41 protein-coding genes, 1 rRNA gene, 1 other RNA gene and 1 riboswitch are annotated in these 49603 nt (G+C 37.4%); of the genes, 21 read left to right on the top strand and 22 right to left on the bottom strand.

The window, feature by feature from the left end:
• Positions 1-157 precede the first annotated feature (157 nt).
• The 4 genes from LB467_RS14815 to LB467_RS14800 all read left to right on the top strand — a co-directional run bounded on the left by LB467_RS14815 (position 158) and on the right by LB467_RS14800 (position 4264).
• Positions 158-829: a hypothetical protein gene (locus tag LB467_RS14815; protein WP_224474829.1), complete on the top strand. Its 672-nt coding sequence runs from the start codon at positions 158-160 to the stop codon at positions 827-829.
• A 102-nt stretch (positions 830-931) separates the two neighbouring features.
• Positions 932-1663 (top strand): class I SAM-dependent methyltransferase, encoded by a 732-nt coding sequence (locus LB467_RS14810; RefSeq protein ID WP_224474828.1) that lies wholly within the window; start codon positions 932-934, stop codon positions 1661-1663.
• A gap of 36 nt (positions 1664-1699) precedes the next feature.
• Positions 1700-2971: a chloride channel protein gene (locus LB467_RS14805; RefSeq protein WP_224474827.1), complete on the top strand. Its 1272-nt coding sequence runs from the start codon at positions 1700-1702 to the stop codon at positions 2969-2971.
• Positions 2972-3070: 99 nt separating this feature from the next.
• Positions 3071-4264, top strand: a complete 1194-nt coding sequence (locus LB467_RS14800) for a hypothetical protein (RefSeq protein ID WP_224474826.1) — start codon at positions 3071-3073, stop codon at positions 4262-4264.
• Positions 4265-4438: 174 nt separating this feature from the next.
• On the opposite strand, the gene LB467_RS14795 is transcribed toward LB467_RS14800, so the two are convergent.
• The 3 genes from LB467_RS14795 to LB467_RS14785 form a co-directional block, all read right to left on the bottom strand.
• Entirely contained in the window at positions 4439-5377 is a 939-nt protein-coding gene (locus LB467_RS14795; RefSeq protein ID WP_224474825.1) for a ring-cleaving dioxygenase, read from the bottom strand.
• A gap of 185 nt (positions 5378-5562) precedes the next feature.
• The gene (locus LB467_RS14790; protein ID WP_224474824.1) at positions 5563-5886 is read right to left on the bottom strand and encodes a phosphoribosylpyrophosphate synthetase; all 324 of its coding nucleotides are present in this window, start codon (positions 5884-5886) and stop codon (positions 5563-5565) included.
• 84 nt (positions 5887-5970) lie between these two features.
• On the bottom strand, positions 5971-6363 hold the full coding sequence (locus LB467_RS14785; RefSeq protein WP_224474823.1) for a DUF302 domain-containing protein: 393 nt from the start codon (positions 6361-6363) through the stop codon (positions 5971-5973).
• A 256-nt stretch (positions 6364-6619) separates the two neighbouring features.
• On the opposite strand from LB467_RS14785, the gene pyrR reads away from it, so the two are divergent.
• The 5 genes from pyrR to LB467_RS14760 all read left to right on the top strand — a co-directional run bounded on the left by pyrR (position 6620) and on the right by LB467_RS14760 (position 10169).
• A complete protein-coding gene (gene pyrR, locus LB467_RS14780) occupies positions 6620-7159 on the top strand; it encodes a bifunctional pyr operon transcriptional regulator/uracil phosphoribosyltransferase PyrR (protein ID WP_224474822.1) in 540 nt (179 codons plus the stop codon).
• Positions 7160-7167: 8 nt separating this feature from the next.
• Entirely contained in the window at positions 7168-8097 is a 930-nt protein-coding gene (locus LB467_RS14775; protein ID WP_224474821.1) for an aspartate carbamoyltransferase catalytic subunit, read from the top strand.
• A gap of 42 nt (positions 8098-8139) precedes the next feature.
• A complete protein-coding gene (locus LB467_RS14770; RefSeq protein ID WP_224474820.1) occupies positions 8140-8472 on the top strand; it encodes a ribonuclease Z in 333 nt (110 codons plus the stop codon).
• Between the two features lie 102 nt (positions 8473-8574).
• Positions 8575-9483: a ribonuclease Z gene (locus LB467_RS14765; RefSeq protein WP_224474819.1), complete on the top strand. Its 909-nt coding sequence runs from the start codon at positions 8575-8577 to the stop codon at positions 9481-9483.
• Between the two features lie 179 nt (positions 9484-9662).
• Positions 9663-10169, top strand: coding sequence for a CAP domain-containing protein (locus tag LB467_RS14760; RefSeq protein ID WP_224474818.1), 507 nt, complete (start codon positions 9663-9665; stop codon positions 10167-10169).
• A 78-nt stretch (positions 10170-10247) separates the two neighbouring features.
• Here the strand turns inward: LB467_RS14760 and LB467_RS14755 are convergent, their stop codons facing one another.
• The 4 genes from LB467_RS14755 to LB467_RS14740 form a co-directional block, all read right to left on the bottom strand.
• The gene (locus LB467_RS14755) at positions 10248-12110 is read right to left on the bottom strand and encodes an OmpA family protein (RefSeq protein WP_224474817.1); all 1863 of its coding nucleotides are present in this window, start codon (positions 12108-12110) and stop codon (positions 10248-10250) included.
• A 17-nt stretch (positions 12111-12127) separates the two neighbouring features.
• The gene (locus LB467_RS14750; RefSeq protein ID WP_224474816.1) at positions 12128-13039 is read right to left on the bottom strand and encodes a PorP/SprF family type IX secretion system membrane protein; all 912 of its coding nucleotides are present in this window, start codon (positions 13037-13039) and stop codon (positions 12128-12130) included.
• 12 nt (positions 13040-13051) lie between these two features.
• Positions 13052-20293, bottom strand: coding sequence for an HYR domain-containing protein (locus tag LB467_RS14745; protein ID WP_224474815.1), 7242 nt, complete (start codon positions 20291-20293; stop codon positions 13052-13054).
• Between the two features lie 464 nt (positions 20294-20757).
• Entirely contained in the window at positions 20758-21240 is a 483-nt protein-coding gene (locus LB467_RS14740; protein ID WP_224474814.1) for a hypothetical protein, read from the bottom strand.
• 312 nt (positions 21241-21552) lie between these two features.
• On the opposite strand from LB467_RS14740, the gene pdxH reads away from it, so the two are divergent.
• From pdxH to LB467_RS14720, 4 genes are all read left to right on the top strand, one after another.
• A complete protein-coding gene (pdxH, locus tag LB467_RS14735; RefSeq protein WP_224474813.1) occupies positions 21553-22200 on the top strand; it encodes a pyridoxamine 5'-phosphate oxidase in 648 nt (215 codons plus the stop codon).
• Between the two features lie 10 nt (positions 22201-22210).
• A complete protein-coding gene (locus LB467_RS14730; protein WP_224474812.1) occupies positions 22211-22696 on the top strand; it encodes a SixA phosphatase family protein in 486 nt (161 codons plus the stop codon).
• Between the two features lie 3 nt (positions 22697-22699).
• Positions 22700-24829: a polyphosphate kinase 1 gene (gene ppk1 / locus LB467_RS14725; RefSeq protein ID WP_224474811.1), complete on the top strand. Its 2130-nt coding sequence runs from the start codon at positions 22700-22702 to the stop codon at positions 24827-24829.
• A 64-nt stretch (positions 24830-24893) separates the two neighbouring features.
• Positions 24894-25787 (top strand): Ppx/GppA phosphatase family protein, encoded by an 894-nt coding sequence (locus LB467_RS14720; RefSeq protein ID WP_224474810.1) that lies wholly within the window; start codon positions 24894-24896, stop codon positions 25785-25787.
• A gap of 67 nt (positions 25788-25854) precedes the next feature.
• Here the strand turns inward: LB467_RS14720 and miaE are convergent, their stop codons facing one another.
• Both miaE and LB467_RS14710 read right to left on the bottom strand, forming a co-directional pair.
• Positions 25855-26436 (bottom strand): tRNA-(ms[2]io[6]A)-hydroxylase, encoded by a 582-nt coding sequence (gene miaE / locus LB467_RS14715; RefSeq protein WP_224474809.1) that lies wholly within the window; start codon positions 26434-26436, stop codon positions 25855-25857.
• Between the two features lie 2 nt (positions 26437-26438).
• Positions 26439-28274: a DNA polymerase III subunit gamma/tau gene (locus LB467_RS14710; protein WP_224474808.1), complete on the bottom strand. Its 1836-nt coding sequence runs from the start codon at positions 28272-28274 to the stop codon at positions 26439-26441.
• 134 nt (positions 28275-28408) lie between these two features.
• Between LB467_RS14710 and rnpB the strand changes: the two genes are divergently transcribed.
• Positions 28409-28735: RNase P RNA component class A (rnpB, locus tag LB467_RS14705), an RNA gene on the top strand.
• Here rnpB and LB467_RS14700 read toward each other — a convergent pair.
• The 4 genes from LB467_RS14700 to LB467_RS14685 form a co-directional block, all read right to left on the bottom strand.
• Positions 28733-29104 carry a hypothetical protein gene (locus LB467_RS14700; RefSeq protein WP_224474807.1) on the bottom strand — a complete coding sequence of 124 codons (372 nt, stop codon included), beginning with the start codon at positions 29102-29104 and terminating at the stop codon, positions 28733-28735. The two genes, rnpB and LB467_RS14700, sit on opposite strands and share 3 nt — an antisense overlap.
• Before the next feature lie 53 nt (positions 29105-29157).
• Positions 29158-29700, bottom strand: coding sequence for an RsmD family RNA methyltransferase (locus tag LB467_RS14695; RefSeq protein ID WP_224474806.1), 543 nt, complete (start codon positions 29698-29700; stop codon positions 29158-29160).
• Between the two features lie 93 nt (positions 29701-29793).
• Positions 29794-30630 (bottom strand): DUF3822 family protein, encoded by an 837-nt coding sequence (locus LB467_RS14690; protein ID WP_224474805.1) that lies wholly within the window; start codon positions 30628-30630, stop codon positions 29794-29796.
• Complete coding sequence (locus tag LB467_RS14685; RefSeq protein WP_224474804.1) at positions 30617-31267, bottom strand: hypothetical protein; 651 nt, start codon at positions 31265-31267, stop codon at positions 30617-30619. The genes LB467_RS14690 and LB467_RS14685 overlap by 14 nt, the downstream gene beginning before the upstream one ends.
• Before the next feature lie 120 nt (positions 31268-31387).
• Here LB467_RS14685 and LB467_RS14680 point away from each other — a divergent pair, with 120 nt between their 5' ends.
• Positions 31388-32824: an ATP-dependent DNA helicase gene (locus LB467_RS14680; protein ID WP_224474830.1), complete on the top strand. Its 1437-nt coding sequence runs from the start codon at positions 31388-31390 to the stop codon at positions 32822-32824.
• Positions 32825-32888: 64 nt separating this feature from the next.
• Positions 32889-33632, top strand: coding sequence for a 3-deoxy-manno-octulosonate cytidylyltransferase (kdsB, locus tag LB467_RS14675; RefSeq protein WP_224474803.1), 744 nt, complete (start codon positions 32889-32891; stop codon positions 33630-33632).
• Here kdsB and LB467_RS14670 read toward each other — a convergent pair.
• From LB467_RS14670 to LB467_RS14660, 3 genes are read right to left on the bottom strand one after another with little or no spacing between them, the layout of a single operon-like run.
• Entirely contained in the window at positions 33629-34933 is a 1305-nt protein-coding gene (locus LB467_RS14670; RefSeq protein ID WP_224474802.1) for a cryptochrome/photolyase family protein, read from the bottom strand. The two genes, kdsB and LB467_RS14670, sit on opposite strands and share 4 nt — an antisense overlap.
• Positions 34934-35629 carry an SDR family NAD(P)-dependent oxidoreductase gene (locus LB467_RS14665; protein WP_224474801.1) on the bottom strand — a complete coding sequence of 232 codons (696 nt, stop codon included), beginning with the start codon at positions 35627-35629 and terminating at the stop codon, positions 34934-34936.
• Between the two features lie 16 nt (positions 35630-35645).
• Positions 35646-36155, bottom strand: coding sequence for an SRPBCC family protein (locus tag LB467_RS14660; protein ID WP_224474800.1), 510 nt, complete (start codon positions 36153-36155; stop codon positions 35646-35648).
• Between the two features lie 144 nt (positions 36156-36299).
• Here LB467_RS14660 and LB467_RS14655 point away from each other — a divergent pair, with 144 nt between their 5' ends.
• The gene (locus tag LB467_RS14655) at positions 36300-37145 is read left to right on the top strand and encodes a DUF2911 domain-containing protein (protein WP_224474799.1); all 846 of its coding nucleotides are present in this window, start codon (positions 36300-36302) and stop codon (positions 37143-37145) included.
• A 161-nt stretch (positions 37146-37306) separates the two neighbouring features.
• On the opposite strand, the gene LB467_RS14650 is transcribed toward LB467_RS14655, so the two are convergent.
• Together LB467_RS14650 and LB467_RS14645 are read right to left on the bottom strand one after the other, a co-directional pair.
• Positions 37307-38983 (bottom strand): ribonucleoside-diphosphate reductase subunit alpha, encoded by a 1677-nt coding sequence (locus LB467_RS14650; protein WP_224474798.1) that lies wholly within the window; start codon positions 38981-38983, stop codon positions 37307-37309.
• Between the two features lie 42 nt (positions 38984-39025).
• Positions 39026-40000, bottom strand: a complete 975-nt coding sequence (locus LB467_RS14645) for a ribonucleotide-diphosphate reductase subunit beta (RefSeq protein WP_224474797.1) — start codon at positions 39998-40000, stop codon at positions 39026-39028.
• Positions 40001-40118: 118 nt separating this feature from the next.
• A riboswitch (cobalamin riboswitch) is annotated at positions 40119-40252 on the bottom strand.
• A 181-nt stretch (positions 40253-40433) separates the two neighbouring features.
• Between LB467_RS14645 and LB467_RS14640 the strand changes: the two genes are divergently transcribed.
• Entirely contained in the window at positions 40434-40658 is a 225-nt protein-coding gene (locus tag LB467_RS14640) for a hypothetical protein (protein WP_224474796.1), read from the top strand.
• 259 nt (positions 40659-40917) lie between these two features.
• A complete protein-coding gene (gene acs / locus LB467_RS14635) occupies positions 40918-42825 on the top strand; it encodes an acetate--CoA ligase (RefSeq protein ID WP_224474795.1) in 1908 nt (635 codons plus the stop codon).
• Positions 42826-43049: 224 nt separating this feature from the next.
• On the opposite strand, the gene LB467_RS14630 is transcribed toward acs, so the two are convergent.
• The 4 genes from LB467_RS14630 to LB467_RS14615 all read right to left on the bottom strand — a co-directional run bounded on the left by LB467_RS14630 (position 43050) and on the right by LB467_RS14615 (position 47990).
• The gene (locus LB467_RS14630) at positions 43050-43712 is read right to left on the bottom strand and encodes a 3'-5' exonuclease (RefSeq protein WP_224474794.1); all 663 of its coding nucleotides are present in this window, start codon (positions 43710-43712) and stop codon (positions 43050-43052) included.
• Complete coding sequence (locus LB467_RS14625; protein ID WP_224474793.1) at positions 43712-45640, bottom strand: DUF294 nucleotidyltransferase-like domain-containing protein; 1929 nt, start codon at positions 45638-45640, stop codon at positions 43712-43714. Before LB467_RS14625 ends, LB467_RS14630 begins: the two co-directional genes overlap by 1 nt.
• A gap of 44 nt (positions 45641-45684) precedes the next feature.
• A complete protein-coding gene (locus LB467_RS14620) occupies positions 45685-46761 on the bottom strand; it encodes a DNA topoisomerase IB (protein WP_224474792.1) in 1077 nt (358 codons plus the stop codon).
• Positions 46762-46901: 140 nt separating this feature from the next.
• Entirely contained in the window at positions 46902-47990 is a 1089-nt protein-coding gene (locus tag LB467_RS14615; RefSeq protein WP_224474791.1) for a M42 family metallopeptidase, read from the bottom strand.
• Positions 47991-48094: 104 nt separating this feature from the next.
• Here LB467_RS14615 and LB467_RS14610 point away from each other — a divergent pair, with 104 nt between their 5' ends.
• Positions 48095-48778, top strand: a complete 684-nt coding sequence (locus LB467_RS14610) for a DUF4294 domain-containing protein (RefSeq protein WP_224474790.1) — start codon at positions 48095-48097, stop codon at positions 48776-48778.
• Positions 48779-49506: 728 nt separating this feature from the next.
• Positions 49507-49603 (top strand): 16S ribosomal RNA (locus LB467_RS14605); the annotation flags it as partial.

The raw sequence follows: 49603 nt of genomic DNA, 5'->3' as shown, positions 1-49603 counted from the left end.
ATATCAGAATTCTCTATTCCCAGAGATAAAGGGGGCTTACTTTTAAAAAACAGAAATATGACATCTCAATATCAACAACTTAAGTTGATGAATAATTTAAATCCCGGTTTTACCGGACAACAATGAATTTTATTTAAAACAACCAAAATTGGAAAAGATGAAACTGAGAAAGAATACTAATTCTAAAATTAAAACTTCCTATTTTATTAATACAACCGGACTGATGCTTTTGGCTTCAGGTCTATTGTTTTCCTGTAATGACAGCAATAAAAAAGCTGACGATGCAGAGATAGAATTCGACCAGACCATGGAGGCGGAAGAAGATACAATTTCTAATTATGCCTATGAAAGTAATGCTGTAGCAGATTATCTCACTTATATTGATGGAGATGATGAATACGAGGAAATGCAGGAAGAAATTGATCCTGAAACTGCTTTGCAGAAATTCGCAGCAGCGGTTTCAGAAAGAAGTCGGGATTTTGGAATGCAAGCCGATGAAAAGCTTGAAGTTATAGGCGATAGCCTTAGCAATCCTGTAGAAGATATGAATACGCAGTTGCAGACCGCTGTTGCTGCTTTAGAGAAACTTCAGGAAAACGCTTACGAAGAACTTTCGGGTGAAGTAGATGAGCTTAAAGCTGAACTTCAGAAAATAGATATGCAGGCAAGCGATGCAAAAGAAAAGCTAAGGTCGTTCTTTAACAGGGCAGCAGATGTAATGGAAGAGATGGACGCACCAAATACTGACGGGACAATGAGTAGTAATCCGGGAGCAGTAGATAATTCAGATTACAGCCAGGAGCCCGATACTCTTGAGGGAGATCAATAAGGAAATAAGAAACTTTAATATTTTAAGAACCGCCTTTTCGGGCGGTTCTTTTTTTTGTCTTTTATTTCATTAATTTTAATAATAATATATCATATCGTCCCAATGAAAGATAATTTCTCTTCACAATCTCCCGCTTACGCTAAATTCAGGCCTATTTATCCGCAGGAGTTATATGATTTTTTGAAAGGAAAATTAGCAGAAACAGAAAGAGCCTGGGATTGTGGAACCGGAAATGGGCAGGTCGCAGGAGAACTTGCTAAATTCTTTGAAGAAGTTCAGGCTACCGATATTAGTAAACAACAATTAGAAAATGCGGTAAAACAGCCAAATATTAATTATTCGCTTCAACCGGCAGAAAAGACCAACTTTCCGGATAACTATTTCGATCTTATCACTGTGGCACAGGCTATTCATTGGTTTAATTTTAAAGATTTCTATAAAGAAGTAAACCGGGTTTTGAAACCTAACGGAATTATAGCTGTAATAGGTTACTCCCTGTTTAAAAGTAATCCTGAAACGGATGAGGTAATCCTTAAATTTCACAAGGATATTATTGGTTCTTACTGGGATGAAGAACGACGTTATTTAGATGAAAAATACAAAACAATCCCTTTTCCTTTTCAGGAAGTTGAAACCCCACACTTTAAACAGGAATTTCAATGGACATTCAATCACCTTGTAGGTTATTTAAAAACCTGGAGTGCTGTTAAACACTATGAAAAGGCTAATAACCAAAATCCTGTAGATCTTATTGAAAACGACCTCAAAGCAGCTTTTGGCTCAGGAAACAAAGTGGTTTTTCCTGTTCTTTTTAGATTGGGGATACTTAGTTAAACTTATTATATTGCGCCTTTTTTAAATCTCTATCTTTTGAACCTAAAGCTACGCAGAAAACTAATTTTCTACACCAATATTCTGGATGCCCCTGTAAGGTTTAATCCGTTTACTTTTAGTCGTTTGTTTTTACTTTGGGCTTTATTGGGATTATTAGGAGGAATTATCGCCGGTGTTTACTGGATTGTTTTAGAATTGGTTACTCATCAACTTGGTGTTTTTACCGGTTGGTTGGTAATTCCAGTAATGGCTTTAGCCGGTTTTGCGGCAGGCCTTATTATTCATTTTTTTGGCGATCCAGGCGAGATAGATCTTATAGTGAATAATATTAGGTTTAATAAAGGAAAGCTTGATCCTAAAAACAATCCTTCAATGGTGCTTTCCTCTCTTTTATGTGTAGGCTCAGGTGGAAGTTTAGGTCCTGAAGCGCCCTTGGTACAGGTTACCGGGTCTACCGGATCCTTTTTGGGTAAAATACTAAGGTTAAAAGGAGATCAGCTAAGATCCTTAAGTATTGCCGGTATGGCTTCTGGATTTACTGCACTTTTTGGGGCACCACTGGGAGGGAGTTTGTTTTCTTTAGAAATACTTCATCATAAACACGCTGTAGAATATTATAAAGCAATTATTCCGGCCTTTGTTTCAAGCTGCTTTAGTTATATAATTTTTGCAATCATTGTTCATTTAGGTCTGGGGCCTTTATGGGATATGCCTTCTTATGAAATGCAGGATAGATTTGATTTTCTGTATGCTGTAGGTTTTTCGATATTGGCTGCTACAATGGGCTGGGTATTTATCTATTGCACAAAATTTTTAAAAAATGCTTTTAAGAAATTACATTCACCAATCTATTTAAAAACTTTGTTGGGAGGAATTCTGCTTGGGGTTATAGCTTATTATTTTCCATTAACCAGGTATTTTGGGCATCACGAAATTAATGAGCTTATTCTAGGAGATTTCTCTATTGGATTTTTAATTATGCTTTTATTCGCTAAGATACTTGCCATCTCTATTACCGTTACTTCAGGATGGCGTGGCGGATTTATAATTCCGCTCTTTTTTGTGGGAGCCAGTTTGGGATTAATTCTTCATAGTTTATTTCCGCATATTAATATGGCTTTATGTGTAGTGAGTTGTATGGCAGCAATAAATGCCTGTGTGACCAGAACGCCTATGAGTACTACCATTTTGTTGGCAACATTAACAGGTTTTAATTATTTTATACCTATTTTTTTTGCAAGCCTCACCGGATATTTCCTTGCTCCTAAAATTCCGTTTATCTCCTCTCAACTTAAGAGAAATTATTAGCGTAAAATCTATATGAAAACCTAAACACTTAACTGGCATAAAATATGATTGCCTTCAGATCGTTATAAATGAATAAATAGCTGATTAAAATAATTGATAATGAATAAATTAGGTTTTATTTTCCTGTTTGTTTCAGGGATGTTTTTTCACAATACTTCGGCACAAAGCTTTGCTGATGACCAGTCGGTTACTCAGCAAGTGCTTCAGGAACTCAACAGGGAACGCAATTTGTTAAGTCAGAATCTGGAATTCAGAATTAAAGAAATAGATTCGAAAATCAGCAATCTGGATGAGAGTATTCAAAACACTAATTCTTCCGCAGAAAAGGTTGAGAAACTACTGGAGCGGGTAAAATTCCTGGAGGAACGTCAGGAAGAAATAGATAAAAATACTATAAGCGTTTACAAATATAATTACAGTTCTGCCGTGCTGAATTTAGCCTCAATGGAGCGCGAAATAAAACCACTAAATCTCTTTAATGCTTCCCGTGAATTTTATGCTACACTAGATCAGGTTAGCAACCCAATGCATTACGAGGGTTATCAGGAGTGGTTTGGACAATTCAGAAAATTTGTAGAAGAAGAAAAAAAGAATGATGCACGGCTTTCGGCCTTAAGTCATATCTTAAATGTTACCGGCGATCTAGCCCAGGGCACGCCTTTTACGGGAATGTTTGCCGGAACCGTTTTTGACGGAATTGGCAGTTTTATAAATTCCCTGGGTTGGGGAGATAAAAAGCTTAAACAGCAAAGTACGGAAATGCTGAAACTAACCACAACTGTTGCACAATTTACCCACGATAAAGACCTTATAGAGACCGAATGGGAATCTATAAATAAAAATCTGGATGAATTGAAAGAGCTTCAGGAAAAGGCGATGCAGGAAAATTTAGTGCAGATCTTAAAGATAGACCCTAAGGAGTTTGATAGAAACTTTACCAACGAGACTGATGCTAAAAAGCGAACACAGTATATTCTTGATATTTCTAAAATTGCAGAAAATAAAATTGCTGAAGAAAAAGCCAAAAACCCAGAAAACTGGAAACAGGATTATCACGACCAGATGATCGCGGTACAGAATTTAAAAATTCGTTTTGGAACTATTACTTTCAGGATCCTGGAAAATTTAAAGAAATATGATTCGCTTATCAAGAAATATGAAAACGATGAATACCTAAAAACTAAAATCGCAGATCTAAAGGCTAAACTGAATTTGGTACGTAATAGTTTTGAATCTACTTTTAATCCGCAGGAATATATTAAAGCTTCTAATGAAATGTATGTGGTAGAGTAGGTGTTGGTTTTGATTAAGTAAAAAAGCTGTTTCAAAAAAAACTATAATTGTCATTACGAACGAAGTGAAGTAATCTTTTAATAGGTTACCTATAAATTAGAGATTGCTTTGTCCCTCGCAATGACTAATACATAATAATTTTAAAACAGCTTCTATTTTTGATTATCAAATATTTTAATGTTTCAATTCAGGAAGAAGGCGTTCAATACGATCCCTTGCCTGTTCATATTGATCGGGTAATTTTAGACTGCTTCCAAGTTCTTCTAAACTTTCATCCCTGGTAAATCCTGGATTATCGGTGGCGATCTCAAATAAGACTCCGCCGGGTTCTCTAAAGTATAGGGAAAAGAAATAATCTCGATCTATTTTTTCGGTGATTTGTAAACCTTTTTGCACAATTTTTTCCCGAAAACGCATCTGAGTTTCTTCATCTTTAACACGGAAGGCAATATGATGATTTGTGCCACCGGCATTAATACCACGCTCGGCTGTAGGATCTTCGTGAATATCTATAATTGCCGCATTTTCTACGGCATTTGTTTTATATCGATAAAATTCACCTACTTTTTCTTCTAGTTCGTATTTAAAAATATCAGATAAAATACTGGCAGTTGGGCCAACATTGTAAAGTGTAAGTGTAACGCTGTGAAAGCCTTTTAAAGCAACTTCACTTTTAACTTCATCGGTTTCCCAGGCTTCACGTTTATCCTCGTCTTTGGGAACTATCAGTTTTAAGTTTAGTCCGTCAGGATCGCGAAAAGGCAAATATTGTTCTCTGAATTGCTCCCTGATGTTACCAAACTCCACTCCGTGTTTTTCAAATCGTTTTTGCCAGAAATCCAGGCTGCCCCTGGGAACTGAATAACCGATTTCTGTCGCCATTCCTACTCCGTTTTTTCCTTTTTTTACCTGTTGCCACGGGAAAAAAGTAAGAATGCTTCCCGGGGTACCTTCTTTATCGCCAAAATAAAAATGATAGGTTTGCGGATCATCAAAATTCACAGTTTTCTTTACCATTCTCAATCCCAGTACTTTGGTGTAAAAATCGTAGTTGCGTTGGGCATCTCCGGCAATTGCGGTGATATGGTGTAAACCAAGTATTTTATCTTCCATAGTTTTTTTGTTTCAATTAAGTAAAAAGCAGCCGCATTTCGGTTAAATTAATGGTAAAACTGATTTTTTTGCTGAATTTGTATAATTCAGCCCAAACAGGAATTATGGGCTGAAATTCGGGGGCTATAATAAATTATATATTTTATTAAAATTTTCAGATTTGAAGAAATTACAAAGAGGAAGAACTAAAGATGCTTATTCAAGCGTTTCACAATATTATAAGTATTTGCATCTGAATATGTGCCAAAAGCGTTTACCAAAACACCTTTGGTTTTATGATCGAGGGAGGAAATAGCGTAGACAATCATTTCATCACCGGGATCTGTCATTCCTTCAAAGCGGTAGATTTCATCAATTTCAAATTCTTCGGGAGAAAGTTCCAGGGATCTATCAATGTCTACAATTTTATCCTTTTCCGGCTCTAATTTAAAGTCGGTGGTATAACCGCGTAATGCCAGATCATGAATGGCCTGGCTTACGGTTTCGTAATCGTGTCTTTCTACCAGCATAATTTCTGTGATTACACCTATTAAATCACTTAATTTATTGCACTAAAACTATTGAAAGCCAGTAATGTATTCCTGATGCTATTTTCAGTTTAAAGAAGCAATAATTTTTTTCAATTTTTGTTGAACTTCTGTAGCGATCTCTTCCAGATCATCATTTTTCGCTGCTTGCATGGAAGCTATAGGGTCTACAGCCGAAACTTCAATTTCACCTTTGTCGTTTTCTTCTACAATCACATTACAGGGCAGAAAAACACCTATTTTATCTTCACTTTTAAGGGCTTTATGCGCAAATTCCGGATTGCAGGCACCAAGGATCTTGTATTTCTTAAAATCCACATCAATTTTTTTCTTTAGTGTTTCTTTTACATCGATTTCAGTCAGCACACCAAAACCTTCCTCTTTTAAAGCGGAGGTAACTGTTTCTATTGCTTTTTCAAAATTTCTTTCTTTTAAAGTAGTATTAAAATAATAGCTCATAACTCAAGTTTTTATCGGTTTGATTTTCAGCCTTAATTTACGAAGAAATGCCAGTAATAAGAATCAAACCAGTATTTAAAGTTTTCTTAATTTCTTAGAAAGGGATAAATCTTCAATTCTTTGTGTTTTTAATTCCCACGATAAAAATTTTGAAAATCATTTCAGAAAAGATTTATAATCTCGCGCTTTTTCAACTTCAGAAAAAAATAAAAAAGCTTACTTTTGTGATAGAACTTCTACTTTTTGCTACTAAACTATGGGCCAAAGAATACTTCTAAATGCTGTTGAAATAAATATTATTCTGCATCGCCTTGCCTGCCAGTTAGTTGAAAATCACACCGATTTTAAGAATACCGTGATTATTGGAATTCAACCTCGTGGAGTTTTTCTTGCTGAAAGGATTATAAAAATTCTCAGGGAAGAATATAATATTACTGATTTGGATTACGGCCATCTTGATATCACTTTTTATCGCGACGATTTTAGAAGAGGTGATAAACCATTGGAAGCGAACAAAACAAAGATTGATTTTATAGTTGAAGATAAAAAGGTAGTTTTTATTGATGATGTTCTATACACAGGCAGAAGCATTAGGGCTGCGTTAACCGCGGTGCAATCTTTTGGTCGACCTGCCGAAATTGAATTGCTGAGTTTAATAGACAGGCGATTCAGTCGTCACCTGCCTATTCAGCCGGATTATAATGGGCGGCAGGTAGATGCGATAAATGAAGAAAAAGTAATAGTAAACTGGAAGGAAAACGATGGGGAAGACGTGGTTTACCTGGTTTCTAAATAATTGAATATATGAGCGAATTAAGTGTAAATCACTTACTGGGAATTAAATATCTGAGTAAAGAAGATATTGAGCTTATTTTTAAAACCGCCGATCATTTTAAGGAAGTGATTAACCGGCCCATTAAAAAAGTCCCTTCGCTTAGAGATATCACCATTGCCAATCTTTTTTTTGAAAATTCCACCAGAACCCGACTTTCTTTTGAACTTGCTGAAAAACGTTTAAGTGCCGATATCGTTAATTTTTCGGCGGCATCTTCTTCAGTAAAAAAGGGGGAAACGCTTATAGATACCGTGAACAATATCCTTTCAATGAAAGTAGATATGGTGGTAATGCGGCATCCTAACCCTGGAGCGGGAATTTTTCTATCGAGACACGTAAATGCCAGTATCATTAATGCTGGAGATGGCGCACATGAACATCCTACCCAGGCACTTTTGGACACCTATTCAATTAGAGAGCGACTTGGAGAGGTAGCCGGAAAAAAAGTAGTAATTGTAGGAGATATTCTGCACAGCAGGGTAGCGCTTTCCAATATTTTTGCACTTAAGCTTCAGGGAGCTGAGGTTAAGGTTTGCGGACCTAAAACACTCTTACCTAAACATATTGAATCTTTGGGTGTGAGTGTGGAAACCGACCTTAAAAAGGCTCTGGAATGGTGTGATGTGGCCAATATGCTTAGAGTTCAGAATGAACGAATGGATATTAGCTATTTTCCCAGCACAAGGGAATACGCGCAACAATTTCAATTGAATAAAAAAATCCTGGAGAGTCTAAATAAAGAAATTGTGGTGATGCATCCAGGCCCCATTAACCGGGGAGTTGAAATTACTAGTGATGTTGCCGATGCAGAAAATGCGATTATTTTAGACCAGGTACAAAATGGGGTTGCGGTTAGAATGGCGGTGATCTATTTATTGGCTTCAAAGATAAACCGCTAAAAGGCTTTGATTTCTTAACTTTAAATTTTAAAGAATTACGCTATGAAAATTTCAGAAAAAGAAAATTATATTTTAATAGAACCTTTAGAAGCTCCCGTAGTAGATTTTGTTTCCTTGCTCACCCAAAGGCACGCCGAGTTTAATAATAAAAATGTGATTGTAAGTCTTTTGGCTTATCACAAGCTTAAAAAAGAAGAGGTGATGGGGTTCTTAGAGATTTCCAAAACACATCAGCTGAATAATAAATCGTTTGTTTTGGTAAGCAATGCGATTACTATAGATGAATTGCCCGAAGAGATCGTTTTGGTTCCTTCTTTAAGAGAAGCAGAAGATCTTATTCAAATGGATGAAATTCAACGAGATTTAGGCGTTTAACCCTCATTGAGGGTTTTATTCCCCGAGGTTGACCTCGAAATTTAAAGATATTTTCAATTTATATCTTGTGGGCTTGCCCCCAGATTTTTGATTCTTTTGTGCATGAAGCTTAATATTCTTGGTTGTTACGCCGCTACCCCACGTAGTTTTACCAATCCCACTTCCCAGGTGCTGGAAATGAAAAACGAATTGTTTTTAATTGATTGTGGTGAAGGAACACAGGTGCAACTAAGACGTAATAAGATTAAATTTTCTAAGATAAAACATATCTTTATTTCCCATCTTCACGGCGATCACTCCTACGGGCTTGTTGGTCTTATATCAACTTTTCGATTATTAAATCGTGAAACAGAGCTCCACGTTTACGGGCCAAAGGGAATTAAGGAAATTATCACCCTGCAACTAAAACTTTCTAATTCCTGGACCAATTATCCCTTATATTTTCACGAGTTGAGTAGTAAGGAATCTCAGATTATTTATGAAGATGAAAAGCTAAGTGTAGAAACCATCCCTTTAATTCATAGAATTTATACTAACGGTTTTCTTTTTAAAGAAAAACCCGGCGATCGTAAATTGCTTATCAATAAGGCCGTTGAGTATAATATTGATGTATCACTCTATAGAAGCTTAAAAAAGGGAAAAGATGTAACCTCTGAAACCGGAGAGCTTATTCCTAATGAACTGGTAACCGAAGCACCGGCACCACCAAAAAGTTATGCATATTGCAGTGATACTGCGTTTAACCAGAAAATGATTCCGCAGATAAGTGGAGCAACTGTTTTATACCACGAATCTACTTTCCTTGAAGATAAAGCCGAACTGGCTTTCCCAACCAAACATAGCACCGCTAAAGAAGCGGCGCAAATTGCTAAAGAGGCGGGAGTTCAAAAACTTATTTTAGGCCATTATTCCACCCGATATACCAATATCAATTTATTTAGAGAAGAAGCCGCTACCATATTTTCTGAGGTTGATATAGCCGATGATGGTAAGGTTTTTATCTTTGAATAACACTTTTCTATATTTCTTCTTACACAATAATCTTCCGTATTTCTCATTTCACTCATTTTTAGTAGGTTAAATCTTACGGAATCTGTTAAAATTCAGATAAATTCGATGAAATGCATTTCAAGGTATGTGTTTAGTCGATAAAAAGTGTACTTTTATCTTCCCAGTCTAACATGATCGTTATGAGAAAAAGTACACTTAGGTTTGTTATGCTTGTTTTGCTAGCTGTTTCAACGGTTTCTTGTGCAAAGGAAAGCATCGAAGAGGAAATGAATTCCTACAATCATACCCTAGAAGAAAAAGTTAATTTCGATTATACTGAAATTGAAAGTAATATTCTTGATTTAGTGAATCAACACCGAGAAAGTTTAGCTTTGAAACCTTTAGAACCTATTGCTGAAATTTCAGTAGAAGCTGAATCTCATAATTATTATATGCTTGAAGTTGGAAAAGTGAGCCACGATAATTTTGGAATTCGTTATGAAAACCTGGTGGAAACTGTAGGGGCAAAATCGGTAAGTGAAAATGTAGGTTATGGTTACCGAACTGCAGAAGCAGTTGTGAATGCCTGGTTAAATAGCGACGGACATAAAAAGAATATTGAAGGAAACCATTCTCATTTTGGAGTTTCGGTGGTAGATGATGAAGAAGGACGAAACTATTTTACTAATATTTTTATAAGAAAGTAAATTTTGTTTTTCATAGATTGATTAAGCAAAAAAGGTTCAGCAATTCGCTGAACCTTTTTATTTTTTAAAAGATTAACCTTAATCCATCTTTACTACGCTAAACATAGAACGACGATTAAGTTGATGTTGTTCCTTAGAGCATCTGTCACAGTCAATTGCTGGTTTACGCTCACCATATCCCTTTTCATTAATGCGATCTCCATTTATGCCTTCAGCAATTAAATAATCCCGGGTTGCTTTGGCGCGTCTTTCGGCTAAAGCTTCGTTGTAATTATCGTTTCCTCGTTTATCGGTGTGGGAACCGATTTCGATAACCAAATCGGGATATTCGTCGTGCATTAATCTCACAAGTTTATCCAGTTCTTTTGCAGCATCAGGCCTGATATTGCTTTTATCAAAATCAAAGTAAATATTTTCAATTTCGGCCAGGTATTCTACATCGGCTACTGGCTGGAGTGAAATATTGTATTCCATTTCTTCTAAATCTTCCATATTTCGGGTATTCAGAGTATCGCTGAAATTTTTATATTTAATCTGCTTTGCTTCCAGCGGTATTTCCACACTTCTATTCACCGTAGTTTGATAATTTCCATCTTTATCAGATTCTAAAAATGCAATTTGCTCATTATTTTCATCGAAAAGTCTTATTGTAGCCTGGGCGATAGGTTCTCCATTTACTGCATCGGTCACCTTTCCTTTTAAAATTAAAGGAAGCAATTGATTAAATCCATAAATATTATCTGCTCCATCCCGGTTAGAAGCTATAAACCCGGCATTATTTTCAGTTTCCCTGAAATAGCTAAAATCATCTAAGTTACTGTTAATAGTTTCTCCCAGGTTTTGAATTTCAGCATTTTGGGCTTGCAAATCTGTCATGAAAATATCGGCTAAGCCGAAGCCACCATGACCGGTAGAAGAAAAATAAAGCACATTATCTTCATCTATAAAAGGAAAGTTTTCGTCTTCAGCAGTATTGATCCTATTTCCTAAATTTTCAGGAGTTCCAAAGTTATTATTAGCATTTATGGAAACTTTATAAAGATCGGTGCCACCTTCACCACCCGGCATATTAGAGGCGAAATATAGCGTTTTTCCGTCTTGAGAAACCGAAGGATGACCTACAGAATATTCATCGCTGTTAATAGGCAATTCCTGAATATTTATCCAGCTATCACCCGATTTTTGAGCCGAATAGATTTTTAAATGGTTGGTAGCTTCTTTATCTCTTTTTCCTTCTTTATTATTGAAATAATTGTTTCGGGTAAAATACATGGTTTCTCCATCTGGACTAAAACTTATTGGGCCATCATGCAATTTAGTATTTATTTCTCCGGAAATAGGGGAGACCTCACCGCTTGAATTTATTTTATAAACATCTAAAAATGGTTCTTTATTCCAGGAATATTCTTTGTCTGAATTTTCAAAATTCCGGGCTGAAACAAGATAAGTTTCACCGTCATACTTAACAGCTCCAAAATCACTAAACTCTGAATTAAAGTCACTTTTCTTAAGGGTGTAAGTAGTCTTTATTTCAGAATGGTTTTTGTTCAGCATTTTATTGACTTCAGCTGAAGCTTCCCCGTTGGTTTCCAGGTATTTTTGCAACCATTCCCGGGATTCGTCATATCTCTTCGCTCCGCGTAAAGCCTGAGCGTATTCATAATAGTATTCCGCAGAAATATCTGTAGAATCTTTAAGAATATCCTCATAATAAAAAACGGCATTTTCCGGACTCCTTAATTTCATGTAAGTGTCGGCCAGTTTCAATCTGTTTTCTTTGAGATTATAGTCGTTTTCTATAAGTTCTTTGAAAACATCAACGGCTTCGGTATAAGCGAGATTGCTGTAAAGTTTATCTGCTCTTTTTTGTTTACCGTATTGTGCCTGCAAGTTTATGCTAAACACTAAGAATAAAAGGATTAAATAGTATTGTTTTTTCATAATCAGCAGCGTTTAAATTAGAAGAATCGGGGAGATTTATACCTGGTTTTTTGGAATCTGAATTCATAAATAAGCAGGATTTCGTGGGATCCCGAGGTGTATGGTCTTATATCTGAAATTGAATATTCGTAGGCATAACCTGCTCTAAAACCGTCAAAAAGTTCTACATCCAGAAAAGCACCCAGGGCATCGTCTATTCGCCAGTTGGCTCCCAGGTAAAATTTCTCATTAAAGATCATAGTTCCTGAAAAATCCACCGAAAGTGGGGCTCCGGCGGTCATTTTCAGTAAAGAAGTAGGCCTGAATTTCAGGTTTTCGTTGAGATCAAAAACATAACCCCCGGTTAGGTAATAATGAACCTGTTCCATGGCCAGAAATTCGTTGTACTCGTGGTTATTGTTATTAATCAGTTTTGGGGCAGATGCTCCTACATACCAATTTTGAGCTGAGAGATAAAAACCAATCCCAACATTTGGTGTCCATTTATTAAATCGGTCTTCGAAAAATGGATCATTCAAAACCTGTTGATCGTTAAATAATTCCCGATCCAGGTTGTAGTAGCTCATTCCTGCCTTTAAACCCATCGCCAGGGAGATATCGTCACTGAAATCTAATCTGTAGGAGAAATCTCCATAGGCGTAAGTATAATTCTCATACCCGGTTTTATCGTTAATAACCGAAAGTCCCAAGCCTACTCTATCGTTGGTAAGCGGGGAGTGAACAGACAGGGTTTGCGTATTTGGCGCTCCACTTACTCCCGCCCATTGATTACGGTTTAAAGCAGTTATGGAAAATCCGTCCCGGCTCCCGGCATAGGCCGGGTTTACAGATATCATATTATACATATATTGGGTGAATTGCGGCAATTGCTGAGCCAGGGCAGATGCCGAAAACATTAGAAAAAATAGGGGTAGATATATATTTTTCATGGTCTTTCTTTTTTATTTTGTTCCTAAATAGATGTAACCTTGAATTGGTTCAAATCCGCTATTTCTAATTTCTAGAACATAGTAGTAAGTTCCCGAAGGCAACTGATTTGAACTCGTTGCTGAATTTGTTGAATAACCATCCCAATCGTTTTGATAGTTAGTAGCTTCATAGATTTTGTTTCCCCATCGGTTAAAGATCTTTACATCGTAAGTGAATCCACATTCGCTCGCGAAATCTATAGTGAAATAATCATTATGGTTATCGCCATTAGGTGTTACCGCTTTAGAAATACTGGATTGAATATCTTCCAGGCTGCAAGGTAGAACCACACAATCATCGTTGATAGATACCGTAACTTCTGTAGTAGAATTACAAATACCATTTTCAATTTGGTATTCAAATGTGTAAGTGCCAACCTGCAGCATTGCCGGGTCAATAAAGCCCTGATTCAATGCGCCGGTGCCTTCTGTATCTATCCAAGTTCCGGAAGTGTCATAATCTCCTTCCAGTAATTCGAAAAGATCAAAGGTGGTATCTTCAGTACAAAGACTAATAGTACTGGTTTCAATTTCGTCTGCTACTGGTTCTTCTAAAGTTACCACGGTAGCTTCTGAAATTTGTTCGAACTCATCTCTGGCGGTTACTTCGTAAGTTCCCGGTTCAAGCTCGGTAAATTCTTCTACAGCTTCATAATTTTCTCCATCAATGCTATAGGTAAGTCCGTCTTGAGTATCAATTAAAATCACTCCGGTTGGCGTAACACAGTCAGGTTGAATAAGCTCAACTAGCGGAGCATCTGGCACAGGTGGAGTTTCTTCCGGATCTTCCTCAACGATTACGGTAAAGGAACAACTGGCAGAATTTCCTGCAGCATCGGTTACTTCATAAGTTACTCTGGTTTCACCTACAGGAAATTCTTCCCCGGAAGCAAAACCTTCGATTAGCTCAATACTGGTTTCCGAACAATTATCTGAAACCGAAATAGTATCATAATTTACAACTACTGCTTCGGTGCCAAATTCTACGTTTAATAAAATATTTTCCGGACATGCGATTACTGGAGCTTCATTATCTATCACAGTTACTGTAAAGCTGGAATTAACCGAATTTCCATTGATATCGGTGGCGGTAAAGGTTATTGTAGTTTCTCCTAACGGAAATTCAGACCCTGAAGCTAAACCTTCAGTAAGTTCTGTACTCGCTATGCCACAATTGTCGCTGGCTGAAGGAATATCAAAATCTACGATCGCGCTGCAGCTATCCACGTCAGTGTTAACCGTAATGTTTTCTATTTCAGCAATTACCGGCGCCTGATCATCAGTTACCGTTACGCTTTGTTCAACCGGCTCGGCCTCATTTCCGTTTTCATCAGTTGCTGTCCAGGTAATCATTGTAGTTCCCACCGGGTATTCAGCATCTAAAGCCAGGTTATCATCCCGGGTTCCAATTGCATTTTCTACGGAACAGTTATCGCTTACTTGCGGAGCAGTGATTTCTATCATCGCACCACAGGAATCTGCATCGGTAGTTGTATTGATTGGTTCAACTTCAGCAATTACCGGCGCCTGATCATCAGTTACCGTTACGCTTTGTTCAACCGGCTCGGCCTCATTTCCATTTTCATCAGTTGCTGTCCAGGTAATCATTGTAGTTCCCACCGGGTATTCAGCATCTAAAGTCTGGTTATCATCGCGGGTTCCAACTGCACCTTCTACGGAACAATTATCGCTTACTTGCGGAGCAGTGATTTCTATCATCGCACCACAGGAATCTGCATCGGTAGTTGTATTGATTGGTTCAACTTCTGCAATTACCGGAGCTTGATTATCAGTTACGGTTACGCTTTGAACAACCGGTTCGGCTTCGTTTCCATTTTCATCAGTTGCTGTCCAGGTAATCATTGTAGTTCCCACCGGGTATTCAGCATCTAAAGCCAGGTTATCATCCCGGGTTCCAATTGCATTTTCTACGGAACAGTTATCGCTTACTTGCGGAGCAATGATTTCTATCATCGCACTACAGGAATCTGCATCGGTAGTTGTATTGATTGGTTCAACGTCAGCAATTACCGGCGCCTGATCATCAGTTACCGTTACGCTTTGTTCAACCGGCTCGGCCTCATTTCCATTTTCGTCGGTGGCGTTCCAGGTAATCATTGTAGTTCCCACCGGGTATTCAGCATCTAAAGCCTGGTTATCATCCCGGGTTCCAACTGCACCTTCTACGGAACAATTATCGCTTACTTGCGGAGCAGTGATTTCTATCATCGCACCACAGCTATCTGCATCGGTAGTTGTATTGATTGGTTCAACTTCTGCAATTACCGGCGCCTGATCATCAGTTACGGTTACAGTTTGTACAACCGGTTCGGCCTCATTCCCATTTTCGTCGGTGGCGTTCCAGGTAATGCTTGTTGTTCCCACGGGATATTCAGCATCTAAAGCCTGGTTATCATCGCGGGTTCCAACTGCATCTCCTACGGAACAGTTATCGCTTACTTGCGGGGCAGTGATTTCTATCATCGCACCACAGGAATCTGCATCGGTAGTTGTATTGATTGGTTCAACTTCAGCAATTACCGGCGCCTGATCATCAGTTACCGTTACGGTTTGTTCAACCGGCTCGGCCTCATTTCCATTTTCGTCAGTTACCGTCCAGGTAATCATTGTAGTTCCCACCGGGTATTCAACATCTAAAGCCTGGTTATCATCACGGGTTCCAATTGCATTTTCTACGGAACAGTTATCGCTTACTTGCGGAGCAATGATTTCTATCATCGCACCACAGGAATCTGCATCGGTAGTTGTATTGATTGGTTCAACTTCAGCAATTACCGGAGCTTCGTTGTCTTCAATATCTTCAATTATAATCTGTACCTCAATTTCACAATCTCCATTACTAACATTTAGAGTGTAATCTCCGGGAGAAAGCTCTGTATATTCTCCATTTTTATGCTGAAAGGTATTATTGTCGTTATCGGTTAAAGTATAGCTTAAGTTGTTTTCAACCTGAAATACTATTTCCCCGTTATTTTCACCACAAGTGACATCGGTTGTAGAAGTAATTGTTGGTTGCTCAGGGGTTCCGGGCTGATCATTAATTGTTAATTGAGTAGCCTCGGAAACACATCCATCTTCATTTCTTGTATAAACGCTATAGGTATCGGCTTCTAACTCCTCAAAGATGTTTGAAGTCTGGAATTCTTTCCCATCGATACTGAACTCATAGCCTTGCGAGGTGATTTCGATACTTCCGGTAGCTGTATCACAGGTAGGCTGGGTAGCCTCTGCAACAGGAGCCTCCGGAGTCTGCTCGCTATCTTCAATAGTAACTGAGGCAGAAGTTACACTACAATCATTATTTTCCGCTCTAACAGTATAAGCTCCAGAAGTTACTTCAGTAAATACTCCGCTTTCATTGATGGTGTATTGAGTATCTCCATCACTGTTTACTAAGATATAAGTAAGATTGCCGTCATAGTTAGAAATTGCAATGCTTCCCTCGGCGCTATCACAATCAGCATTTGTAGCAGTGATCTCAGGGGTTACCGGAGTCTGCTCGCTAGGATTAATAGTTGCAGAAGCAGAATTTGCAGAACAATCAGCATTCTCTACTCTTACGGTATAATCTCCTGGAGTTACTTCAGGAAATACTCCACTTTCATTGATTGCGTATTGAGTATCTCCATCGCTGTTTACTAAGATATAAGTAAGGTTGCTGTCATAGTTAGAAACTGTAATGCTTCCATCAGCGCTCTCACAACTTGCATCTGTAGCAGTGATCTCAGGGGTTACCGGAGTCTCTTCGCTGGAAGTAATAGTTGCAGAAACAGAAGTTGCATTACAATCATAGTTTTCCGCTCGTACAGTATAAGAACCAGGAGCTATTTCGGTGAATACACCATCTCCATTGATTTCATAAGCTGTATCTGTTTCCTGGTCATCGACCAGCACATAATTGAGTGTGTTGTCAAAATTGGTTACTGTGATTCTTCCTTCAGCACTATTACAATTTGCATCAGTAGCAGATATCTCTGGAGTTACCGGAGTTTGTTCGCTAGGAATAATAGTTGCAGAAACAGAAGTTGCATTACAATCTTCGTTTTCCGCTCGTACGGTATAAAAACCAGGAGCTACTTCGATGAATACACCATCTCCATTGATTTCATAAGCTGTATCTGTTCCCTGGTCATCAACAAGAACATATTCCAGAGTGTTATCAAGGTTTGTTACTGTGATATTTCCATTAGCGTTCTCACAGTCAGCATTTGTAGCAGTGATCTCAGGAGTATCCGGAGTCTGCTTGCTGTCTTGAATGGTAGCCGAAGTTGAAGTCGCGCTACAATCAGCATTTTCTACCCTTACAGTATAAGAACCGGGAGCTACTTGGGTAAATACCCCACTTTCATTGATTTCATAAGCTGTATCTGTTCCCTGGTCATCAACAAGAATATATTCCAGAGTATTGTCAAGGTTTGTTACAGTGATACTTCCTTCAGCGCTCTCACAATCAGCATTTGTTGCAGTGATCTCAGGAGTATCCGGAGACTGCTCACTATCTTGAATAGTAGCAGAAGTCGAAGTTGCAGAACAATCAGCATTTTCTACCCTTACAGTATAAGAACCGGGAGCTACTTGGGTAAATACCCCATTTTCATTGATTTCATTAGCTGTATCTGTTCCCTGATCATCAACAAGTACATATTCCAGAGTGTTGTCAAGGTTCGTTACAGTAATACTTCCATCAGCGCTCTCACAATCAGCATCGGTAGCAGTGATCTCGGGAGTATCCGGAGTCTGCTCACTATCTTCGATGGTAGCAGAAACAGAAGTTGCAGAACAATCTTCGTTTTCCATTCTTACGGTATAAGAACCGGGAGCTACTTGGGTAAATACCCCACTTTCATTGATTTCATAGGCTGTATCTGTTCCCTGGTCATCAACAAGAATATATTCCAGAGTATTGTCAAGGTTTGTTACGGTGATACTTCCATTAGCGCTTTCACAATCTGCATTTGTAGCAGTGATCTCAGGGGTAACCGGAGTTTGCTCGCTATCTTGAATGGTAGCCGAAGTTGAAGTCGCAGAACAATCTTCGTTTTCTACTCTTACGGTATAAGAACCGGGAGCTACTTGGGTAAATACCCCATTTTCATTGATTTCATTAGCTGTATCTGTTCCCTGATCATCAACAAGTACATATTCCAGAGTGTTGTCAAGGTTCGTTACAGTAATACTTCCATCAGCGCTCTCACAATCAGCATCGGTAGCAGTGATCTCGGGAGTATCCGGAGTCTGCTCACTATCTTCGATGGTAGCAGAAACAGAAGTTGCAGAACAATCTTCGTTTTCTATTCTTACGGAATAAGAACCGGGAGCTACTTGGGTAAATACCCCACTTTCATTGATTTCATAGGCTGTATCTGTTCCCTGGTCATCAACAAGAATATATTCCAGAGTGTTGTCAAGGTTCGTTACAGTAATACTTCCATCAGCGCTCCCACAATCAGCATCGGTAGCAGTGATCTCAGGAGTAACCGGAGTTTGCTCGCTATCTTGAATGGTAGCCGAAGTTGAAGTCGCAGAACAATCTTCGTTTTCTACTCTTACGGTATAAGAACCGGGAGCTACTTGGGTAAATACCCCACTTTCATTGATTTCATAAGCTGTATTTGTTCTCTGGTCATCAACTAGAATATATTCCAGAGTATTGTCAAGGTTTGTTACAGTGATGCTTCCATTAGCGTTCTCACAATCAGCATTTGTAGCAGTGATCTCAGGAGTATCCGGAGTCTGCTTGCTGTCTTGAATGGTAGCCGAAGTTGAAGTTGCAGAACAATCAGCATTTTCAACCCGTACGGTATAAGAACCGGGAACTACTTCGGTGAACTCCCCGTCTGTATTAATTGAATAAGAAGTGTCAGCGCCATTTTTATCTATTAGGATATAATTAAGGTTGCTGTCAAAATTAGAAACAGTGATACTTCCGTTTTCGTTATCACAATTAGCATTTGTAGCAATGATCTCAGGAGTATCCGGAATTTCGGGGATAGAAATAGTTGTAGTTGTTGTTTTTTCACAGCCTGCAGTTGTAAAGGTGTAGATAATCTCATAATCATTTCCTCGATTTTCTTCTGTAATGCTTATTAAACCATCATTATCTATTAGCAGATCTCCAGAATCAGTAGAAAAAGTACCATTTTGAACTCCATTAATTTCTAACTTAGCAGAGTCTCCGCAAAAGTCTTCCGGAACTATAATGTCTGCTGTACCAAGGTTTAATTTAACAGCTATAGGAGTAACAAAATCAACCAGGGCAGCCGTAGGCGCATTAGAGGTTTTTGTTTTAACCAATATATTTCCTATGGTTATTTCATCACAAGGATCCCCACTAAATTTAAAAAACTCGGTTACATTAACCGCTGCCTCTACAAACTGATATGGGGAATAACTATTGGTTCCAAAAGCTCCACCTGTAAATGTAGGAGCGTTCACCGTATTTGTTTTCCCAAATCTAAAGTTACTGCTTACACTGGTTTGTTCCACATAATCAAACCCTGAACCCACAGGTTCCCAACGATAATATTTAACATCGGCAGTGTTTCCACCGTTAGAATATTCGACAGCGATGAGCAAATCTCCTATTGTTCTTCCTCCACTAGTACCGGCAGATTGGAAAGAACCACCTGTTGTTGTTATTTCGCTTTGTAAAAACTCAAAATCAATATAAGAAGTTCCGTTGGTCACCAGACGGTCACTTGCAATGATTATCCATTGATCATTATTGTCTGAGGCAGAGTTTTCTGCAATGTGTATCAAGACATTATTAATATCGCTTTTTCCATTAGCTTTGCTATTAGTCCAACTCCAGTTATTAGGATCATCATTGGACTTGCTTCCACCCTGAAATACGTTGTCCAGTCCCGAGTTATACGAATCTACACTACGAATGGTACGTGCCACTTCTACGGGAGTACCATTCATATCAAATACAAAGCCACCGGTACCGCCAGTTCCGGGAATCCAGTCTCCAACTCCTGAATCAAGGATGTTAGCTTGTAAATTTCCATCTATATGGAATCCTCCGGTTGGTGGATTCACTGGTGCAACCTGCGCTTGTAAATTAGTAGATTCCATTAAGAAAAGACTAAAAGTGGCAAATATTACTATTGGTGTAACCTGAAGAAACTTAAAGTTTTTCAGATTATAATGTAATAAGGTGACCAAAAATGCGAGAGTAGTTTTCCAAATCATATTAATAATGTTTAGAATTAATGTTATAATTCTTTGTAGAAGTTCTTTTTTTTAAAAACTCATATATAGTACGTTAAATCACATTGTGATTAAACCACTGTGCTTTGTTTTTTTGGGGAAAACAGTTAAATAATGGTAAAAATTCGATTTAATTATGGTAAAATTAGGGAGTATTACCTATAGGAAAGTTGGGGGTGACCTATTTGTTAAATCTTAAATCTGAAGTAAAATTAATTGTTAAAAACCATAAATAAAGTTTTTGCAGATTTTTTAGATATAACTGCATATATTTTCGGCAAAAGGTAGGGTAGTGGGAGAAATTAAGGGAAATCAGGGGGTGGAAAGTTTGAAAAATAGATTAAAAAAATAATATATAAAATTATCGATTAGTAAAAACCCTTAAATATTGACATAAAAAAACCACCCAAAACTGGATGGTTTTTTCAAAAAAAAAGTTGGGGTACTTATTTTTGTTCGTACATCAAGATTCTATGTTCATTTCCTTCTATCAAAGGATGTGCTTCCAGGTCTATTTCATAGATATAACCTTCTTCTATAGTGGTGAAAATATCATATTCATCCTCAACACTATAACCCAATTCCTGTCTTGCATAATCTAACCAGGTTTGGTAAGTGGGCACATCCATTTTGTTTTTATGCGAAATAACGGTTAAGAATCCGTTTTCTACTTCAATGGTATAACGATCGCTCTGGCCCTTTTTTACTGTTTCATACGCTATCCAATCTCCTTCATCCATTTTAAAAATTTTCAGTTGCTCTAAATTATGAGGATTAAAGTCTACAGCATATACTTCGTGGTTTCTATTGTAGCTATCAGGATTAGTCATTCCCATGGAGCAACTTCCTACAGATAATGAAATTACAACAATGAAGAACTTTGTGAGAATATTACTTTTATATTGTAAGAAAAACTTAGGGAAATTCATTCTTATTATATTTTTAGTTTTATTTGCCAGTAAGGCTTAATAATTAATTTTGAACAAATTTAAAAGATATCTCACTTCTAATGCATTATTATTAAATATTTTAGCTATATGACATCTTAATTAGCTGAAATGTAATTAATGAAAGTTGTAGATGTATTTTGTCGAATTTATTGGTTTGTTATGGATTAAGATTGCATTTTATTCTTATTTCGTTTTCTACTACTGTGCTTTCATCTTTAGAATGCACAATCTTATCTCGAAAATTTTCCGGCTTCTGCCTAAAACTTGTAAATTGCAGCAAAGCAAAATACAATGCAAAAGAGCCTTGAAGATTATCGAAAAAGCTACGGAAAAAGTGAACTTTTAGAAGAAAATATACCGTCCTTTCCTTTGCCGCTTTTCACCTCCTGGTTTGAGGAGGCAGAAGCACATCCTGAAATAGCAGAAGTGAATGCTATGAGCCTTGCTACCTGTGGAATTGAAGGATTTCCGAAGAACCGTATTGTATTATTAAAATCTTTTGGAGTAGACGGATTTAGTTTCTACACTAATTATAATTCTGAAAAGGCCAGGGATATAGAAGAAAATCCGAGGGTTTGTCTTTCGTTCTTCTGGCCGGCCTTAGAGCGACAAGTGATTATAAAAGGCGTTGCAATGAAGACTTCAGAAGAAGATTCAGCAGCTTATTTTGGTTCCCGACCTCGCGGAAGTCAGTTAGGAGCCTGGGCTTCTAACCAAAGTAATATTTTGGAATCCCGCAAAGAACTCGAAGAACACTTAAAAGAAATTGAGGAGAGATATCAAAATAAAGAGGTAGACCGACCACCGCATTGGGGTGGATATTTGGTGACACCCCGAAGTTTTGAATTTTGGCAGGGTAGAAATAACCGTCTGCACGACAGGATAATCTATGAATTTATAGAAATGGATACCTGGGAACGCAACCGATTGGCACCCTAAAATTTAAATTATGAAAAGACTAATTCTTGTTAGACACGGTAAATCTTCCTGGGAAAATAATTTGCCCGACGAAAAAAGACCCCTTAAAAAGCGTGCTTATAATGACGCTGCTGTGGTATTGAAAACCTTTAAAGAATTTCAAAGCGGTGATTTGACCTTATGGACCAGCCCTGCCGTTAGGGCACACACTACAGCAAAACTTTTTAAAGAAGAATTGCAAATACCCGATGATAAATTCACGGTAAAAAAGGAACTTTATACTTTTGATGACGACCATTTATTATCAGTTTTAAAAAGCTGTTCGGAAGACGTAGAAACACTAATGGTCTTTGGCCATAATCCGGCAATGACGGGTTTGGTGAATCGGCTTGGGGATAAACCTCTCGATAATTTACCTACTACAGGTCTTTGTGTAATAGATTTTGATTCAGACAACTGGAAAAACATTAAAACCGGCAAAACTTTGCTACAATTATTACCAAAAAACTTACGCTAATTTATGCCGCAAAAAAAATATTTAAACAGGGAACTCAGCTGGTTACAATTTAATGCCCGAGTATTACAGGAAGCCGAAGATGAGACCGTACCACTTATAGAACGATTAAGATTTCTAGGGATTTTTTCCAATAATTTAGATGAATTTTTTAAAGTCAGGTATGCAACCGTCAAGAGAATTGACCTCGCCGGTAGAGCAGGGAAAAGTGTTCTTGGTGGGATAAAAGCCAGCAAACTTCTTGAAGAGATTACTCAAATTGTAATAGAACAACAGGCGGAAAGTTTGCAGGTACTACATGATATTCAGCATCAGTTGAAAGATCATAATATTCATATAATTAACGAAAAACAGGTTTCTGCTTCACAGGAAAAATTTATTAAAAATTTTTTCCTTTCAAAAGTAAGCCCGGCATTGGTTACCATTATTCTTAATGATCTTCCTGAAATCCCGAGTTTAAAAGACAGTGCCGCTTATCTTGCCGTGAAAATGGTGATGAAGGAAGAAAAACCTCAAAAAGGAATTTCTAAAGTTTTAGACAAAACAGAAAAAGAGCGAAAATATGTGCTTATAGAGATTCCTCGTAGCATAGAACGTTTTGTGGTATTACCCAACGAAAATGGAAACCAGTACATCATTCTGCTCGATGATTTAATACGGTACAATCTGGGAACTATTTTCAACATTTTTGAATACGAAAGTATTTCGGCACATATGATAAAAATAACAAGAGATGCCGAGTTAGATATTGATAGTGACCTGAGTAAAAGTTTTATTGAAAAGATTTCCAGCAGTGTTAAAGACCGAATTAAAGGAGAACCGGTAAGGTTTGTCTACGATATGAATATTGCCGATGATACTTTGTCTTATTTGATGAATAAAATGGGTATAGAATCTACCGATAGTATTATTCCCGGTGGCCGTTACCATAACCGGCGCGATTATATGAACTTTCCCAGCCTTGGTCGCGAAGATTTGCTATATCAACCTATAGAACCTCTTCCAATTCCAGGACTTATTTTGCAAACCAGTTTATTTGGAAGTATAGCAAAAAAGGATTTTCTCATGTATGCGCCTTACCAAAGTTTTGCTTACACAGTTAAGTTTTTAAGGGAAGCAGCGCTAGATCCCAAAGTTAAAACCATAAAAATCACTATTTACAGACTGGCAAAAATCTCCCATATCGCCAGTTCACTAATTAATGCGGTGAAAAATGGGAAAAAGGTGATCGTTCAAATTGAATTACGAGCGCGTTTTGACGAAGTGGCCAATATTCGTTATGCTGAACAAATGCAGGCTGAAGGCGTACAACTTATTTTTGGAGTGCCGGGTCTTAAAGTTCATTGTAAAGCTTGTGTGATTGAGCGGGAGGAAGAAGGTAAAATGAAGCGTTACGGTTTTATTAGCACCGGGAATTTCAACGAATCTACCTCGCGCATTTATACCGATTACACATTGTTTACTGCAGATGTTGAAATTTTAAAAGAAGTAAACAAGGTTTTCGATTTCTTCGAAATTAATTATAAGGTCAATAAATACAAACATCTAATTGTTTCCCCGCATTACAGTAGAACGGCTTTTGTGGGCTTGATCCAAAAAGAAATTGAAAACGCCAGGGAAGGAAAACCTTCGGGCATCGCTTTAAAGCTTAACAGTCTTTCAGATTATCCTATGATAGATAAACTGTACCAGGCTAGCCAGGCAGGAGTGAAAATTAAACTTATTGTTCGTGGGGTGTGCTGCCTTATTCCCGGGGTAGAAGGTTTAAGCGATAACATAGAAGTGATAAGTATTGTAGATAAATTCCTGGAGCATCCCCGGGTTTTTATATTTAAAAATGGCGGAAATTCTAAGGTTTATATTTCTTCAGCCGATTGGATGACAAGAAACCTGGACCTTCGTGTTGAAATTTCCTGCCCAATTTATGATGAAGATATAAAACAGGAAATTATAGAAACTTTTGATATTAGCTGGAACGATAATGTAAAAGCCAGGATGATCACCTCAAAACAGGATAATGCCTACCGAAATAGCAGTTCTAAAAAACTTCGGTCCCAATTTGAATTGTATGATTATTATTTAAATAAGCTACCGGCCAAAGAGCCGGAAAAGTATTCTAAAAAAGAGAAAAAATAGTTTAGTCTCAAACCTCAAATCTTTATAAATCTCACTTAGTGAGTAAAATAGAAAATTTTAACTCGTGATTACACAAAAAAACTACGCTGCTATAGATATAGGATCAAATGCCGTTAGGCTTCTTGTTTCTACGATTACAGAACAAAAAGGCAGGGAAGATACAGATTTTAGAAAAACTTCCCTGGTAAGGGTCCCTATTAGGCTTGGGGAAGATGTTTTTGAAAAAAATGTGATTTCAGAAAAAAATATTGAGCGTATGGTAGATACCATGCAGGCGTTTAATCTTTTAATGAAAGCTCATGGGATTGAAAAATATAAAGCCTGCGCAACCTCAGCTATGCGGGAAGCCAATAATGGAGCTGAAGTAGTTGAAAAAATCAAGGCTGAAACTGGAGTTGAAATTGAAATCATTGATGGAAATCACGAGGCCGCTATTATTGCAGCTACAGATTTACACGAACTTATTAAAAACGATTGTAATTACCTTTATGTAGATGTGGGAGGTGGTAGTACTGAATACACACTATACAGCAGCGGTAAAACCGTAGCTTCAAGATCTTTTAAAGTTGGAACCGTACGTCTCTTAAATAATTTAGTTGAAGACGGTGCCTGGGAAGAGATGGAGAAATGGGTTAGGGAAACTACAAAACCTTATAAGGATATAGATCTCATAGGTTCTGGTGGGAACATCAATAATATTTTTAAAACCAGTGGTAAAAAGGAAGGAAAACCTTTAAGCCTGTCCTACATTAAGAAGTATAACGAATTGCTGAATTCTTTAAGCTACGAGGAACGTGTTATGGACCTGCAGCTTAAGAGTGACCGTGCCGATGTGATTATCCCGGCTTCAAGGATTTATTTAAACTCCATGAAATGGGCAAGGGCCGATAATATTTTTGTACCAAAAATAGGACTGGCTGATGGAATTATAAAATCGCTTTATAACGGAAAAAAGTAATAGATGTTTTAATCAAACCCAGATTTCCAAATTGGTTATCTGGGTTTTTACTTTTCATTCAAAAAATCTAACCGTGTATGGTTTTGTCTTTACTGAGATCTTTCATGATTTCAGCTTCAAAATCGAGTAAATCCTCCCATTTTTTATCTACTTCCTTACGTTCGCCATATTTTCGGGCAAAATTCAAAAACATCGTATAATGGTTGGCTTCGCTTATCATTAATTTGTGGTAAAATTCAGCGAGTTCTTCGTCTTTTAATTCTTCGGAAAGCAGTCTGAAACGTTCACAGCTTCTGGCCTCAATTAATCCCGCGATTAGGAGTCGATGAATTAACTGGTTGGTTCTGCTTCCTCCTTTGGGAAAGAAACTTAGCAATTGAATAACATATAAGTCTTTTCTATCCCGACCTAAAACGTAGCCGCGTTTTAGAAGTTGTTCGTGCACCATTTTAAAATGTCCCATTTCTTCCCTGGATAAAGCGATCATTTCATCTACTAATTCGGGATATTCGGGGAAAGAAACAATAAGCGAAATTGCTGTTGAAGCAGCTTTTTGTTCACAATAAGCATGATCAATAAGAATTTCTTCAATATTCTTTTCGGCTATATTTGCCCAACGCGGGTCTGTGGGAAGTTTTAATCCTAGCATATCTATACGTCTAAATCAAATGTACTTCTAAGTTTATCTATCAAAGGATTTTTCTCCTTCAATTTATTGTATTTTTCAATAGGAGTGAAGGCATATTTCTTTGCCGACTGCTCGTTCACATTAATCACCAATCTGATTTCTGTATTCTGAAGTTTTTGCTTCAGGTAAGACATCAATTTATTTTGTTCCCGCTCCAGATTGATTTTCATCGTTTCGTTTGGTAACTCTATAACTATGCGATTTTCTTCCTGGAGTTTAGGTAAATCGGTTTCAAGAATAGAAGCAAGAATTTTTGATCCCTGCTTTTTAATACGTTTTACATAGTCATTCCAGGTGGCCTGCAATTGAGTTTCGCTGAACTTACCGTTAAGTACAACATCCTTTGTTGGAGCAGCTTCCTGCTGGCGGGCTTCTATTTCCCGTTTCTTCTGAATACTTTTTAGAGAAAGCCCTGAGACCTTTTCTTTTTTTACTTCAGGATCGCTTACCGGTTTTGGTTCTGGAGCGGGGGGAAGGTCTGGAGCCGGTTCTTCATTAACCTCAGTGGCTTGGGGAACCATTGTTTCTTCTGAATGATAATTGTCTTCATTATCATCAGCGCAATGGCTATCGGGAGTTTTGTTTTCTCCTGAAGGCAACTGACTTTCCTTTGGAGCTTCAGCTGAAGTTTCACCATGCTCATTCTCACGCACCATACTTTTTTCTTCCGAAGAAAGTGGGGCAGGTTGTTTTTCAAAAACCGAAGCGGAAATTATTGACTGTTCAAACTTTTTTTTTTCTCCATCAAAAGTGATAGAGGCAAGCTGCATTAAAGAAAGTTCAACGAGCAAACGTTGGTTTTGACTTGTTTTATATTTGAGGTCACAATCATTTGCAAGATCTATCGCTTTAATTAAAAATTGATGATCTGTTTTGGAAGCCTGTTCAAAATAGCGAGCTTTGGTCTGTTCCCCAACTTCTAAAAGCTGAATCGTTTTCTGATCTTTACAAACCAAAAGATCTCTGAAATGCGAAGCCAGGCCGCTAATAAAATGATGGCCATCAAATCCGCTGGAAAGGATTTCATTATAACTAAGCAGTAATTGCGGGATATTATTAGTTAAAATAAGGTCGGTTACCTTAATGTAAGTATCATAATCAAGTACATTTAAGTTTTCGGTAACTGCCTGCCGGGTAAGGTCTTTGCCGCTAAAACTCACTACCCTGTCGTAGATAGATAGGGCATCACGCATTGCACCATCGGCTTTTTGCGCAATGATGTTTAAAGCGTCTTCCTCAGCATTAACACCTTCCTGCTGTGCTATATACCCCAGATAATTCTTAGCATCGCTTACTGTAATTCTTTTAAAATCGAAGATCTGGCAACGAGAAAGTATGGTTGGGATTATCTTATGCTTTTCTGTAGTAGCTAAGATAAAAATAGCGTGTTGCGGTGGCTCTTCCAGAGTCTTTAAAAACGCATTAAATGCCGACTGGGAGAGCATATGCACCTCATCTATAATATACACTTTATATTTCCCAACTTGCGGCGGGATCCTAACCTGGTCTATTAAATTCCTGATATCGTCTACCGAGTTATTAGAAGCGGCATCGAGTTCAAAAATATTAAAGGCAAAATCCTCATCGGGGCTTTGGGTGCCGTCGTGGTTAATCATTTTTGCCAGAATACGCGCGCAGGTTGTTTTTCCTACTCCGCGAGGTCCCGTAAACAGAAGCGCCTGTGCCAGGTGATTGTGTTCAATGGCGTTTTTCAAAGTATTGGTAATGGCTTGTTGCCCTACCACATCTTTAAAAGTTTGTGGGCGGTACTTACGAGCTGATACTATAAAATGTTCCATTGAATTTTATTGAATTACAAATATAAAAATAGCCTCCATAAGTTCTAAGGCAATCGCTTATATTTTTAAACAATTAAACTTAAGAAATCAACAATTTTTTAATCGCGATGCTTTCTAAAAAACTACCTTTGCAGCAAGCAGGCCGCCTTATCGCCAACGAGTTAATTCGGTGGAGGAAATTCCGGACACCAAAGGGCGGCATAGTGGGTAACGCCCACCGGTCCCGATAGCTATCGGGATCAGGACTAGTGCAACAGAAAGAATGTACAGGTAATGCTGTAGTGAAATCAGGTAAACTCTATGCGGTGCAATGCCATGTAAACCGGTGTTTGCAAGCGGCCCGCTTGCTACCGGAGGGTAGGCAGCTAAAAGTTTTTGGCAACAAAAACCTGAGATAAATGATAAGGGGAATCCCGGTTTACCGGGAGGAACAGAATCCGGATTACAGGCCTGCTTTTTTATAATAATGTCTTTGCCCAGGCCCGGGCTTCTTCCATATGGGAGAAAATATCAAAAGGAACCGGGGAGAATTGTTTTTCAAAATCAGCTACTTTTAAAGCTTCATAACGTTGGCTTACAATAGCTATTCCCAATAAAGATTTTACGTCTTTCAATTCAAAATAAATTGTAGGATTTACATTATAATTATTTTTTCGGTCAGAGATATAAACAAAATCTGCACCTTCATAAACCTCATTGCATACTTTTAGGATTTGCTCCACGTGTTCAATTTCAAACACTACATCATCTTTTACTTCAGAAATTACCATTCCGTCATAAAATTCTAAGTTAACATCAATAAGTTCAATCGTCTTGATCCGCTCCGTCATAACATCAAATTTGTAAGCCTGTTTTAACCTTTATTCTTTTTCTACAGAAGAATTTATTTTACATTTTCAAAAAAACTGAAAACCGAACCTCCATAGCGCCGACCTTCTATAAAGTTAGGGAAATCTGAGAGATCGGTGTGTTTGGAATGTTCAATAATTAATTGCCCATTTGGATTAAGTAGGTTTTTCTCGAAGACGAGTTGGGGGATTTGGAGAAATTTTTCCTTCTCGAAATCATAAGGCGGATCGGCGAAAATAATGTCGGCCTTTACATAAGCTTTTTCAAGAAATTTAAAGACATCACTTTTAATGGTGGTAATGTTTAAATCTAATTCCTGAGCCGTTTTTTTTATAAATTTCACACAATCGTAGTTAGCATCTACTGCAGTTACTTCCTGGCTTCCGCGCGAAGCAAATTCATAGGCGATATTGCCGGTTCCCGAAAAAAGATCCAGAACGCTTAATTGTGAAAACTGAAAATTGTTGTTCAAAATATTAAAAAGGGCTTCCTTGGACATATCGGTAGTAGGGCGTACCGGTAGCTTTTTGGGAGCAATTAATCTTTTTCCTTTATGCGTTCCTGAAATTATTCTCATTTAAATGATTTTAATCCCTCATTGAGGATTTAGTTTTTGCGAGGCCTGCCCATATCATTCAGGCAGTTTCGTATAGAAATTATAATGTAGTTTTCAATTACCTCGTTGGTTTACCCCGAGGTTCTTGATTAATACATATTCTTCCAGTTCGTTTAAACCGGAAAGCTCTTTTTCCTTTTTAAAGCTGAAATCGGTTTCTAAAAGCTCAATATGTTTAATATACTCAAAGGCAATTTTAAAGAGAGGAGAAGCCTTGCTAATAGCTCCCAGTAAAATCAACCTGAAACTCTCAGGGTTTAAATTGAGTTGTTCAGCAGTAAATAGAATATAATATAAAAAATCCTCTTTTTCGGTAAAGCTGAAAGAATTACAAAGCAGGAGTTCACCATTTTCAATTACTACAAGGTCAAACTGCTTATTTTTAAGGTGCGCAAATATTTGTGGCCTGTCTGCTTTTGGTAAAGCCAGTAGATTTTCAACTAACACGGTATTAAGGTGGTGATATTCAAATTCCCCAAATTTCTCAAAGAAGAAATTTATAATATTTGTATACGGAATATAAACATTGATAATCCCGGTGTTGCCAATTTCTTCATGAGCAATAAAATCGGTTTTAAGGATTTTAGTGTTGAATTTTAAATAATCTGAAGCATTTTCTTCCTTAAATAAATTTGCAGGAACTAAGCTATAAAGCGCATTGTCAAAAATTAATTTAACCTGGCTGGCTTCTGCAATACTAGTTTCTTCAGCATAAACCTTTTGAATTTCCGCAAGCAATTTCACAGGGTCCAGCTGTTGGGGAAAGCGTATTTTTTTGAAATGTACCACTTCATTTTCAGCAGAATTTAGGGTACAAAAAGAAAGTCCATCCAGGCTAACCTGAATGGACAGTTCTAAAATTATTTGTTTTCTACTGTTACTCGTCGCCATATTGGGTTGGCCAGTTTCCTTTGGTATTAACTTCTTCTAAAGAGCCAACGTTGATGTATCGACCGTTTATATCGTCTACAGATTGTACTAAATTTTGTTGTAAAATAAGTTCCCTGTCTAAACCTTGTAATACAACACTTTTAGCAACTCTTGCTCTAAAAACTGCAATTTTGGTCTGTCCTTTTGTAATAGTACCTGCATCAAGTTCAAACTTAGCATCCACACCTTCAATTGGGACATTTATCATATTCGTATAACGTTCCTTATCTCCTTTAAATAATGAATCTTTTACCGGTACAAAGCCAAGTGTATCGATAATTACTCTTTCAATATACTCATCTACACCGTATTGTTTTTTATACTCTTCATCTAAAACAGTAGTATCACGACGTTGGGTAATCGCAAATTCTGCAGTATCTAAAAATCTCACTAGCTTATCAAAATCATCTTCAAAAGTACCTATAACCTCCTTGTGGGCTAGTTCTGCTTTACGAATATCCTTTAAGTTTTCAACTACTTTAGCATAACGCTTTTCTTTGATTTTATTAAATTGAATTGGTTCGTAAACAGCGTTAAAAGTTAGGTAGGCTAATCCTATGATAACTACCCAAAGAAGTAATTGAATTGCAAGTCTCATGCTTTCTAAATTTTGTTTTAAAATTACTAGTGTTTCAGGACAAATCTACAATTTTTTTTTATTCGTAAAAGTTTCTTCCGTAAAAATCCATTCCTATCTTTGATTTTTGATAAATCTTCTATGGAAAATCTTGATGCTTCCAAATTCTATAAACTTCTTTTAAGCGATCTGGGTTTTACAGCTAAAGTAGGGCAGGATCTTGCTTTACAGCAACTTTCCCGCTTTGTTTTGAACAATAATAAAGATGAACTTTTTGTCTTAAAAGGTTTTGCTGGTACCGGTAAAACTACCATAATCAGCACTTTAGTAAAAAATCTTTGGCAAATTAAAAAATCTGGTGTTTTGTTGGCACCCACGGGAAGGGCGGCTAAAGTGATTTCCAATTATTCTAAAAAAGAAGCTTTTACTATTCATAAAAAAATCTATTTCCCTAAGAAAAGCGGTGGGAGCGGAGTGCAATTTGTGCTTCAGCCGAATAAACACAAAAACAGTATTTTTATTGTAGATGAAGCTTCAATGATCTCTGATACGCCAACAAATTCCAAATTAATGGAAAATGGAAGCTTATTAGACGATCTTATTCAATTTGTATATTCCGGGCAAAATTGTCAGCTTATTTTAATTGGGGATACTGCGCAGCTTCCTCCTGTAAAAATGGAAATTAGCCCCGCTCTGGAGGCAGAAAAACTTCAGTTTTCTTATAATAAGGAAGTTCATCATATCGAGCTGGACGAAGTAGTAAGACAGGCTGAAGAAAGCGATATTCTGCTAAATGCCACAAAAATAAGGCAAAGTCTGCAAGACGGTTTTTATGATAGTTTTCAGTTTGAAATCACTCCTAAAGCAGATGTTATTAGGTTGCAGGATGGTTACGAAATTATGAATGCCATCGAGGAATGCTATAATGAGTTAGGAAATGAGGAAACCAGTTTTATAGTTCGGTCTAATAAAAGGGCAAATTTGTACAATCAGCAAATAAGGTCCAGAATTTTGTTCCAGGAAGAAGAGATTTCAGCCGGAGATTATCTTATGGTGGTGAAGAATAATTATTTCTGGATAAAACCCAGTTCCGAAGCCGGATTTATAGCTAACGGTGATATCGTAAAAGTCCTTGAGATTTTCGGTATAAAAGAGCTCTACGGTTTCCGGTTTGCCGAAGTGCAGGTGCAAATGGTAGATTACCCCAAAATGAGACCTTTTGAAACCGTGGTGATGTTAGATACCTTAACCAGCAACACGCCTTCGCTTTCCTATGAAGAATCTAACGAACTTTACCAGGAGGTGATGAAGGATTATGAAGATGAAACTTCTAAATACAAGAAATTTATGAAGGTAAAGAACAATAAGTTTTTCAATGCTTTACAAATTAAGTTTTCCTATGCAATGACCTGCCATAAATCCCAGGGTGGGCAGTGGAATACGGTTTTTATTGAGCAACCCTACCTGCCCGAAGGTGTGGGTAAAGAATATTTAAGATGGCTTTACACAGCTGTAACACGGGCAACCGATAAACTCTATTTAATAGGTTTTAAAGACGACTTTTTTATAAACAAATAATTTAGGATCTGCCAAGAAATCAAATTTTAAAACCTAAATTTAATTTTCAAAACAACTAATTTCGATGAATAATCCACTTAAAATAATCGCTATGATTCCCGCTCGTTACGAGGCTGCTCGTTTTCCGGGGAAACTTTTAAAAGACCTTAATGGCAAAACGGTAATTACCAGAACCTACGAAGCTGCCAAAAACACCGGTCTTTTTGATGAAGTTTACGTGGTGACCGATAGCGATAAAATTTATGCAGAAATTAATAAAAACGGCGGCAACGCGATAAAAAGTAACAAAGAACACGAATGTGGAAGCGACCGTATTGCGGAAGCAGTGCAGGATATGGATGTGGATATTGTGGTGAATGTGCAGGGAGATGAGCCATTTATAGATAAAGATAGCCTGGCGAAATTACTGGTTGTTTTTAGGGAAGATGATGCTTCTGCGATAGATCTTGCTTCCTTAAAGACGGCCCTTTCCGAAAGTGATGATATTACCAATGCAAACAATGTAAAAGTAATTACCAATAAAAATGATTTCGCGATGTATTTTTCAAGGTTTCCAATACCTTACCCGAGAAATACTGATGCTCATGTGACTTATTTTAAGCATATTGGGATTTACGCTTTCAGAAAACAGGCGCTTATCGATTTCTATAATTTACCGATGCTTTCATTAGAATCTGCTGAAAAAATAGAGGCGATTAGGTTCCTGGAATATGGAAAAAATATAAAAATGGTGGAAACCGAGATGCAGACTATAGGAATAGATACTCCTGAAGATCTTGAAAAAGCCAGGAAGATCTGGAACAATTAGCTTACCGCATCTTTATAAACTTTTAAAGCCCGTTCGCGGGCTTCTTTATGGTCTACCATTTTTTCTGGATATTTGTCGGTGCCAAATTCTTCTACCCATTCTTTGATGTATTTTTTGTCCTTATCAAATTTGTCAATTTGGGTGGTGGGATTGAATATTCTGAAATAAGGGGCTGCGTCTACACCGCTTCCGGCAACCCATTGCCAGTTACCAACATTTGACGACATTTCGTAATCAAGTAGTTTTTCAGCAAAATAGGCTTCTCCCCAGCGCCAGTCTATAAGTAGGTGTTTGCAAAGAAAGCTCCCCACTAACATTCTTACGCGATTATGCATAAATCCGGTTTCATTCAACTGGCGCATTCCTGCATCAACTAAAGGATAACCAGTTTTGCCGGCTTTCCATTTTTCAAATTCGTCTTCGTTGTTTCTCCATTCAATTCGGTCGTATTTCTTTTTAAAAGAATCGGTTACCGTATCGGGATTATGGTATAAAACCTGCATAAAAAATTCCCTCCAAATCAATTCTTCAAGAAAAGTTTTATTGCTTTCAGCATTAGCCTTTTCTACCATTTTTCTCACACTTACGGTTCCAAAGCGAAGATGAGCACCAAGACGGGAAGTTCCCTCTTTTCCGGGAATATTCCGGGTTTTTTCGTATTGCTGGATTAAAGTTGGCGTGACATCATAATCGGGCACTTTAATTTCTGAAGTTGTAAAACCAATATCCTTTAAACTTAAATTAGGTAACCTTGTATTCTTCACGAGATTATCTAAATATTGGCTGGTATAGTGAATCTTAGGATCTAGCGATTTAAACTGCTCTTTCCAAACCCTCATATAAGGCGTATAAACGACATAAGGATCGCCGTCTTTTTTAACCACTTCATCCTTTTCGAAAATAACCTGGTCTTTGAAAGTATGAAATTCAATATTATTTTCAGAAAGTAATTCAGCTATTTCTTTATCCCTTTTTGCTGCATAGGGTTCGTAATCGTGGTTAGTAAATACTTCAGTAACCTTATAATCTTTAATTATTTGCTGAAAGATCTCTTTTGGTTTTCCGTGATACATTGCGATAGAACTACCATAATCATCTTGAAGTTCCTGCCGCATTTGCTGAAGTTGCTCATGTATAAAACTTACTCTCGCATCATCTTTAGGTAATTTATCAAGGATTTCGGTATCAAAAATAAAAATTGGGAGTACTGGTTTTTCAGATTTTAAGGCTTTAAGAAATCCTACATTATCATCCAACCTAAGATCACGTCTAAACCAAAATATATTCACTGCTTCACTCATTTACGAAATATTTAAAGTTGAAAGTCCGCCGTCTACACTAATAATTTGCCCGGTAATCCAGTTGTTTTCTTCACTTAACAAAAATGTGGCTGCATTGGCGATGTCTTTTGCATTTCCAATCCTTTTTAAAGGATGCCTTTCGCTCATTTTCTCTTTTTTGGAATCATTTGACAATAATTTTTCAGCCAGGGGCGTATCGGTTAGAGAAGGTGCAATGACATTTACACGCATCTTTGGAGCATATTCGGCTGCCAGAGCTTTTGCAAAACCTTCAATGGCACCTTTGGCTGCAGCAACGCTGGTATGAAAAGGCATTCCGACTTTTACAGCCACTGTACTAAAAAATACCAAACTTGCATTTTCAGCACTTTTTAATTTCGGCATTAAAGCCTGGACTACTTTTACCGAACTTAAGAAATTCAGATTCATTTCCTCCTCAAAATCTTTATGTTTCAGCATTTTGAAAGGCTTTAGGTTAATGCTTCCGGGACAATATACCAATCCGTGAATTTCTGCCGGCAAATCGAGATCTTCAATATTGTCTTTTAAAACATCGAATTCTAAATGTTCAACATCATCACTTAATTCCCCTTTATTTCTGGAAGCGACAACTACTTTATTTTCTTTAACAAGTTGGTGGGCGATTTCAAGGCCGATTCCGGTAGAACCGCCAATAAGTAAAATATTTCTTTTCATAATTTAATATTTAGTTCTAAGCTATTATATCTTGGTTCAGCGTTGAATTTTTAGTTTTAGGTTCTTCAAATTCACCAAAAAGTTCCACGAGTTTCTTCTGTCTGTAATCGAAGATTTCCTTCAGTTTTAGAGCCACAAGGATGGGATGAACCATTTGCCCTAAAATTCCGAAGGGTAATTTATAATCTACAATATCTTCCATTTCTACCCCACCTGGGATTTCCTTTAAAAAATGTTTATGATGCCAGAGTGCGTACGGGCCAAAACGTTGTTCGTCTACAAAATACTCTTTGTCCCTAACGTGGGTGATTTCAGTTACCCATTTGGTTTTAATCCCGGCTACCGGCGTGACTATATATTGGATGATTTGTCCAGGGTACATTGGTCTATCAGCGCCTGAAATAATATTAAACCCCATATAATCTGGAGTAATAGTCTTTAAATTTCCCGGACTGGAGAGAAATTCCCAGGCTTTTTTTAGACTTATGGGAAGTCTTTGAACCGATTTTTTGGTGTAGATTTTCATCTTTTTTATTTGAAACCAAAATTAAGAGTAGTTTTGTTTAAAATAAAATTATTATAGTTAAACAAAATATAAATGAAAATGTTTTAAATTTTATTTTATAATCAATTTCTCGGTATATTTGAGGAACTAAAAACATATTAAATAATGAAAAAACTATTTCTATTTTTATGCACAGCGGGGATTATGAGTGCTACTCAGGCCCAGGTGCAGGCTCCACAACCGAGTCCCTTTACTAAAGTTGAACAAAAAGTTGGACTTACCGATGTTACTCTTGAATATTCCCGTCCAGGAATGAGAGACCGACAGGTTTTTGGCAATCTGGTACCTTACGGTGAAGTTTGGCGTACAGGCGCTAATGAGAATACCAAAATCACTTTTAGTGACGATGTTACTATTCAGGGTAATGAGCTACAAGCGGGAACCTATGCTATTTATACTATTCCGAAGGAGAACGAATGGGAAGTAATGTTTTATAAGGATGCTTCCAACTGGGGAAATCCTGCAGAATGGAATGATGATAAAGTTGCCTTAAAAGCTACTGCAGAAGTAATGGAACTTCCTTTTGAAATGGAAACTTTTACCATTATGATAGATGAGCTTAAACACGATTCTGCTGCACTTAGCTTTATCTGGGCAAATACCGCTGCAAGTTTAAGATTTGAAGTGCCAACCGAAGAAAAAGCAATGGCCAGTATTGAAAAGGTTATGAGCGGCCCGGGAGCTGCTGATTATTTCGCTGCAGCCACATATTATCATGATGTTAATAAGGATTTGGAGCAGGCCTACGAATGGGTAAATAAGTCCCTTGAAATGGGTAACCCAAATGCATTTTGGATTTTAAGAAGGAAATCCCTTATCGCTGCCGATCTTGGTAAAAAAGACGAAGCGATTGCAGCTGCCAAAAAATCTTTGGCCGAAGCTGAAAAAGCCGGAAACCAGGATTATGTAAAAATGAATAAAGACTCTCTAAAAGAATGGGGAGCGAAGTAAACTAGATTTACGGAAAAAATAAAAAGCTGTTTGAAATTCTTTTCGTCAAGCTGAACTTGTTTCAGCTTCTAACATGTTTTCAATATTCAACATGTTATACCCTGAAATAAATTCAGGGTTACGTTCTGCAGATTTTTCAAACAGCTTTTCTTATCTGTAACCTAAGCCTCACAACTCGAGCAATTTACCATATTGGCTATAAATTCTTTGGAAACACTCTGACTTCTTTGATAGTAAAGCGTTTTTACACCCAGCTGCCAGGCTTCTATCATTAATTTATTTACTTCCCTAACCGGAAGATCTGAAGGAATATTCAAGTTTAAACTTTGTGCCTGGTCAATATATTTCTGCCTCACCGAGGCTTGTTGGATAATTTCTAACTGACTGATTTCTTTAAAGGTTTTAAAAACCATACGCTCTTCATCACTTAACTCTTTCAAATGCTGAACACTCCCGTGATTTAGCATAATGCTACGCCAGGTTTCTTCGGTATCCAATCCTTTTTCCTTAAGCAATTCCTTTAAATATTTATTCTTCCGCATAAAATTACCTTTAGCCAGACCTGCTTTGTAATAATTGCTGCTAAAAGGTTCTATTCCCGGTGACGCCTGCCCTAAGATAGCAGAAGAGGAAGTTGTTGGAGCAACGGCCATTAAAGTGGTATTTCTTAAACCGTAATCTTTTAAAACTTCCGGTTCACCGTAAATATTGGCCAGTTCTTTACTGGCTTTGGTAGCTTTTTCACTAATGTCTTTAAAAATAGAATTTGTTAGGCCTTTGGCCTTTAATCCCTCAAAAGGGATCCTGTTTTTTTGCAAATAAGAATGCCATCCCATAACGCCAAGTCCTAAAGCCCTGTGCCTTTTAGCGAATTTATTGGCAGAGGAGAGGTAGTAATTATCTTCGGTTTTCGCAATAAACTCCTGTAAAACAGCATCCAGAAAATAAATGGCCAGTTTTACGGCTTCTGTGTCTTTCCATTCATCATAAAGTTCCAAATTCATTGAGGAAAGACAACAAATAAAGGATTCATCCTCGGTTGAAGGCAATGCAATTTCTGAACAAAGATTACTGGAATGTATGGTGTAATTTTTATCCTTATAAACCTGTGGCTTAAACCGGTTAATATTGTCTTTAAAGAAAAGGTATGGCAATCCTTTTTGTTGCCGGCTTTCTAAAACCTTGGCCCAAATCTCTCGTTTTTCCCTATCGCCATCTATCATTTCCTGCATCCAGTAATCGGGCACACTTACGCCGTAGAATAAATTTTGAATTGGATTTCCAATATTTTTTATTTCAAGGAATTCCTTAATATCGGGGTGATCTATATCCAGGTAAGCTGCAAAAGCCCCACGGCGTACACCGCCCTGGGAAATGGTATCCATCGCGGTATCAAAAAGTTTCATAAAACTGGTTGCGCCGCTGCTTTTCCCATTATCGGTTACGGCGCTTCCACGGCCTCTTAGCTCTCCAAAATAACCGGAAGTACCGCCACCAATTTTTGTTTGCATAATCACCTCGCCAAGTTTGTGGGTAATGCCCTCAATATTATCTGGTACATATACATTAAAGCAAGAGATGGGCAAACCCCGCTCGGTGCCCATATTTGCCCAAATTGGCGAACTTAAACTCATCCAGCCGCGTTCTATCATTTCAATAAAAGCTTCAGCCAGTTCCGGCTTGTAGAGCCTTTTTGCCGCTGCATTGGCTACGCGTTCTATAGCCGACTTTGCGGTTTCTCCTTTTAATAAATAGCCACGGTTAAGTATTTGCTGACTTTCTTCATTAAGCCACCATAGGCGTTCCTGTTGCGTTTCTTTAATTATAGTTTCGGGCATTTTGCTGGGATTTTAGGTGAAATATTTCTGAGGGAAAATTCTTTAAAAAAGGTCATCTGCGGTGATGCTCTTGTCGTGTTTGGTGTAATCTACCGGACGTTTGGCGAAAAAATCGTCTAAACTGTTGGCGAAAACTTCTTCCTCAAACCACAACATCGCTTTATAGTCGTATTCTGAAACGAAATAGAGTTTTTCCAAACCTATTTTTTCAAGGCTATCGTCTACGCGATATTTCATGAAATTCAGGAGGTCTTCTTTTTTGCATTGTTCTAATGAACCATCAGCAAAGATCCAATCGAGGATTTCAGATTCTACTTCCATAGAATGCGCTATAATCTCCCTTATTTTAGTTTTGGTTTCATCGTTAAAAAAATCAGGAAATTCATTTTTGATCTGGTTTACGATATAAATTCCGGCATTGGCGTGAATTTGTTCGTCTACCGAAGTCCACGCAATAATATTGCTCACATTTTTCATTACTCCTTTAAATCGGCTAAAGGAAAGGATTATGGCAAACTGACTAAAAAGTGAAACGTTTTCGATTAAAATTGAAAATAAAATAAGCGAAAACACATATTTCTTTTCATCTGAAGATTTTGTATTCGATAAAGCTTCAGAAAGGTAAGCCACCCTTTTTTTGATTACCGGGGTCTCAATTAATTTTTCAAATTCATTGTTGTAGCCCAGCACTTCAAGCAAACGGGAATAGGCTTCAGAATGTCTGAATTCACATTCGGCAAAAGTACTTCCGAGTCCATTAAATTCTGGTTTTGGAAGGTGCTGATAAAGGTCTCCCCAAAACGATTTTACGGCTACTTCAATTTGGGCAATTGCTAGAAGGCTCTTTTTAATCACCTGCTTTTCATTTTCACTAAGATGCGAATGAAAATCCTGTACATCGGCTGTGAAATCTACTTCAGAATGCACCCAGAACGAACGGTTTATTGCTTCAGTAAACTGTAGGATTTCGGGGTATTCGAATGGTTTGTAGTTTACTCGTTTTTGAAAAATACTCATATTACTTTTGTTTTAGTTTTAAAATCAAAAGCATAAAAGCAAATTGGTGTCTATGGAAAAGTGAAGTTGCGGTAGACCCGCAAAAAGATTGTCCTGGACATTTACTTTTTATGCGAAAGCAAAAGTCAGCCCGGTTGGGAAGGTAGTCTGGCTTGTAGATAATCTACTTTACAGTTGCGCAACAGCTCATGATTCTCACATGATTCCCCTTGTTTATTACAAAAAGTAATACCCGCCGGTATGATTTTACAAGAGTAAAGTTATAAGGAATTTGCGGTGGTTTTATAAAAACCTAATTGAGTTATAAACATAGTTTTTCACAAGTTAAATTTTCGGTAAAAAGAAGACTTCGTGGGGTATAGTTTGGCTGGGGGGCATAGTCTTTGCAAAGTGACGGTTGCAGTATTTGCTAATCAATCGAAACACCTGAAAAATGAGACTTGTTTATTTACAAAACACCGATAATGCTTATGTTGCTAAAGCCGAAATTACTTTAAAGGCTTTTGGAGTTGCTATAGGGCAGAAATCTAAAATTTACATCAGAAAAGATTCTGAAAATACCTGGCGGGAGGAAAAAACCAATAAAAAAGTTTCTCCTAAGGATGCCGCTCATTTAGATAAGTGGCTAAAGGATCATCAGAAATTTGTTGAGCATTAAATTGCTGAATATTCTTGCTGATATTCAATCTAAATCACTTCATTTTTTAAATTCTAATTTCAATTGAAAACTTTTGCTGAATATTTTTCTACTTTTCATCGAATTTATCCATTCTATTAAACTTCCCGTAAAACTTGAAAAAGCCCAATATTAACGGGATTTGGGTGTTTGGTTTCCGTAGGTTTTTATAAATTGCAGGAAAGATATTTTATTCTTTTCAAAATTAACCCATAGAACCATCAATATATTTATTTAAGTTATGAGTAATTATCATATTAAGAATTTAGAGGAATATTTTCAAGTTTATAGAAAATCGGTAAGAGATCCGGAAAACTTCTGGGAGGAAATAGCTGAAGAGCATTTTACCTGGCGAAAGAAATGGGATAATGTGTTAAGCTGGGATTTTAATGAACCTGAAGTGAAATGGTTTGAAAATGCCAAACTTAATATAACCGAAAACTGTATAGATCGCTTTCTTTTTAATAGGTCTGATAAAACTGCGATTATCTGGGAGCCTAACGATCCTGAAGAAGAAGCCCAACATATTTCCTACGGAGAATTACATAAGAAAGTAAATAAATTCGCGAATGTTTTAAAGGCTAAAGGAATTAAAAAAGGGGATCGGGTTTGTATTTATTTACCAATGATTCCTGAACTTGCCGTAGCTATGCTGGCTTGTGCACGAATTGGTGCTATACATTCGGTGGTTTTTGCAGGTTTTTCTTCTAAAGCTCTGGCTACCAGGACCAATGATGCCGATTGTAAAATGCTAATTACCTCTGATGGTTCTTACCGCGGAAACAAAACGATAGATCTTAAAGGAATTGTAGATAAGGCCCTGGAAGATTGTCCGGGTGTGGAAAGCGTTTTAGTAGCGAAGCGACTGGATTCTGATATTGAAATGCAAGATGGTCGGGATGAATGGCTACAGCCTTTATTAGATGAAGCTTCAGATGAATGTAAAGCCGAAACTATGGATGCTGAAGATCCTTTGTTTATTTTATATACCTCAGGTTCTACCGGAAAACCAAAAGGCATGTTGCATACCACCGCCGGTTATATGGTGTACACAGCATATACTTTTAAGAATGTTTTCCAATATAAAGAAGATGATGTTTATTGGTGTACTGCAGATATTGGATGGATCACAGGACACTCTTATATTTTATATGGTCCGTTAGCTAATGGAGCTACCACGGTAATGTTTGAGGGTATTCCTTCTTACCCCGATGCTGGAAGGTTTTGGGATGTGGTAGAAAAACATAAAGTAAATCAGTTTTATACTGCGCCAACGGCTATTAGGTCTTTGGCAAAAAGAAATATAGAATTTGTAGAGAGTCATGACCTTTCTTCTTTAAAAGTACTGGGAACCGTTGGCGAGCCCATAAACGAGGAAGCCTGGCACTGGTATAACGATAATGTGGGGAAAAATAAAAGTCCTATTGTAGATACCTGGTGGCAAACCGAAACCGGCGGAATTATGATTACTCCAATACCTTATGTTACCCCTGTAAAACCGACTTATGCAACCTTGCCATTTCCCGGAATTCAGCCCGCTTTAATGGATGAGAACGGAAATGAATTAAAGGGCAATCAAGTAGATGGTCGTTTATGTATTAAATATCCTTGGCCTGCTATTGCCAGAACCGTTTGGAGAGACCACGAACGTTATAAAACCACCTATTTTTCTACTTTTAAAAATATGTATTTTACCGGAGATGGTGCTCTTAGGGATGAAGTAGGTTATTACCGAATTACAGGTAGGGTAGATGATGTAATTATAGTTTCAGGCCATAATTTAGGAACGGCGCCAATTGAAGATGCGATGGATGAACATCCGGCGGTAGCTGAATCCGCCGTTGTTGGTTTCCCTCATGAAGTAAAAGGAAATGCACTTTATGCCTTTGTAACCTTAAAAGAATCCGGAGAATCCAGAAATCACGATAACCTCAGGAAGGAAATAAATCAGCAGATTGGGGACAAAGTAGGGCCAATTGCCAAACCGGAGAAAATCCAGTTTGTTAGCGGCCTACCAAAAACGCGTAGCGGAAAAATTATGCGAAGAATTTTAAGAAAAATAGCATCTAAAGAAACAGAAGATCTTGGAGATACTTCAACTTTATTAAATCCTGAAGTTGTAGAGGAGATTATGAAGGATGCTTTGTAAGGATTAATCTTAGTTTTTTGCAGTAAAATTTTATACAAAATCTCAGACCTCACAGGCTTTCAAAACCTGTGAGATCTTTTTAGTATAGAATTTATTTTAAAATTTAGCATTTTCAAGAAAATAACACCACCGGCCTCTGGCCACCCTGCCCGACATAGTTAATTAGGCGGGCTCCCCTTGAAAAAAGGTAGGAGCTTTAATAATTCTCTAAATTTTGTTCCTAATTAAACCCTAAACAATTTTTTTAAATTTAATTTTCCATCGGTATTTAGTTTACCCAGGATAGTTAGGAAAGCTATGGCTGTTATAAAAGCATCCCCGGCGGCGGTGTGCCTGTCTCTTATGTCAATATTGTAAGTTTCGGCGATTTCGTCTAGCGAATAACTTTTCTCCCGATTAATAAGATTGGAGATTATTCGGGTACCACGGTATAAATTCACGGTATCTAAAACCTTGTTTTTCAGCTTTGGCAAACCCATTCTGGTTAAAGCCTCATTGATCATCCCAAGATCAAAACCCGCGTGGTGCGCCACCAAAACAGAATTTCCGATATATTCTAAAAAAGCTTTTACTGCCTCTTCTTCAGAAAGGGTTTTTATACGTTCATTCTGAATAATCCCGTGAATCTTTACGGTTTTAGGGTTGAAAGTTTCCTGGGAAATGTACTCTTCAAATCCGTCGGCAATATCTATAGATTTGTTATTAATGGCAACTGCACCAATAGAAAGCATCCGGTCTTTTTTAAGATCAAAGCCTGTAGTTTCGGTATCCAAAACAACAAACCTGGTTTCCTCGATTTCTTTCGGAAGTTTTTCCTGAAATTTAACTTCATAATCATGCCAGAATTCAGGCAGATTATCAGGTTTCTTTTTGAATAAATTTAGCATTAGATATAAGGAGTTACTTCAAAACGGTATTTTATTAATTCCTGCACCTGTCTTATACTTTTAAAACAGCGTTTTAGTTTGATCTTTTCCTCTTTGCTCAAATTCTCCAGATCTATAAACCTGCCGCTATTCCTATTTTCCAAACCGTGTTGAGTTCTAAATTTCAGTAAAACTTTAGACGCATAGGCACAGGATAGAAATAGCTCTTTGTTATTCGGCTCTAGTTGTGCCAGTTTTTCAAAGCGCTCTGCAGTATTGCTTATGTTTTTCACCTGGTGGTATAAGATTAAGAGCCTGCCCGCATCAGTTAAAGGCGTAATTCCTCGTTTTTTAATGTCGAAAAAATCTTTATTTTCTCCATCTTCTTCTAATAAAAACTGCCTGAAGAAACCAAGCGGAGATGGGTTTCTCAATGTAGTGGCGCCCATTACCGCATAGAATTTGCGATTGTCTTTAGTTAGAAGAAAAATATGATCGGCAAGCGCATTAGATAAATTTACATTTCCGTAAGAAATATCAAAATCGAAGAAAATAGAGCAGAGTAAAATTTCGTCGTTTCCGGGATCTATAATCCATTTGGTAAATTGTTCTTTCCATTCACTTAAACTGAGGCAGTATTTTGGGTTTTTTGCCATCATTTCGGCAGGGCAATATTCGTAGCCGATTATATTGAGCCGCTTGTTCACTTTTCTCGCCAATTCTAAAAAATAGGCCCTGGTTTCTTCCAGTTTTTCCTCCGGAACATCTTCAAAAATAAGCGCATTGTCCTGGTCGGTTTGTAAAAGTTGTTCTTTACGTCCCTGGCTTCCGAGGGAAATCCACGTGAAATCACAGGGCAGGGGAGTAGGTAGCTTTTTAATACAGCGCTCTATAATTCGTTTAATAGTGGCGTCGTTCAGCTCAAAAATAATTCTGGAGATATGATTTAGCGGAATATTGGAAGCTAGAAATCCCCTGAGCAATAAGGTGATTTTATGCCGAATTTTCTTTAATTCGTTGGTGTTATTACTTCGCTGAATTGCTTTCATTAAAACCGAAGGATTATGGCCTTCAGAAACCATAATGTCGTGTTCAGAAAGTATTCCCACAACCTTAGTATTTGGCGTACCGTCTTCGGTAATACAAATGTGGTTTATATGATGTTTCATCATCGTAAGCTGTGCCTGTGCGATAGTAAGGCCCTGCGGATAACAAATTACTGGAGATGCCATAATTTTTGAAACAGGGGTTTCAATTCCATATGCGCCGGTAGCTACCATATCCCTAAAATCCTCATCGGTTACAATGCCTTTAGCGATATTGTCTTCTACCACTAAAACCGAACCTACTTTCTTTTTGCTCATTAGTTGGGCCGCAGCTTTTATAGTAGTTTCAGGTGATGTCATGACCACCTTTCTGGTTACCGGTGCCGGCTGAAGTTCAAAAAGATTATTGTTGGGTTTATATTGACTTTCTACAGGTTCTTTTTCTGAAATTAATTTTCCTTTATGAGCTTCAGAATATGGGTTTCGGGTGTTTGAGGCAAAACTCTGAATCAAAAAATTATTGACTTCTTTATTTTCTTCTGAAAGAGGTTTGAATTTTTTTATAGGAATTGCATACAGAATTGTTTCTTCTTCGGCAATGGCATTGATGAGGTAATTTTCTTTCGCAAACAACGGCCGAAGTCCAAAAATATCGCCTTCATCGCACTTGTCTATTGTTTCTCGTTTACCGTTGTTGTCGCGTTCTAAGGAAATCGCCCCTTTATTCACCACATAGAAGCGCTTATGGCCAATATCACCTTCAGAAAATAGTCTCTTTCCTTTTTCAAGATATTTTACCTTAACCTGTTTTGAGATAATTAATAAATCTTCCTTTTTTAAAAGATTAAAAGGAGGATAATTTTTAAGGAAATCGGCTATACGGGAAGCAATCGTGTTCTTCATACTGCTAATTTAATCAAAAATGAACAGAGCTTTTTCCTTTGAATTTAAATCTTCACCTCGTAATCTTTAATCATATTAAGAATCACTTTTTCTGTTTCAGAAAGGGAAATATAGTTTTGTTTTTCTTCAGGTTTAACTTTATTAAAATAAGGTACGATTTCACCGGTTTCATAGGAGTTTGCAACTTTAGGGTGCACATAATAACTTTTGCACACGGCCCGGGTGTTTCCCAAACCTTCGGCTGAGGCATCAAAAGCCTGGATTAAATTCTTTTTATTTTGTTTTTCGTCTTCGGTATAACCAAGTTCTAGCAGGGTTTCAAAAAAAATCTTTGTTGCGCTCCAGGTTCTAAAATCTTTAGCTGAAAACTGGTCGCCGCTAATTTCGTGAATATAATCATTGATCATTCCACTGTCTATCGCTTGTTTGTCTCCTTTTTCATCATAAAATTTGAAAAGCTCCCAACCCGGAATTTCCTCACATTGATTAACAAGTTTAATCAACTGTTTATTTTTTACAGAGACCGAATGTTCTTTTCCTTTTTTTCCAATAAACTCGAATTTGATCTGATTTTTAGAAGTTTTTAGGTGTCTGGATCTAAATGTGGAAAGACCGTAGGTTTTATTGTTCTTTGCGTAGTATTGATTTCCGATCCTAATATGGGTTTCTTCCATAAGCCGAAGGACTAATGCGAGTACTTTTCTTCGACTCATTTCCGGCAAGTCCAGGTCTTGATTTACCTGTTTTCTAATTTTTGACAGGTTTTCGCCAAAAGCGGTCATTTTAAAGAATTTGGTTTCATTCCTTAATTTGCTCCAGGTAGAATGGTAAATGTATTGTTTTCGGTTTTTTTCATCACGTCCCACAACTTGTAGATGCCCCGTTTTTAAATGAGTAATACGCACTTCCTGCCAGGCCGGCGGAATTACCAAACTTTTGATCCTATTTATAGTTTTATCATCTTTTATGCGTTCTCCTTTATATAGGTAGGAGAACCCTCTACCTACTTTCTTTCTTTTAATTGAAAGTTTTTCTTCCGAAACATAAGTGAGGTTTGCGAAATTTACAGCTTCATAGGGATTCGAAATAAGAATATTTACCTCTTCAGGAGAAATAGTCATTTTTGTTTTTTATTAAATATAGACTGAAAAGCGACAGGCAGATGGTAAATAATTGTGAAAGTATATCTAATGAAATGACAAAAGCCCTTTCCGGAGAATTCCGAAAAGGGCTTGTTACAATAAATAAGGTAATGATCTGTTTAGTCGAAATAACTAAAACTCTCTCCTTCTTTTATATGAAGTAAACTTTCATAAATTAATTTTATTACGTTTTCCACATCGCTTTTATGAACCATTTCTACCGTGGTATGCATATATCTTAGAGGAAGTGAAATTAATGCTGAAGGAACACCACCGTTACTGTAAGCAAAAGCATCGGTGTCTGTTCCTGTAAATCTTGAATTTGCCATTCGCTGAAAAGGAATTTCTTTTTCCTGGGCTGTTTCAATAAGCAATTCCCTCAATTTATTTTGAACCGCAGGTGCGTGGGCAATTACAGGGCCGTGACCAATTTTTGTGTCGCCAGTTTTCTTTTTATTGATCATTGGCGTATTGGTATCGTGGGTTACATCGGTAACAATGGCTACATTGGGTTTAATTCGGTGAGTGATCATTTCAGCACCCCGAAGTCCTATTTCTTCCTGTACGGAATTAGTTATATATAGGCCAAAAGGTAATTTTTTCCCGTTCTCTTTTAATAATTTAGCAACCTGCGCGATCATAAATCCGCCCATACGGTTATCTAAAGCCCGGCATACAAACTTGTTTTCATTCAGAATAAAGAATTCATCGGGGTAGGTTATTACGCAACCTACGTGAACACCTAATTCTTCGACTTCGTCTTTGCTGGTACAACCCACATCTATACAAATGTTATCGATTTTTGGAGATTGCTCTTCATCTTTATCACGGGTGTGAATTGCAGGCCAACCAAAAACGCCTTTTACAATGCCTTTTTTAGTGTGAATATTAACGCGCTTTGAAGGAGCTATCTGGTGATCACTACCGCCGTTTCTTACCACATAAATAAAACCTTCATCAGTTATATAATTTACATACCAGGAAATTTCATCGGCGTGTCCTTCTATTACTACTTTAAATTCAGCTTCAGGATTTATAACCCCCACCGCTGTTCCGTAGCTATCGGTAAAGAATTCATCAACATATGGTTTTAAATAATCCATCCATAATTTCTGCCCATCAGATTCATATCCCGTAGGCGCCGCATTATTTAAATATTTTTCCAGGAATTCTATAGATTCCTTATCAAGTATACTGTCTTTGCTCATAGATTTGAATTTTCACGAATTTAATAAGAATTAAATCTATGGCAACTGATTATTGATTAATTTTGGAATGATTTTAGTACGCTAGCAAGCTAAATATTTGGTGAATGCTTAGAACGCTTTTTATATTATTCTTCTTTAGTTTTTCGGGACTTTTCGCCCAGGATAGTATTCCTGTTGAAGATACCCTGCAAAAAAAGTATATGATTATTGCGGGCGATACTGTGCCGCGGGAAAGTATAGACCTTAATGAGGTGGTGATTTTAAAGAAGCTTCATTTTGATAATCTTGAGGAGAGAAAAAGATACCTTATATTAAGGAGGAAAACCAGAAAGGTATATCCTTATGCTAAACTTGCTTCTGAAAGGCTGGTAGCGCTTAATGCAAGGCTTGAAGGAATAGAGTCCAGATCGGCACAAAGAAAATACACTAAGATTGTTCAGGATTATATAGAGAAAGAATTTTCTGCGGAATTAAAAAAGCTTACTCATACTGAAGGTCAAATTCTGGTGAAGTTGGTACATCGCCAAACGGGGACTACAGCTTTTAACCTTATCAAGAATTTAAAAAGTGGATGGCGGGCATTCTGGTATAATACTACTGCCAGCTTATTTGAAATTTCACTGAAGGAAGAATTTGACCCCAAAAATAATCACGAAGATTTTTTGATTGAAGATATCCTACAGCGCTCTTTTGTTAATGATATCCTGGAGCCGCAGGCCACTGCACTGGATTTTGAGTATGTTGAACTTACCGATAAATGGAGTGCAGGAAGAGGTCGTTTAAATTAACTTTTTCCCTTCCCAAGATTTCTATAAAATTTTTTATCTTACAAGTTCCTTTAGTTGAAAGGCTTAGAAATTAGTTTTAAGGTTTCTTTAAAAAATTGTTATTTGAGCCTTGCGGGGGAAGAAAACAGCAGTATATTTGCAGCCGCTTACAAGGGCAACGAGGGTTGCGGAGTAAAGCGGGAAGTTCATTACATACTGGGAAATGCGAATTTTTAAGTCTTGAAAAAGCTTTAAAAAATAAAAGCAAAAAAATAATATTTTTTTTTGCCAGATTCAAAAGAGGTTGTATGTTTGCAGCCGCAAAAACAGCTAAGGTTTTATTTAAAAAGTGGCGTTGTTTTTAAAGTTCTTTTGAAGGGTTGCTTTTAAAATAAAGTCAAAAATTTTTCTAAAAAATATTTGGTGTATAAAGAAAAAGTAGTGTATATTTGCAGCCGCTTACAGCGGAAATGAGTTCCCGAAAATACTGAAAAGAAATCCCGGGTGGGTAAGTAAAGAGTTAAGGTTCGAGTCCTTTAGTTTCTACAAGAAATGTCCTTCCGGAGACGGAGATATCCTCACCTTTTTTTAAGGGGAGGTGCCGAAGGCGGAGGGGTTAAGTTCATTGATTTATTGAATTGACAGCGCGTAAAATTGCAATTGCAATTTTTACAAATAATTTAGAATTAAGACTAGAGAAGTCATCTTTGAGTACAGACAATTGATTGTTGTAATTATATTAAGAAACAACGATGAAGAGTTTGATCCTGGCTCAGGATGAACGCTAGCGGCAGGCCTAACACATGCAAGTCGAGGGGTAACAGGGAAGAGCTTGCTCTTTCGCTG

The organism is Salegentibacter tibetensis (assembly GCF_020164485.1).
In the GTDB taxonomy this organism is placed as follows: domain Bacteria; phylum Bacteroidota; class Bacteroidia; order Flavobacteriales; family Flavobacteriaceae; genus Salegentibacter; species Salegentibacter tibetensis.
This window is presented reverse-complemented; position numbering and strand designations above follow the sequence as displayed.

Excerpts from the sequence above, each read along its gene's own strand:
- LB467_RS14790 (WP_224474824.1), bottom strand. The coding sequence starts at position 5,886 with ATGCTGGTAGAAAGACACGATTACGAAACCGTAAGCCAGGCCATTCAT.
- LB467_RS14795 (WP_224474825.1), bottom strand. The coding sequence starts at position 5,377 with ATGGAAGATAAAATACTTGGTTTACACCATATCACCGCAATTGCCGGA.
- LB467_RS14670 (WP_224474802.1), bottom strand. The coding sequence starts at position 34,933 with ATGAGTGAAGCAGTGAATATATTTTGGTTTAGACGTGATCTTAGGTTG.
- LB467_RS14815 (WP_224474829.1), top strand. The coding sequence starts at position 158 with ATGAAACTGAGAAAGAATACTAATTCTAAAATTAAAACTTCCTATTTT.
- kdsB (WP_224474803.1), top strand. The coding sequence starts at position 32,889 with ATGAATAATCCACTTAAAATAATCGCTATGATTCCCGCTCGTTACGAG.
- LB467_RS14710 (WP_224474808.1), bottom strand. The coding sequence starts at position 28,274 with ATGGAACATTTTATAGTATCAGCTCGTAAGTACCGCCCACAAACTTTT.
- LB467_RS14680 (WP_224474830.1), top strand. The coding sequence starts at position 31,388 with ATGGAAAATCTTGATGCTTCCAAATTCTATAAACTTCTTTTAAGCGAT.
- LB467_RS14690 (WP_224474805.1), bottom strand. The coding sequence starts at position 30,630 with ATGGCGACGAGTAACAGTAGAAAACAAATAATTTTAGAACTGTCCATT.
- LB467_RS14615 (WP_224474791.1), bottom strand. The coding sequence starts at position 47,990 with ATGAGCAAAGACAGTATACTTGATAAGGAATCTATAGAATTCCTGGAA.
- LB467_RS14770 (WP_224474820.1), top strand. The coding sequence starts at position 8,140 with ATGAAAATTTCAGAAAAAGAAAATTATATTTTAATAGAACCTTTAGAA.
- LB467_RS14765 (WP_224474819.1), top strand. The coding sequence starts at position 8,575 with ATGAAGCTTAATATTCTTGGTTGTTACGCCGCTACCCCACGTAGTTTT.
- LB467_RS14625 (WP_224474793.1), bottom strand. The coding sequence starts at position 45,640 with ATGAAGAACACGATTGCTTCCCGTATAGCCGATTTCCTTAAAAATTAT.
- LB467_RS14740 (WP_224474814.1), bottom strand. The coding sequence starts at position 21,240 with ATGAATTTCCCTAAGTTTTTCTTACAATATAAAAGTAATATTCTCACA.
- LB467_RS14685 (WP_224474804.1), bottom strand. The coding sequence starts at position 31,267 with ATGAGACTTGCAATTCAATTACTTCTTTGGGTAGTTATCATAGGATTA.
- LB467_RS14665 (WP_224474801.1), bottom strand. The coding sequence starts at position 35,629 with ATGAAAAGAAATATTTTACTTATTGGCGGTTCTACCGGAATCGGCCTT.
- LB467_RS14810 (WP_224474828.1), top strand. The coding sequence starts at position 932 with ATGAAAGATAATTTCTCTTCACAATCTCCCGCTTACGCTAAATTCAGG.
- LB467_RS14745 (WP_224474815.1), bottom strand. The coding sequence starts at position 20,293 with ATGATTTGGAAAACTACTCTCGCATTTTTGGTCACCTTATTACATTAT.
- LB467_RS14620 (WP_224474792.1), bottom strand. The coding sequence starts at position 46,761 with ATGACTATTTCTCCTGAAGAGGTAAATATTCTTATTTCGAATCCCTAT.
- LB467_RS14800 (WP_224474826.1), top strand. The coding sequence starts at position 3,071 with ATGAATAAATTAGGTTTTATTTTCCTGTTTGTTTCAGGGATGTTTTTT.
- LB467_RS14730 (WP_224474812.1), top strand. The coding sequence starts at position 22,211 with ATGAAAAGACTAATTCTTGTTAGACACGGTAAATCTTCCTGGGAAAAT.
- LB467_RS14650 (WP_224474798.1), bottom strand. The coding sequence starts at position 38,983 with ATGCCCGAAACTATAATTAAAGAAACGCAACAGGAACGCCTATGGTGG.
- acs (WP_224474795.1), top strand. The coding sequence starts at position 40,918 with ATGAGTAATTATCATATTAAGAATTTAGAGGAATATTTTCAAGTTTAT.
- LB467_RS14775 (WP_224474821.1), top strand. The coding sequence starts at position 7,168 with ATGAGCGAATTAAGTGTAAATCACTTACTGGGAATTAAATATCTGAGT.
- LB467_RS14750 (WP_224474816.1), bottom strand. The coding sequence starts at position 13,039 with ATGAAAAATATATATCTACCCCTATTTTTTCTAATGTTTTCGGCATCT.
- LB467_RS14760 (WP_224474818.1), top strand. The coding sequence starts at position 9,663 with ATGAGAAAAAGTACACTTAGGTTTGTTATGCTTGTTTTGCTAGCTGTT.
- miaE (WP_224474809.1), bottom strand. The coding sequence starts at position 26,436 with ATGCTAGGATTAAAACTTCCCACAGACCCGCGTTGGGCAAATATAGCC.
- LB467_RS14695 (WP_224474806.1), bottom strand. The coding sequence starts at position 29,700 with ATGAGAATAATTTCAGGAACGCATAAAGGAAAAAGATTAATTGCTCCC.
- pdxH (WP_224474813.1), top strand. The coding sequence starts at position 21,553 with ATGCAAAAGAGCCTTGAAGATTATCGAAAAAGCTACGGAAAAAGTGAA.
- LB467_RS14755 (WP_224474817.1), bottom strand. The coding sequence starts at position 12,110 with ATGAAAAAACAATACTATTTAATCCTTTTATTCTTAGTGTTTAGCATA.
- LB467_RS14700 (WP_224474807.1), bottom strand. The coding sequence starts at position 29,104 with ATGACGGAGCGGATCAAGACGATTGAACTTATTGATGTTAACTTAGAA.
- LB467_RS14660 (WP_224474800.1), bottom strand. The coding sequence starts at position 36,155 with ATGAAAATCTACACCAAAAAATCGGTTCAAAGACTTCCCATAAGTCTA.
- ppk1 (WP_224474811.1), top strand. The coding sequence starts at position 22,700 with ATGCCGCAAAAAAAATATTTAAACAGGGAACTCAGCTGGTTACAATTT.
- LB467_RS14785 (WP_224474823.1), bottom strand. The coding sequence starts at position 6,363 with ATGAGCTATTATTTTAATACTACTTTAAAAGAAAGAAATTTTGAAAAA.
- LB467_RS14645 (WP_224474797.1), bottom strand. The coding sequence starts at position 40,000 with ATGAGTATTTTTCAAAAACGAGTAAACTACAAACCATTCGAATACCCC.
- LB467_RS14630 (WP_224474794.1), bottom strand. The coding sequence starts at position 43,712 with ATGCTAAATTTATTCAAAAAGAAACCTGATAATCTGCCTGAATTCTGG.
- LB467_RS14640 (WP_224474796.1), top strand. The coding sequence starts at position 40,434 with ATGAGACTTGTTTATTTACAAAACACCGATAATGCTTATGTTGCTAAA.
- LB467_RS14610 (WP_224474790.1), top strand. The coding sequence starts at position 48,095 with ATGCTTAGAACGCTTTTTATATTATTCTTCTTTAGTTTTTCGGGACTT.
- pyrR (WP_224474822.1), top strand. The coding sequence starts at position 6,620 with ATGGGCCAAAGAATACTTCTAAATGCTGTTGAAATAAATATTATTCTG.
- LB467_RS14655 (WP_224474799.1), top strand. The coding sequence starts at position 36,300 with ATGAAAAAACTATTTCTATTTTTATGCACAGCGGGGATTATGAGTGCT.